This window comes from Chryseobacterium metallicongregator, from assembly GCF_031324065.1.
Taxonomy (GTDB): Bacteria; Bacteroidota; Bacteroidia; order Flavobacteriales; family Weeksellaceae; genus Chryseobacterium; species Chryseobacterium metallicongregator.
On record NZ_JAVIXS010000003.1, the window covers coordinates 461,371 to 503,401 of the forward strand.

At 37.1% G+C, this 42,031-nt stretch carries 36 protein-coding genes and 2 pseudogenes (1 of these 38 cut by a window edge); 10 read left to right on the forward strand and 28 right to left on the reverse strand.

From position 1 onward, the window contains the following. The 5 genes and pseudogenes from fmt to folK form a co-directional block, all read right to left on the reverse strand. Window positions 1-248, reverse strand: partial view of a methionyl-tRNA formyltransferase gene (fmt, locus tag REB14_RS06310; protein WP_309521779.1) — the start only. Its footprint begins 700 nt before the window's first position; 248 of the gene's 948 nt are visible here — the first part of the coding sequence; its start codon is at window positions 246-248; the stop codon falls past the left edge of the window. A gap of 144 nt (window positions 249-392) precedes the next feature. Beyond that, window positions 393-2,300 (reverse strand): RecQ family ATP-dependent DNA helicase, encoded by a 1,908-nt coding sequence (locus REB14_RS06315; protein ID WP_309521780.1) that lies wholly within the window; start codon window positions 2,298-2,300, stop codon window positions 393-395. A gap of 77 nt (window positions 2,301-2,377) precedes the next feature. Next, entirely contained in the window at window positions 2,378-3,817 is a 1,440-nt protein-coding gene (locus REB14_RS06320) for an OmpA family protein (RefSeq protein ID WP_309521781.1), read from the reverse strand. Window positions 3,818-3,879: 62 nt separating this feature from the next. Beyond that, window positions 3,880-4,986, reverse strand: a pseudogene (locus REB14_RS06325) (OmpA family protein); the annotation flags it as partial. Window positions 4,987-5,003: 17 nt separating this feature from the next. Then, on the reverse strand, window positions 5,004-5,420 hold the full coding sequence (gene folK / locus REB14_RS06330) for a 2-amino-4-hydroxy-6-hydroxymethyldihydropteridine diphosphokinase (protein ID WP_079243078.1): 417 nt from the start codon (window positions 5,418-5,420) through the stop codon (window positions 5,004-5,006). Window positions 5,421-5,440: 20 nt separating this feature from the next. On the opposite strand from folK, the gene sppA reads away from it, so the two are divergent. Continuing rightward, the gene (sppA, locus tag REB14_RS06335) at window positions 5,441-7,198 is read left to right on the forward strand and encodes a signal peptide peptidase SppA (RefSeq protein ID WP_309521782.1); all 1,758 of its coding nucleotides are present in this window, start codon (window positions 5,441-5,443) and stop codon (window positions 7,196-7,198) included. Window positions 7,199-7,275: 77 nt separating this feature from the next. Here the strand turns inward: sppA and REB14_RS06340 are convergent, their stop codons facing one another. From REB14_RS06340 to rpmB, 7 genes are all read right to left on the reverse strand, one after another. After that, the gene (locus tag REB14_RS06340; protein WP_034694983.1) at window positions 7,276-7,536 is read right to left on the reverse strand and encodes a GlsB/YeaQ/YmgE family stress response membrane protein; all 261 of its coding nucleotides are present in this window, start codon (window positions 7,534-7,536) and stop codon (window positions 7,276-7,278) included. Between the two features lie 72 nt (window positions 7,537-7,608). After that, complete coding sequence (gene ftsY, locus REB14_RS06345; RefSeq protein WP_034694984.1) at window positions 7,609-8,562, reverse strand: signal recognition particle-docking protein FtsY; 954 nt, start codon at window positions 8,560-8,562, stop codon at window positions 7,609-7,611. Window positions 8,563-8,577: 15 nt separating this feature from the next. Beyond that, window positions 8,578-9,045, reverse strand: coding sequence for a RidA family protein (locus REB14_RS06350; protein WP_079243076.1), 468 nt, complete (start codon window positions 9,043-9,045; stop codon window positions 8,578-8,580). Window positions 9,046-9,187: 142 nt separating this feature from the next. Next, the gene (locus REB14_RS06355) at window positions 9,188-10,135 is read right to left on the reverse strand and encodes an MBL fold metallo-hydrolase (RefSeq protein WP_309521783.1); all 948 of its coding nucleotides are present in this window, start codon (window positions 10,133-10,135) and stop codon (window positions 9,188-9,190) included. Window positions 10,136-10,218: 83 nt separating this feature from the next. Next, window positions 10,219-10,371, reverse strand: coding sequence for a DUF4295 domain-containing protein (locus REB14_RS06360; RefSeq protein ID WP_002976755.1), 153 nt, complete (start codon window positions 10,369-10,371; stop codon window positions 10,219-10,221). 20 nt (window positions 10,372-10,391) lie between these two features. Then, window positions 10,392-10,574, reverse strand: a complete 183-nt coding sequence (gene rpmG / locus REB14_RS06365; protein ID WP_027373683.1) for a 50S ribosomal protein L33 — start codon at window positions 10,572-10,574, stop codon at window positions 10,392-10,394. 6 nt (window positions 10,575-10,580) lie between these two features. Further along, window positions 10,581-10,823 carry a 50S ribosomal protein L28 gene (gene rpmB, locus REB14_RS06370; RefSeq protein ID WP_002976757.1) on the reverse strand — a complete coding sequence of 81 codons (243 nt, stop codon included), beginning with the start codon at window positions 10,821-10,823 and terminating at the stop codon, window positions 10,581-10,583. 243 nt (window positions 10,824-11,066) lie between these two features. On the opposite strand from rpmB, the gene REB14_RS06375 reads away from it, so the two are divergent. After that, window positions 11,067-12,776: a T9SS type A sorting domain-containing protein gene (locus REB14_RS06375; RefSeq protein WP_309521784.1), complete on the forward strand. Its 1,710-nt coding sequence runs from the start codon at window positions 11,067-11,069 to the stop codon at window positions 12,774-12,776. 166 nt (window positions 12,777-12,942) lie between these two features. Here the strand turns inward: REB14_RS06375 and lnt are convergent, their stop codons facing one another. After that, a complete protein-coding gene (gene lnt / locus REB14_RS06380) occupies window positions 12,943-14,577 on the reverse strand; it encodes an apolipoprotein N-acyltransferase (RefSeq protein WP_079243074.1) in 1,635 nt (544 codons plus the stop codon). Between the two features lie 56 nt (window positions 14,578-14,633). Between lnt and REB14_RS06385 the strand changes: the two genes are divergently transcribed. Then, window positions 14,634-15,047 carry a VanZ family protein gene (locus tag REB14_RS06385; RefSeq protein WP_309521785.1) on the forward strand — a complete coding sequence of 138 codons (414 nt, stop codon included), beginning with the start codon at window positions 14,634-14,636 and terminating at the stop codon, window positions 15,045-15,047. On the opposite strand, the gene proC is transcribed toward REB14_RS06385, so the two are convergent. From proC to REB14_RS06405, 4 genes are all read right to left on the reverse strand, one after another. Then, window positions 15,037-15,840: a pyrroline-5-carboxylate reductase gene (gene proC, locus REB14_RS06390; protein WP_309521786.1), complete on the reverse strand. Its 804-nt coding sequence runs from the start codon at window positions 15,838-15,840 to the stop codon at window positions 15,037-15,039. The genes REB14_RS06385 and proC overlap by 11 nt on opposite strands. 293 nt (window positions 15,841-16,133) lie before the next feature. After that, window positions 16,134-17,147 carry a UDP-N-acetylmuramate dehydrogenase gene (gene murB, locus REB14_RS06395; protein WP_079243071.1) on the reverse strand — a complete coding sequence of 338 codons (1,014 nt, stop codon included), beginning with the start codon at window positions 17,145-17,147 and terminating at the stop codon, window positions 16,134-16,136. Window positions 17,148-17,150: 3 nt separating this feature from the next. After that, window positions 17,151-17,636, reverse strand: a complete 486-nt coding sequence (locus REB14_RS06400; RefSeq protein ID WP_079243070.1) for a hypothetical protein — start codon at window positions 17,634-17,636, stop codon at window positions 17,151-17,153. 10 nt (window positions 17,637-17,646) lie between these two features. Further along, complete coding sequence (locus REB14_RS06405; RefSeq protein ID WP_034694997.1) at window positions 17,647-18,852, reverse strand: pyridoxal phosphate-dependent aminotransferase; 1,206 nt, start codon at window positions 18,850-18,852, stop codon at window positions 17,647-17,649. A 225-nt stretch (window positions 18,853-19,077) separates the two neighbouring features. On the opposite strand from REB14_RS06405, the gene REB14_RS06410 reads away from it, so the two are divergent. Then, window positions 19,078-21,570, forward strand: a complete 2,493-nt coding sequence (locus REB14_RS06410) for a GEVED domain-containing protein (protein ID WP_309521787.1) — start codon at window positions 19,078-19,080, stop codon at window positions 21,568-21,570. Between the two features lie 100 nt (window positions 21,571-21,670). Further along, entirely contained in the window at window positions 21,671-22,126 is a 456-nt protein-coding gene (locus REB14_RS06415; protein WP_309521788.1) for a DUF1801 domain-containing protein, read from the forward strand. A 297-nt stretch (window positions 22,127-22,423) separates the two neighbouring features. On the opposite strand, the gene REB14_RS06420 is transcribed toward REB14_RS06415, so the two are convergent. The 5 genes from REB14_RS06420 to REB14_RS06440 all read right to left on the reverse strand — a co-directional run bounded on the left by REB14_RS06420 (window position 22,424) and on the right by REB14_RS06440 (window position 31,361). Further along, a complete protein-coding gene (locus REB14_RS06420) occupies window positions 22,424-23,689 on the reverse strand; it encodes a TolC family protein (RefSeq protein WP_309521789.1) in 1,266 nt (421 codons plus the stop codon). Then, window positions 23,679-26,774, reverse strand: a complete 3,096-nt coding sequence (locus tag REB14_RS06425) for an efflux RND transporter permease subunit (RefSeq protein ID WP_309521790.1) — start codon at window positions 26,772-26,774, stop codon at window positions 23,679-23,681. The genes REB14_RS06420 and REB14_RS06425 overlap by 11 nt, the downstream gene beginning before the upstream one ends. A 26-nt stretch (window positions 26,775-26,800) precedes the next feature. Further along, the gene (locus REB14_RS06430; protein ID WP_309521791.1) at window positions 26,801-27,904 is read right to left on the reverse strand and encodes an efflux RND transporter periplasmic adaptor subunit; all 1,104 of its coding nucleotides are present in this window, start codon (window positions 27,902-27,904) and stop codon (window positions 26,801-26,803) included. 61 nt (window positions 27,905-27,965) lie between these two features. After that, the gene (gene mgtA / locus REB14_RS06435) at window positions 27,966-30,638 is read right to left on the reverse strand and encodes a magnesium-translocating P-type ATPase (protein WP_309521792.1); all 2,673 of its coding nucleotides are present in this window, start codon (window positions 30,636-30,638) and stop codon (window positions 27,966-27,968) included. Between the two features lie 24 nt (window positions 30,639-30,662). Continuing rightward, on the reverse strand, window positions 30,663-31,361 hold the full coding sequence (locus REB14_RS06440; RefSeq protein WP_079243063.1) for an MgtC/SapB family protein: 699 nt from the start codon (window positions 31,359-31,361) through the stop codon (window positions 30,663-30,665). 405 nt (window positions 31,362-31,766) lie between these two features. Between REB14_RS06440 and REB14_RS06445 the strand changes: the two genes are divergently transcribed. Then, window positions 31,767-32,612: an EamA family transporter gene (locus REB14_RS06445; protein ID WP_079243062.1), complete on the forward strand. Its 846-nt coding sequence runs from the start codon at window positions 31,767-31,769 to the stop codon at window positions 32,610-32,612. 247 nt (window positions 32,613-32,859) lie between these two features. Here REB14_RS06445 and REB14_RS06450 read toward each other — a convergent pair whose 3' ends face one another. Together REB14_RS06450 and REB14_RS06455 are read right to left on the reverse strand one after the other, a co-directional pair. Next, the gene (locus tag REB14_RS06450) at window positions 32,860-34,221 is read right to left on the reverse strand and encodes a sensor histidine kinase (protein ID WP_309521793.1); all 1,362 of its coding nucleotides are present in this window, start codon (window positions 34,219-34,221) and stop codon (window positions 32,860-32,862) included. Window positions 34,222-34,252: 31 nt separating this feature from the next. Continuing rightward, on the reverse strand, window positions 34,253-34,954 hold the full coding sequence (locus REB14_RS06455) for a response regulator transcription factor (protein ID WP_309521794.1): 702 nt from the start codon (window positions 34,952-34,954) through the stop codon (window positions 34,253-34,255). 101 nt (window positions 34,955-35,055) lie between these two features. Between REB14_RS06455 and REB14_RS06460 the strand changes: the two genes are divergently transcribed. Both REB14_RS06460 and REB14_RS06465 read left to right on the forward strand, forming a co-directional pair. Then, window positions 35,056-35,730, forward strand: coding sequence for a YiiX/YebB-like N1pC/P60 family cysteine hydrolase (locus tag REB14_RS06460; protein ID WP_309521795.1), 675 nt, complete (start codon window positions 35,056-35,058; stop codon window positions 35,728-35,730). A 161-nt stretch (window positions 35,731-35,891) separates the two neighbouring features. Next, window positions 35,892-36,203, forward strand: coding sequence for an NIL domain-containing protein (locus REB14_RS06465; RefSeq protein ID WP_079243058.1), 312 nt, complete (start codon window positions 35,892-35,894; stop codon window positions 36,201-36,203). 228 nt (window positions 36,204-36,431) lie between these two features. On the opposite strand, the gene murA is transcribed toward REB14_RS06465, so the two are convergent. Together murA and REB14_RS06475 are read right to left on the reverse strand one after the other, a co-directional pair. Then, on the reverse strand, window positions 36,432-37,739 hold the full coding sequence (murA, locus tag REB14_RS06470) for a UDP-N-acetylglucosamine 1-carboxyvinyltransferase (RefSeq protein ID WP_034695010.1): 1,308 nt from the start codon (window positions 37,737-37,739) through the stop codon (window positions 36,432-36,434). Next, window positions 37,739-38,407, reverse strand: a complete 669-nt coding sequence (locus tag REB14_RS06475; RefSeq protein ID WP_079243056.1) for a DUF4290 domain-containing protein — start codon at window positions 38,405-38,407, stop codon at window positions 37,739-37,741. The genes murA and REB14_RS06475 overlap by 1 nt, the downstream gene beginning before the upstream one ends. Window positions 38,408-38,594: 187 nt before the next feature. Between REB14_RS06475 and REB14_RS06480 the strand changes: the two genes are divergently transcribed. Next, window positions 38,595-40,034, forward strand: a complete 1,440-nt coding sequence (locus REB14_RS06480) for an alpha-amylase (protein WP_079243055.1) — start codon at window positions 38,595-38,597, stop codon at window positions 40,032-40,034. A 336-nt stretch (window positions 40,035-40,370) separates the two neighbouring features. On the opposite strand, the gene REB14_RS06485 is transcribed toward REB14_RS06480, so the two are convergent. Both REB14_RS06485 and REB14_RS06490 read right to left on the reverse strand, forming a co-directional pair. Then, window positions 40,371-40,781 carry a thiol-disulfide oxidoreductase DCC family protein gene (locus REB14_RS06485; RefSeq protein WP_079243054.1) on the reverse strand — a complete coding sequence of 137 codons (411 nt, stop codon included), beginning with the start codon at window positions 40,779-40,781 and terminating at the stop codon, window positions 40,371-40,373. 4 nt (window positions 40,782-40,785) lie between these two features. Continuing rightward, window positions 40,786-41,253: a heme-binding domain-containing protein gene (locus REB14_RS06490; protein ID WP_309521796.1), complete on the reverse strand. Its 468-nt coding sequence runs from the start codon at window positions 41,251-41,253 to the stop codon at window positions 40,786-40,788. Window positions 41,254-41,684: 431 nt separating this feature from the next. On the opposite strand from REB14_RS06490, the pseudogene REB14_RS06495 reads away from it, so the two are divergent. Then, window positions 41,685-42,031: pseudogene (locus REB14_RS06495) on the forward strand (catalase/peroxidase HPI); the annotation flags it as partial.

Consider the following 42,031-nt stretch of genomic DNA (forward strand, 5'->3'; position numbering starts at 1 on the left):
TCAGCATCCAGTTTTCTAAGTTCTTCAAGAAACTCAGGGTTTCTCAACTTTTCCGGCTGGAAAACAGGAATGTTGTTTTCTTCTGCGTAGATTTTTACCGGTGACTGGTGAATTTTCTGTCCTCGCCCGCTTGCTTTATCGGCCACAGTTACTACACCTACCACCTGATGGTGAGATTGATTGATTGCCTCCAAAGAAGTTTTTGCAAACTCAGGAGTCCCTAAAAAAACGACTTTCAATGATTTCATACTGCAAAGATAAGTTTTTGATCTGAGAGTCGGAAGATATTGAAGTTCGAGGGTAGGAGAGTTTTAGGGTGTGAGAGTTTGAGGGTAGCTGATTTAGGCAGGTTGAGATCATAATGTTTATCATTAATGATTACTCATTACTTATTACTCATGATTAAGCGCATATGTTCTGAAGTTCAGCATTCTTACTTTTCCTGAATCCAAAAGGAAGATCAGATTTTCCAGGATATTTTCTTTTGAATGATAGCTGAGCTGGATAGACAGTTCTTCAATGGTAGCCGATTTTTTTGCCAATAAACTAATGATTTGCTGAGAAATATTCTTACCAAAGATAGACTGCTTATTTTTTTCACAGACAGAACACTGGCCACAGTTTTTTGTGTTTTTTTCACCAAAATAGGCAAGAATTAGTTTCATTTTACAGTAGTCATTATTTTCTGCGTAAAACTTCATCTCTTCCCATTTCTGAATTTTGTTTCTTTGAATATGTTCAAATAATTTCCAGTACGCGCTATTCACAGCTCTTTCATCGCGGGGTTTCAGGAATTTGATACTGGCTAGTGCCCCATCAATATATTCAAGATAATTCTTTTGCTGAAGTTCTTTCAAACGTTCTTTGATCAAAGGAACACTGATATTGATTTTGTTGCTCACCTGCTGCTCACTGAACATTACTTTGTGGGTGGTAATTCCTGAAATATTACGGAAAAGAAGCTCTATAAAATAGGCATCTTTTTGGGGCAGCTGGTCCATCTCATCAGCTTTGATAAAAAGTTCAAGTGAAGACAGACTTTTGTAATCGTTGTAGTAGACAACTTCCTGATTGTGCAGAAAATTGAGTACATTGTTGATTTTTGCTTTCGACAGTTTTGTGAAATTCTGTATACTCAGACTATTCAGTTGAAAAGTTTTTTCCGGAAGTTCAAATTCTGCTACCTGAAAAATAGAGTAGAGGTAGCTAATGATCTTCAAAAACTCGGCTTTATTGGGAGTCTGATTTTTTAGAACCTGATCAAAATTCAAAAGTTCCTGTTTGTTCCAAAGCATGAAGGCAAAACTGTCTTTTCCATCTCTTCCCGCTCTTCCGATCTCCTGATAATAGTTTTCCAGAGAGGCAGCCGGGGAATAGTGAATCACAAAACGAACATTATCTTTATCGATACCCATTCCAAAGGCATTGGTAGAAATAAGAACATGATTGTCACTATTGTTCCAAAGATGCTGTCTTGCATTTTTTTCCTTGGTTGTAAGGCCGGCATGAAAATAATCTACATTTTTCAGTTGGTTTTTCTTCAGGAATTCTGCCAGCAATTCTGCTTCTTTTCTTGTTCTTACATATACAATTCCGGAGTCATTGCTGTATTTTAAAATATCAAAAACACGTTGGAATTTATCAGATACTTCATCGGTGAAAATTTTGATATTCTCTCTCTTGAAACTTTTTTGAAAAACAAAAGGATTTTTCAGTTCCAGTTTATTTTTGATTTCTTCAAGCACTTTTGGGGTCGCTGTTGCAGTCAAAGCAAGACAAGGGATTTCAGGATTATTACTTCTGAATCCTTTTATATTCTGATAACTGGGTCTGAAATCCTGACCCCATTCTGAAATACAGTGAGCTTCATCCACAGCAATGAAGGATAGTTGAATTTCCTCCATGTTTTGAATAAACTGACTATTGGTAAGTCTTTCAGGAGAAACATAGAGTAGTTTAGTAAGTCCTTCTTTACAACGGTCATAAACTGCTTCTGCATCATATTCATCCAGCTCGGAGGACAGATATTCTGCTTCTATCCCACGCGATTTAAGCTGATTAACCTGATCTTTCATCAGTGCCAGCAAAGGAGACACAACAAGGCATGTTCCTTCTTTCAATAAGGCGGGGAGTTGATAGCATAAAGATTTTCCTGCTCCTGTGGGTAGCAGAACCAGGGTGTCTTTTTCGTTGATGACAGCATTGATAATTTCTTCCTGAGAATCTCTGAAGTCAGTATAACCCCAGAAATACTTAAGAGTATCATATTTTAGCTTTTGAAAATCCTGCGGAGAAATCATGTTGTAAAAATAAGGAAAGAATTAGACAAAAAAAGTCACGCAGGGCGTGACTTTCATATGATATATCAATATGTTTATTATTTAGCTTCGAAGTATACTCTTCTATTGGCTCTGTTTTTCCATTCAGGGCACTTCGTTGCTGGTTCACATTCAGGGTATTTAAGGTCTTTTTCACCTTTTCCTACTGCCTGTAGTTTGCCTGTTTGAACACCGTTTTTGATCAGATAGTTCTTAACGTTGTTTGCTCTTCTTTCTGATAGTTTTTGGTTGTAAGCATCAGTACCTCTTGTATCAGTAGCTCCGATTACATTATAAGAACCAGTTGAAGAATTGATGTAGTTTACAGCATTATTTAAGATTGGCGTATTTGATGGTAAAATTCTGTCGGAATTTAAATCAAACTCAATTCCCTCCAACTTAGTTTCTGTTTCTACCACAGGACCTGTTGTAGCTACAGGACATCCGTTGTTTTCAACAGGTCCTGGAACTGTAACACACTTATCGTAAAGGTCAATTACCCCGTCTAAGTCAGTATCAAGCGCAACTCCGGCACCGTCCACTCTTGCTCCTGCAGGAGTATCAAGCTGTCTGTCCCAATCGTCACATACCCCGTCGTTATCAGCATCTCCTTTTTTACATACTTCGATATCCTGGTTTTTATTAGCCAGTACATCCAGTTTGTAATAGATTTCCTGAAGTGGGTCATGCCACATTAAGTGAGATTCGTGTTTTCCAAGTTTTACAGAAAGACCTAGGGTAGCATTGAAGAAGTTGTCAGAAACCTGCTCAGAACGCTTATTAATCGCGCTGTAAGCATCACCGCCTCCGTCAAATTCATCATCACCTGTTACCACATACATTAATCTACCTTCAATATCGATTCTTCTGTTTACTTTGAATTTAAGACCTGTACCAGCCTGGAAGAACAGAGAACCTAATTGGAAAGGTTTGATTTCAGTCATTAATGTCTGTTTGTTACCTCCGTCTTTCTGGTATGCTCTGTAGGCAATAGTACCAATACCTGCATATCCATGAAGTGCCCATCTGTAAGGGGAATGGTTGTCAACTCTTCTTAATAAGTTAGAAAAATTAATATCTCCTAAGATGGAGATTGCGTCATACTGAGTTCTTGCTCCTACTGCAGATGCATCTGGTGCTGCATTTTTAGTATTGAACCATCCTTGTCTGGTTTCACCTCTGTCATATTGTAAATTGATCCCAAAAGCATGGGTAATCGCTTTATCAATACTTACATACGCCGAATATCCAAAAAGGTTTTTACCGTTACCATTTTTAATCGAGGTCAAATCTGCTGACTGAAGAAGTGGAACACCTGCTCCTACAGAAATAGACCAATCATTAAATCTTTTAGACTGGTTGGTAAATGGGGTAACATTGGCAGATCCTGAAGAAAATGTATTAGGATATTTTCCATTTGAATCTGCAGTTGAGTCTTGTGCATAAGTAGCAGAGGGAATTGCCAAAGCTAATGCAACAATTGCTAAACTTAATTTCATCGTGTATTATTATTTGATTTCTTTTATTGAAAAAGAAGTTTAAGTTTGTTTAATTATTTAATTGGACAACCGTTATTTTCAACAGGTCCTGGTACAGTTACGCACTTGTCGTAAAGGTCAATAACACCATCCAGATCCATATCCAAAGCAACTCCGGCACCATCTACTCTTGCACCTGCAGGAGTATCAAGCTGTCTGTCCCAGTCATCACATACTCCGTCATTATCTGCATCTCCTTTTTCGCAAACAACAAGGTCAGTACTTGCATTTTCAAGAATGCTGGTTCTGTAGTAAGCTTCCTGAAGAGGATCATGCCATGCCAGATGAGATTCGTGTTTTCCTAATTTGAAGGATACACCTAAACTTACCGTCCATGCATTATCTGATCTTCTAGCGTTTAGCATATTATATTTTGAACCTGGAGTGGAAGGATCATAATCATTAGGATCTGCCCATCCGCCACCATCAAATTCATCATCACCACTGATGATGTACATGGTTCTTGCCTCAACATCAATAAGTTTAGAAACATTATATTTTATTCCTAAACCTCCCTGATAGAAGATAGAGTTGATATCAATGTCTTGTTTTATGAACAAAGGCGTTCTTCTTGGAGTATTACTCCATCTGAATTCATCGTTATCATGTAGTGATGTTCTGAATCCCTGAACTCCAATTCCCATATATCCATGGAAAGCCCATCTGTATGGAGAGTGGTTGTCTACTCTTCTGAATAAGTTCGAGAAGTTGATATCTCCTAATAAAGAGATGTTGTCAAATTGTGTTGTAGCAGTCGCTATTCCTGATTTTACACCTGCAGCACCGGGAAGCTGGGCTGTCTGTTTCGTTTCTCCTCTCATATACATTAGGCTTAGCCCGAATGCATGTGTGATTTGTTTGTCTACGCTTACGTATGCATTATACCCCCAATTGGTCTTATCCTTGCGGATAGATTTTAAATCGGAGTGTACCATAAATGCAGGACCTCCTCCAACAGAAATAGACCAGTCTCTGAAACGTCTGGATTTGTTGTCGAAAGTTTGTACATTAGCGGAACCTGAGGAGAATGTATTAGGGTACTCTGTGGAAGAGTTTACTGTAGTGCCGCTGTTCTGTGCGAAAGCTGCAATTGGCAATGACGTAGCCAATAATAATAAACCTAATTTCATACAATATGTTTTATGTTTTAAATAAAATCTTTCAATAATATTCTGGAAAAATCCCTTTCAAAAAGATGTTTTTTATGAGGGACTTCTAACCTTTCTGATTTAAAATTTAACTCATTATACTTAATGATATCAATGTCTATAATCCTATCAGTATAACCTCCGGATACTTTTGAATCATTAATTCTTCCCATCTCAACTTCTATATTCTTAATACAATCAAGCAGTTGGATTGGTGAAAGATGAGTGAATATTATTGCTGCAATATTACAAAAAATATTGGAACTGACAAACTCTACAGGGTCAGACATTAAAAATTCGCTGGTTTGTGAAATGTGATTTCCAGCTTCATTTATCATTTTTAATGCAAGCTCTACATTTTTTTTTTGCTCTCCTAAGTTACTTCCTAGTAACAAAACGACCTTATGCTGCGACATATTAGAAAATTGATTGATTTATGAGAAGTTTCTTTAAAAATGTTTTGGCAAATATAGTAGCAATTATCATACTTTGCGCTCTATTTTTCATCTTTTTCATTATGATGCTTGTGTTCAGTGCGATGGGGAATGATAAGTCGGTGGCGGTAAAAAAGAACTCCGTTCTTACGATTAATTTAAAGACAAATATAATCGATAGTCCTACTGAAGAAGAGATGGGATTATTTGGTTTAGGAGCTCAAAATAAAAGTATCCTTATATATGATGCATTGGAAGCTATCAATAAAGCAAAAACGGATGATAATATTAAAGGGATCAGTATAGAAACTGATTATTTATCTGCAGGACTTACTCAGATTGATGATCTTAGAAACGCTATTGAAGATTTCAAGAAAAGTGGAAAGTTTGTGTATGCATACGGAAATGGAGTATCCCAGTCTGCTTATTATTTAGGATCTGTTGCTGATAAATATTATCTGCATCCTGCAGGAATGGTAGAGTTAAAAGGTCTTTCTACAGAAGTTACTTTCTTCAAGGATTTTGCAGATAAGTACGGGATTGGAATTGAAGTAATCCGTCACGGTAAATTCAAGTCTGCAGTAGAACCTTTTTTAAGAAATGATATTTCTCCTGAAAATAAAGAACAGTTAAGTACGCTTTTGAATGACCTTTGGAAAAATACTTCCAATAAAATGGCAGCTTCAAGAAAAATTGATACTGCTCAGTTCAGAATGATCACAGACAGTTTGTATGGAATGATTCCTGAGCAAAGCCTAAAATATAAACTAGCCGATAAGTTGATCCAGAAATCAGAATACGAAGATCTTCTTAAGGCGAAGTTAAGTGTGAAAAATGAAGATAAACTGAATAAGATTTCTTTGACAAGTTATATCAACTCTTATGCAGATGAAGATAAATCTGGTGAAAAGATCGCAGTACTTTATGCTTCAGGATCTATTAATAATGGAGATGAATATAATGATATTCATTCTGAGAAATATGTGAAGTATATTAAAAAACTTCAGGAGGATGATAAAGTGAAAGCGGTTGTTTTCAGAATCAACTCTCCGGGAGGAAGTGCTAATGCTTCAGATGAAATCTTATTTGAAATACAGCAGCTGAAAAAGAAAAAACCACTGATAGTTTCTTTTGGAGACTATGCGGCATCAGGAGGATATTATGTAGCAATGGCTGCAGATAAAATTTATTCAGAGCCTAACACACTTACCGGTTCTATCGGAGTATTCGGGGTGATGCCTTACTACAAAGATATTGCAGCTAAAAACGGAATTCGTGCAGATATTGTTTCTACCAATGCCAACTCTATGTATTATTCCGGATTAAACGGAGTAACCCCTTATGGAGTGAATATGATGACGAGAAGTGTAGAAGGTACTTATAAGAGATTTGTTCATTTTGTGACTCAGAACAGAAAGAAAACTTTTGAGCAGATTGACAATGTAGGAGGTGGTAGAGTATGGAGCGGAGTTCGTGCAAAAGAAATAGGATTGGTAGACGAATTGGGTACTTTAACAGATGCTGTGAAGTTTGCCGCTCAGAAAGCTGGATTAAAGTCTTATCATGTAGAAGCTTTCCCTAAGAGAATGACTCCGTTTGAGCAAATCTTTAAAGACCTGAATGAAGAGGATGTTTCTGCCAGAATTATCAAAAACAAGATTGGTAAATCCAACTATGAGATTTTGCAGCAGATTACAGACAAGAAACTACAGTCTGAGGTGAAAATGGAAATGCCTTATCAGATTAGAATTAATGACTAACTAAATTTTATATTGTATACAAAAATCCCGGACCTGAAATTTCAGATCCGGGATTTTATTTTTTATCAGCTTTAATATCAGCTTTTCTTTGTTGCCATTCCGTAAATCCAGAGAATGATTAAAGCGCCTCCAATTGAGAGAATCCAGCTTCTAGGATTCCAGAATGAAGTGACATCTCCCCAGTGTAAAACGTAAACTCCTATAGCTCCTCCTACAAATGCTCCAAGAATTCCAAGGATAATAGTGATAAGCCATCCTCCTCCCTGAGTTCCCGGCATGATCATTTTAGCGATAGCACCTGCGATAAGACCAAATAGGATCCATGTTATAATTCCCATAGTTGCAAATTTTTTTATTGTTAATATTTAAAAATGATTTGTTTGCTAATATAAGGGAAAACATGATATAAATCATCTTTTCTTGAAGAATGAGTCTACAAATTCCGTACCATTAAAAAGTTGTAAATCCTGCATTTTTTCGCCTACACCAATATACTTCACCGGAATTTGGAACTGATCGGAGATACCAATAACAACACCTCCTTTGGCTGTTCCGTCCAGTTTTGTTACTGCTAAAGCATTTACTTCTGTTGCTGCTGTAAACTGTTTTGCCTGTTCGAAAGCATTCTGTCCTGTAGAACCGTCAAGTACCAATAGAATCTCATGAGGTGCATCAGGAATTACTTTCTGCATCACTCTTTTGATCTTGGACAATTCATTCATCAGGTTGATCTTATTGTGAAGTCTCCCTGCGGTATCAATGATGACAACATCCGCATTCTGTGCAACCGCGCTTTGTACAGTGTCAAATGCTACGGAAGCAGGATCAGAGCCCATTTCCTGTTTTACAATAGGAACGCCCACTCTTTCGCTCCAGATAACAAGCTGGTCAACAGCAGCAGCTCTAAAGGTATCTGCAGCTCCAAGAACTACTTTTTTACCTTCCGATTTGAACTGGTGAGCCAGTTTTCCGATGGTTGTTGTTTTGCCCACTCCATTCACTCCTACGACCATGATGACGTATGGTTTTTTAGAAGTATCGATATTTCCTGTACCGGCATGAGGATTTTCAAGCAATAATCCTGAAATCTCATCACGAAGAATTTTGTCAAGTTCATTTACTCCTACATATTTATCTCTGGCAACACGTTCTTCAATTCTTTCAATGATTTTGATAGTGGTAGAGGCTCCTACATCGGAAGCAATCAGTACTTCTTCAAGATCATCAAGTACCTCATCATCTACTTTACTTTTGCCGACTACGGCTTTCGTCATTTTTTCAAAGAATCCCTGACTGGATTTTTCCAATCCTTTGTCTAAAGTTTCTTTTTCTTCTTTTTTGAAAATATTTTTAAACCAACTCATAGTTTTAGTTTATTCTTATTTATTTTTAATCACTGCTGTGGCTTCTACTTCTATAAGCACATCATCTCTGAAAAGCTTGCTCACTTCTACGAGGCTGCTTACGGGAGGATTTTGAAGACTGACATACAAATCCCTTACTTTTCTGAAATCAGGTGTTTTTTTGATGTCTGTGGTATAAATTACCAGTTTAATAATATCTTTTCCTGTACCTCCATATTCTTTCAGGATATTATCAATATTCTTGAAAACCTGCTGCGTTTGCTCTTCAATGGTATTTCCCACAAGATTACCTTCAGAGTCCAGAGAAACCTGTCCGGATAACAAAATCATTTTAGAATTTCCACAATCAATACTTACTGATTGTGATAATCCTTTAATGTTGAAAACTTTTGGCGAACTTTTATATTCTACAGGATTCATTGTTTTCTGACTGAATGAAAATAGAAAAGTTGCTGTACATAACAGAACAAGAATCTTTTTCATATTTTGCTGATTAATAATCTGGTGAGCAAAGATAGCAAAAAAACTACCCAAAAAATGAGTGTTTTTTTTACATTATCTATAAAATATAGACTATCTCACCACGTTAAGCCCGTTGTATTGCGTATCTTTTTCTTATTTAAAATTATAGTTCTACCGTATCTCCAAGCCTTGCAATATTAAATCCATTGGCCAGAACCGTTTTACTCTGTTGGCTATCCGGAATTAAAAGTTTGTTGGTGTGATTGAAGTGAATAAAGTAGATTTTCTTTTTTTCCTGAACCGGGAGGTTTTTAAAAAGCTCCATACTTTCCGTTACAAATGGATGGGGAATTTCTGAGATATCTCTGAAACCTACTTCCTCAGCGTCATAAAACGTTGCGTCTAAAAATGCATAATCAACCTTTTTGATGAAATCTGTAATGCTGTGCTTCCAGGTATTCCATTTATCAATATCGGGTATAAATAAAGCCTTCTTATGAGGACCTTGAATTAAGTATCCTACTGTTTCGGAGTATTCATCACGATGGGGCACTAAAATGGGAGTGACTTGAAGGTGAGGATTTATTTGTAACGACACTTCATTCTTCATTTCCCGGATCTCAATATTTTTTAAATGAACCAATTGTGACCAGGGTCCGTTATTCTCAAAATATTTCTTAAGTATCGGCATAGTATACACTGGAACATTTTTAGAATTCATACCTTCTCTTCCCAAAAACATCAAACCTGTATAATGACCGATGTGGGCATGTGTAATAAAAATTCCATCCGGAGCTGTTTTTTCTAATGTGCCGGATTTTTCCTGTAACAATTGAAGTTGTGAAGTGAAATCAGGGCTGCTATCGAAAATATAATTTTTTTGCAGATCGTAATCAATGATTCCCATTGATATAATTTTCCGATCTTGTCTGGGATGTTTCCAAAGATCAGCACAACAGCTTTTCTTACAGCCTGCCTGTGGTGAACCTACATCCTGTACATTTCCAAGGACTGTTAAGACGACCCCTGTATTCGTATTTGTTTTAAGACTTTGAGCCGAAATAAGACAGAAAATAAGGGTGCCTAAAAGCAGCGTAAACAACGATTTCATTTGTATGTTTTTTAAGCATAAAAATAACAAAAAAACTACTCACAAAATATGAGTAGTTTTTTATATTGTAAACAAAATACTGATTATTTCTTTAAATAACCATCTACTTCGTCAGCATTCATTACTTTTTCTTCGAAAACGTAAGCTCCTGATTTAGAAGACTTAACCATTTTCACCACTTTAGTCATCTTCTTAGACTGACCGCTTTGTAGGGTTGCTACTACTTTCTTTGCCATGGTAAGTTATTATTTATAAATTACTTAATTTCTTTGTGAAGGGTAGATCTTTTAAGAACTGGATTATACTTTTTAAGCTCTAATCTCTCTGTAGTGTTCTTTTTATTTTTTGTAGAAATGTATCTAGACATTCCTGGCATACCACTTTCTTTGTGCTCTGTACATTCAAGGATTACTTGAACTCTATTTCCTTTTTTTGCCATGATTTATTAATTCTTTTTAATCAATCCGTTTCTAGTAGCTCTTTCAATAGCTTCCTCGATTCCAATCTTGTTAATCACTCTCAATCCATGAGCTGATACTTTCAGTGTAACGTGCTTATCTTGCTCCGGAAGGTAAAACTTCTTCTCTAATAAGTTAATTTCAAAACGACGCTTCGTTTTGTTATTAGCGTGAGAAACGTTGTTACCAACCATTGCACGCTTTCCTGTTATTTGGCAAATTCTTGACATATCTCGATGTTCTTATTTGTATAATATTTGAGAGTGCAAAATAACGAAGAATTTTTTAGATAGACAAATCTTTTGGAAAATATTTGCAAATAAGTAACTGATTAATAATATTGAATTTTTAAAATAGTAGAATCCTTGGGATACAGCAGATAAAGGGTGCTGATATATTTCATACATGCTTTTTTTTACTCTCAGAATTTAATATTCTATCTTTGTTTTTAATTAATCTAAATAAAAACAACTATGAAGAGGATTTATATTTTATTGTCTATGATACCTGTCAGTCTGATGGCTCAGAACTTTACTGAGGTGCAGACCAGCATGAATAATTTTTATTATTCTGCAGCTGATATTGCAGATATAGATAACAATGGTACCCTTGATATTGTGCTTAACGGAGCGATTGATTCTGATGGTGACGGAAATGTAGACAGTACCTATAATGAAGTATATCAGAATAATGGGACAACTTTATTGCCGTTTGTTGGATTGGGAGCAGATGTGACCCATCTTGGAGATATTAAATTCATTGATTATAATAATGATGGTCTGGTGGATATTGTTTCTACAGGACTCAGCTATTGGGATGTTGTTAATTATAAACAATACAGGTTTAAAAATACAGGTTCAGGATTTGTAAAAGAAGCAGAATTGCCAGGTAAAATTTACGGATCTCTGGAAGTTTTTGACTTTAACCATGATGGGAAATCTGATTATGCAATTAATGGAACTCAGTATGCTCACGGAGGAGGTTTTGGAAATAGTTTGGATTATTATAAAAATACGGGTACTGGTTTTGATCTTACGGGAAATTGGGTAGATGGAACTCAGAGCGGAAGTTTTAAAGTAGTAGACCTTAATAATGATAACCTGCTGGATCTTGTGATTATCGGATCAGATATCAATGGAGATGCAGTATCCAAAGTATACATGAACCAGGCTGGAGTTCTGACCCTTACACAGGATCTTGCGCCTGTAGCGGTGGGGAAAATAGATTATGCAGATTTTAATGCAGATGGTTTTCAGGATATTGTGGTGATTGGAAGAGATGGCAATGATGATCCCTATTTTGCTGTTCTCATGAATGATGGTACGGGGACATTGACTCCTCAGGCGATTGCCGTAAACGATATTTCAGATGTAGCATTGAGTATAGGGGATTTAAATAACGACGGCTATTACGACTTTATTATTTCAGGAAATGAAGATTACAACGCTGTTGTGAAAACCTATATCTATGATGTTTCTAATCATAAATTCAATGACGGAACTGTAACTGGTATTACTGCTCTTGGAGGTCCGGGACTGGTACAGCTTTTTGATTTTAATAATGATCATCATCTGGATATCTTATTGGGTGGATTCGATTGGGCTGCTTCTGATCTTCCTTCACTGACTAAAGTATTTAAAAATAATTCCACAGCAGCCAATGCAAAACCTGCAGCACCTACTCAATTGAATCTGACTAAAAACGGAAATCGTTTTAATTTTACATGGAGTGGGGCATCGGATGATAAAACTCCGGTGAATGCCTTACGTTATGAAATTACCGTAGGATCTACACAGGGAGCTCATGATATTGCAAAATATGTAGTAACAACACCATCATGGTTTCTTGAGCTTGATCCGTCCATTCAGAATGTATACTGGAGCGTAAAATCTATTGATGCTTCAAAAGTGTATTCTGATGCTTCTACTCAAAGTGTGCTGGGAACAGCGGACATCAAATCTGAAAAGCAGTTTGTTATCTATCCTAATCCGGTATCAGATAAAGTGTATATCAAAGGCGAAAAAGTTTCAGAAGCTGAAATGTATTCGATGGATGGAAGAAAACTGAATATTAAGGTAAATGGGGACCAGTCAATTGATGTTTCTCATTTACCTAAAGGAATATATTTATTAAAACTGAAGATAAAAAACGAAATAACCACAAAGAAGCTTACGATTAAGTAATTGAATCAATTCTATCTTCTATCAATGAGAAAAGCCAGACGTCCAGCTGGCTTTTCTCTTTTTTATCGAACAAGGATCTTCGAGTATTCTATTTTCCCGCTGATCGTGCAGATCACGCAGATCTTGTGTTATTTGTGGAAAGATTTGCGCAATTCGTGTTTAAAGACTACGCTTTCTTTGTTTTCTTTTTGAACCATTCAATCAGGTAATAAAATAATAAAAACCCTAGTGCAAATATGGAAAACCTTGAAAGAAGGTCACCTGCTCTTGTATAAAAGGTCATGCTATCATATAGATTTACTTTCGCAAATAAAGCGGTTTGGTCACCATAGAAAGTATCAGCGGTGATCTCTCCTTTAGCATTGATATGCGCTGAAATCCCACTGTTGGCAGCACGTGCAATTTCTCTTCTGGTTTCAATAGCTCTTAGTTTAGCGTAAGATAAAAGTTGTTTGTGTCCTTCCGTAACGCCCCACCAGGAGTCGTTGGTCATAATACCTAAGAAGTTAGCTCCTTTTTTTACATAGTCTGTTACAAATTCACCATAAATACTTTCATAGCAAATGATAGGGGCTAGCTTTCCTTTGTTGTAAAGGTTTGAAAAGGCAACTCTTTCTTTATCTGTTCCTAAAGAAGCTACTGTTCCTCCCAGATTCAGCATAGCGTCTCCAAGCAATGGTTTTAAAACATTCATATAAGGAAATATTTCAACACCTGGTACTAATTTCCCTTTGTGGTAAGCCTGAACTTTTTGATTAGGAACCAATTGAATGGCTGTATTATAACTGCTTACCCAAACACCACTGTTGATCTGGTAAGCTTCCTTAGGCAAAGCGGCAGGATTATAAAAAAATCGATGTGAAGAAATTCCTGTTGCAAAAACAGATCCGGGATGATTTGATAAAAATCCTTTGATATTATTAAGAAGTAAACTCTTTTCAAAAGCTGTTTCGGAAATAGATCCTCTTCCCGGCAGAGCTGTTTCAGGAGCAATATAATAATCAATTTTACCGGTTGAGTTTTTTTCAGCAAGTGCTAATAAATCCTGTTCTATGGTCAGGCTGTCTTTCGAATATTTTTCAGCATAAGGGTCAAGATCCGGCTGCAGCATCAGAACATTAACCTGTCCGATTGGTTTTTCATCAAAATTATTGTATTTGATTACTGAAATAATCATTGGCAAGGCAATTAATGCTCCAATAATAGCCGAGTTTTTAATCAAATCCTTTCTCTTTCTTCCGGCTTCCCATGTTCTTACTGTGTAAAAGATCAGAACATTAATCAGGAGAATCCAGAAGCTTCCTCCGGTAGCTCCTAAAGTGTCATACCATTGGATTAGTTTTGGGTAGTCTGAGAATACATTCCCCAGGTTCAGCCAAGGCCAGGTAAGTTCCCATCCCAAATGAAATTTTTCAAAACTCATCCAGATAGCAATTAAAAATCCTAATCCCCAATAGGTTCCCTGAGCATTTTTGTACCAGTGATAACATTGGAATACCAAAGAATATAAAAGAGAATTGACAAGTACCGGAAATAAAACAGCCATGAGAGAGTGGCTTCCGTCAGGGTTCTTGGAACCATACAGCCATCCTGTAGTCACAACATTCCAGATAATAAAACATAGGTAAGACAATCCGAAGACCATCCAGCTTTTCCTTTTATAATCTGAAAATTTTGAAATTCCATGCTCCATCATCAGAAGAGGAACAAGAGCGAAAAATATAAAAAACGGAACCCCATAAGTTGGCCATGAAACCGACAGCAGCATTGCTGAAATAAGTGTAAGTAGAACGTATTTCATTAAATTATTTTAATACACAAATTTAATGTTTTTGAAATGAATATATTAGCAGTTCGATGTTAAAGAAAATTTATAAAATCATTATTGTTCCGTATACTCTGTTTTTGCTCTATCTGATGTTTTTAGGAATGGGCAGATTTCAATATGAGGAAAATCTCATTACGGTAGAACCTTTTTTTTCTACCATAAAATTTATTCAGGGGCCTAATAAGACGATAGATATTGTGATGATTGTTTTGGGTAATATCATGATGTTTATTCCTTTTGGCTTTTTGGGTTGGATTATTCCCGAACTGAGAAAACTGAAGCCATTATTATTTGGTTTTATCTCATGCATCGTTATTGTAGAAGCACTTCAATATTTTACGAGGATGGGAATATTTGAGGTAGACGATATCATCCTGAATACTTTTGGGGTATATCTGGGATGGAAGATTTGCGGATTGATTGAAAAAAGATTTAACTATTAAGTTCTTTTGCACGCTTTTCGGCGTTCAGAATTCCTTGTTTTAGAATTTCTTTAAAACTGTTTTCTTCAAACGTTTTTAAAGCAGCTTCAGTAGTTCCACCTTTGGATGCAACATCTTTGATCAGCTCTTCAAGATTCTTTTCTGAATTATTGATCAGATGATAAGCACCCAGCATAGTCTGTTTTACAAAAAGTTTGGAAAGATTTTCTTCAATTCCCATTTCAATACCTGCTTTAATCATAGCATCGATGATATAATAGAAATAAGCAGGTCCACTTCCTGAAAGGGCAGTGACCCCATCCAGGAGTTCCTCATCCTCCAGATAAACCGATCTTCCTGTACTGTTCAATAGTCTTTCAATATTGATTAACTGGCTGAAAGAAATTCCATTGGCTGCAGTATAGCCTGTTATTCCCATTCCCAGAAGGGTAGGAGAGTTGGGCATTGCTCTTACAACAAGTGGATGATTCAGTAATTTCTGGATTTTTTCAATATTTATTCCCGCCATGATGGATAAAACCATCTGGTTTTCTTTGAGCGTAAATTGAATATTTTGGGCTACTGCATGAAAATCCTGAGGTTTTACAGCGATAATGATCAGATCAGCATCGAGATCTTTTACTTCTTCAAAAGTGGAAATTTTAGATTTGGGAAATTCCTCAGCTATTTTGGCAGTTTTTTCCTTATTTCTGATAATAAGATGAAGATTTTCAGGTTTAATCAGTTCGTATTTCAGGAATGATTTTGAAAAAGAAAGCCCCATATTTCCGGCTCCAAGAATAGCTATTTTCATCGCAAATTGTAATTTTTAAGCTAAAATAATGATTTTCCGGAGACTGGACATGAATTGATTCTGAATTAATTTTTTATTGGAAAACACAAGGCGCAAAGGTTTTGAATAATATGCCGTTTTAAGGCGCGAGAAAATCGGGGATTTTCAGCAAAATTTTGGATAAAAGTTGTTTTCCCAAACATCTGCGTCATCTGTGAAATCTGTGAGAAATTATATTATTAAAAACCTTCTCTTAATCCGACAAATTTTATACAAAAAGGCTGAATTCATATGAATCAGCCTTTTTGTATCTTTTAAATAATATTCACTTCCCGTTCAAGTTCTATCCCGAACTTTTCTTTCACAGAATTGATGATCTCTGTAGAAAAATCAAAAATTTCTTTTCCTGTAGCATTTCCTGTAGCATTGACGATGACCAGAGACTGTAGTTTGTGTGAAGCTACATTTCCGATCTGCTTTCCTTTCCATCCGCATTGCTCAATCAGCCATCCTGCAGGAACTTTTACCATCTCTCCAATCGGGTAACCCTGAATATTTTCAAACTGTTGTTTTAATGCTTCAAACTGAGTTAAAGGAATAGTAGGGTTCTTGAAAAAACTTCCGGCATTTCCGATTTCTTTAGGATTTGGTAATTTGCTTTGTCGGATATTGATCACTGCTCTGGAAACATCCTGAATGGCTGGGTTTTCAATACCAAGATTTTCCAGTTCAGATTTGATAGCTCCATATTCCGTCTTGATAAGGTGATTTTTTTGAGTCAATTTAAAAGTGACTTCCAGAATAACATATCTGCCTTTTCCTTCCTGTTTGAAAATAGAATCCCTGTATCCGAATCTGCATTGTTCAAGATTGAAAGTTTTCAGTTTAAGATTTTCTAAATCCAATACCTCACAGCTTACAAAAATATCTTTGATCTCTGTTCCGTAAGCCCCGATATTCTGCATGGGAGAAGTTCCTACGTTTCCAGGAATTAAAGAAAGATTTTCAAGTCCACCATAATTTTTTTGCAGGCAGTACACCACGAATTCATGCCAGTTTTCCCCTGCTTTTGCAGTTACCCATACTTCATTTTCATTGATATGCTCTTCAGAAATTCCTCTTAAATTAAGTTGAATGGCAAGACCGTCAAAATCTTTGGTAAGAAGAATGTTACTTCCGCCTCCTAAAAAAAGAAGCTGAAGAGATTGAGACTTCGAGAAAGTGAGAGCTTCTTTCAATTCATCAATAGAATTGACTTCAGTAAAATATCGGGCCTTGGCTTCAACACCAAATGTGTTATAAGGTTTTAATGAAAAGTTTTCTTGCATGTTTTATTGGTATTCTTTGGGAAGAATCTTGTATAGTTGTTCTTTAACTTGCTGTAACTGTTTGTAATGTAAAGTGTCTGCATAGGCATTCACATAGATATGAGATTTTTTTGGAGTCCGGATCTGGAAGGTTTCATCTATTCCGTCCACAGGCTGTTGACTGTGAGAACTTTTGATATGATCAAGATCTACAATATGGATGGATGATACAAGCTTTTTCCAGGTTTCAGAATTGATGGCAGATGACCATGCTGTATGGGTTTGATTGGCTGTCATTCCTTTTTCTGCAAAAACAGAATCTTTTGTAGCTTTAATAATCCTGTAGTTTCCGAGGTTTCCTTCAACATCAGATACACTGATGAAAGTAATCTCGTATGGATTTTTATGGGGAACAGATTGTTCCGTTTTTTTAGAATCACATGAAAAAAATGCCGACAGCAAAAGAATCGAAAACAGGATTTTCAGATGGAATTTTTTTGTTGTCGGCATAGGATATATTTTACAGACTGAATTCTTCTCTGTACTTCTTTAAAGCTTCTTTAAGAATCTCAGCACTTCTTTTTAAATCTTCTTCTTTCAGTACGTAAGCAATTCTTACCTGCTTTTTACCTAATTCAGGATTACTGTAGAATCCTCCTGCAGGAGCCACCATGATGGTTTCGTTATTAAGAGAATATTTTTCAAGCAACCACTGAGCAAATTTTTCAGTATCATCTACCGGAAGTTCTGCCACACAGTAGAAAGCTCCTCTTGGTTTAGGGCAGATTACCCCAGGAATAGCGTTTAAAAGATCTACCAATACATTTCTTCTGTGGGTATATTCTTCTCTTACGGCTCTGATGTAAGGGCCGTCATTCTGGTGTGCTGCTGTTGCTGCAATCTGTCCTAAAAGAACCGGGCTTAATCTTGCCTGTGCAAAAAGCATGGCTGCATTACGAATCTTGTTGGAACGTGTTACCATACATCCGATTCTTACTCCACACATAGAGTAACGCTTGGATTCTGAGTCAATGATGATACAGTTTTCAGCTAATTCAGGGAAGTCAAGCATTGAGATCTGCTGCTTTCCATCATATACGTACTCTCTGTAAACTTCATCCGAGATGATAACGATATCATATTTCAAAGCAATTTCTGCCAGTTTCTGAAGTTCCTCACGGGTATAAAGATATCCGGTAGGGTTTCCAGGGTTACAGATAATGATTGCTCTTGTTTTTTCTGTAATTTTTTTCTCGAATTCTTCAACAGGTGGCAAAGCAAAACCAGTGTCAATTGTAGAAGGTACTGCAACTACATTCACATCAAATGTGCTGGTGAACCCATTGTAGTTGGCATAATAAGGTTCAGGAATAATCACTTCATCCCCTTCGTCACATAAAGTAGAGATGGCAAAGTTCAGGGCTTCAGAACCTCCGTTGGTAACAATAAAGTTATCAGGTGTAAGATCTGAGAAACCTAATGAATGATAGTATTCTGTAAGAGCTTTTCTGTATTCAATATTCCCTTCAGAAAGCGCATATTCCAATACTTTTAAATCGATGTTTTTTAAAGCATTTAACGCTGTTTCCGGAGTTTCAATATCAGGCTGTCCGATATTAAGGTGATATACTTTTATTCCTTTCTGTTTTGCTTGTAACGCAAAGGGAACCAGTTTTCTTACCGGCGATGGCGGCATATGCAGTGCTCTGTTTGAAATATTCGGCATTGTTCAAAAAATTTGTATGACAAAAATAGGATTTAATTTCTCAATAATAAAATTAAGAGCCAATTAAGAAATGGGAGAATGTTCTTTAATTTTTTTTACTTCTGCTAATTTTTGTGTATGTGAAATATTAATATTTGACCTTTTTTGAAATTATTTTACTTTTTAATCAAAAAAAACTTTTTTGTATTATTATTTTTACTAAATTTCGCCACAAATGTGATTAAAATGGCAATAAATTTATTTTCTAGAGTGGTACCTGCTGTCGCTCTGTTTTCAGCCAGTGTACTTATGGCTCAAAATTATCAGACCATGCCGATTGCTTCAGGCTTAACCGCTGATGTAATTGCAAACGGTATCGGTTCTTCAACAATTTCTACAAATAATGATGTAGATGGAGTTTCATACGCTTTTGTAGCGAAAGATTTTCAGCTGACTTCTACAAGTGCAGCGATTACGTATGGTATTCCTGTAGATGGACTCATTAATTCTGTAGTGGGAACAACTCCCGGATTAAGCTTTCAACTGGCAAGTTTAAATGCAAATAATTCTCTAAGATTGGCTGCAACCAGTGATAACGGAACTTTGGCATTTACAACACCAAAGGCAGCGACCAAACTCTATATGCTTGCTGTAAGTGGAAGTGGTACTTCTACGGTAAGTGTAGTGGTTAATTTTACCGACGGCAGTTCGCAGACGTTTTCAAGTATAAGTCTTGCAGACTGGTATAATGGATCTAATTTTGCGATACAGGGAATAGGAAGAATTAAAAAGCCGGGGGCTACTCCAGCCAGTGGTGATGATGTGCCTTCTCCTGAAGGTGGAACCAATCCGAGATTATATCAAGCTGAACTGGCAATAGATGCCGCAAACCAGGCAAAGCCAATACAAAGTGTAACAGTAACTAAAGTTAGTGGTTCAGGTATACCGAATATTTTTGCTTTTTCAGCAGATGCTTATTCGGATTGTGTACCTCCTGTATTGCAGGCCGTTTCCGGAATCACAGCAAACTCAGCTTTAGTTTCATGGACAGGCAGTGCTGCCAGTTATGATGTATACCACAGTCCTTCAAACACAATACCATCGGGTTCAGTAACGCCTACTTATCCGGGGGTAACAGGTACAAGTACAACTATTGGAAGTCTTAATTCAAATACCACCTATTATTATTGGGTGAGATCCAATTGTAATACTGCCACCAGCCAAAGTGTATGGTCTTTTGCAGGAACATTTAAAACGGCTTGTTCTACTTTCACTGTTCCGTATACAGAAAACTTTGATACAACAAGTACAGGTTCCACTTCAAATACGAATGCTCCAAGCTGTTGGGCATATCTTGAGAGTGCCTCATTTGCAGGGTATGGATATGTAGCGGCATCCAATAGCTATTCAGCACCCAATTCTTATTATATGAATAATTCAAGTGGGACTACAGGCAGCCAAATGTTAGTGGCTCCTCCTACTATAAACCTTTCAGATGGTACGAAGCGTGTAAGATTTTATGCAAAAGCGGGAGGAAGTAATTATACATTATTAGTGGGAACACTTTCGAATCCTACAGATCCTGCTTCTTTTACACAGATTGGAGCTCCTATTACCTTAACTACTACTCATACACAATATACCGTTAATATTCCTGCAGGTTCTGATTTGCAATTGGCATTTAAACATGGATTGGGAGGTTCTTCACGTTCTATTTATATTGATAATATTACTGTTCAGAATATTCCTTCTTGTCTTGAGCCAACTGCTGTTACCTCATCAAACGTGACAATGAATACAGCAACAATCGGTTGGACGGCACCAGCTTCTGCTCCTGCCAACGGATATGAAGTATATTACAGTACAACGAATACTGCACCTGATGCATCTACTGTTTTGAACGCTTCCAACTCTGTAACTTCTGCTACGACTTCTGCACCGCTGAGCACTCTATCTACTGATACGAATTACTATGCATGGGTAAGATCTGTATGTAGTGCTAGTGACAAAAGTATCTGGAGTGATGTTACAGCATTCAGAACAGGTTACTGTCTGCCTTCATCTACTTCACAGAACTCATGGCTCTCTGACTTCAGTTCTACCGGAGGATTGGTAAATATGACGTATTCATCCGGTTCAAGTGTTGCAGGTGGATATCAAAATTTAATAACAAGCAATAACAAGATCATCAATGCTCCGGGATCTGACACTTCAGTGTCTTTCACTGCGGGAGGCCCTACATGTGGAATTGCAGTTTGGGTAGACTGGAATAATAATTTAACTTTTGAAGCTTCAGAAAGAATGTTTGTTACTAATACTTATATAACAAATGCTTCCGGAACTATTACTGTACCTGCGGGAACACCTCTTGGAAGTTATAGAATGAGAGTAGTAACTGATTATAACAGTACAGCACCATCAAACCCTTGTTCAGCTATCTCAAGAGGAGAATTCATTGATTTTACCTTTGAAGTAGCTACTTCATTATCAACTTCAGAAACCCATCTGAAGAAAAAAGAAGTGAATGTATATCCTAATCCTTTCAAAGATGTTCTTCATATTGCAGATATCAAAGATGTTAAATCTGTAACTGTTACAGATGTAGCGGGAAGAGTAGTGAAAACTATTGATAACCCAACTACAGAACTTCAGTTAGCTGAATTGAACGCTGGTTTATACTTAGTGACAATGAACTTTAAAGATGGCTCAAAATCAACAGTAAAAGCCATTAAGAAATAAAATTTTTTGAGTTAATAATTTCTGTAGGCAGTTGCATTCGTGTAGCTGCCTTTTTTGTGATAATTTTATAAAATAGTCGTATTTTAGAAAAAATTACCATATGCAGATTCAGTCAGTTTCTATAGAAGATTATATCTCAAAAATTCCTGAAGAAAGACAGGAAGCCTTTAAAAAGCTTTATGATACGGTGAATGACAACCTTCCAAAAGGTTTTGAAGAGGCCACCAATTACGGGATGATTGGTTGGGTCGTTCCTTTGGCAACATTTCCTGCCGGATATCACTGTGCGCCCGGGACCCCGCTGCCATTCATCAATCTTGCTTCCCAGAAGAATTTTATAGCATTGTATCATATGGGACTGTATTCCACACCAGAACTTCTCGATTGGTTCGTAACAGAGTATCCAAAACATTCTAAGAAGAAACTGGACATGGGTAAATCTTGTGTCCGCTTCAAAAAAGTAGAAGATATTCCTTTTGAGCTGATCGCTGAACTCAGTAAAAAAATGACTGCTGATGATTGGATCAAAATTTATGAATCTCAGTATAAGAGATAAAAAAAGCTCTGAAGTCTAACTGATTTCAGAGCTTTTTTTATGTTGGACGCTGGAAGTTTGAAGCTGGAAGTAATATTTGTGTTTTTAGAATTATTGATATTTATATACAATTTTACATTAATCCTGTTAACCCTATGTCATTCTGAATGTAACGTAGTGAAATGACTTTACATAGGATTCTTCCTTCGTCAGAATGACAATGGTGTAAAATTGTATATAGTCACCAAATTAATAAAATGATTTTCATATATCCATCGGATTGCAGAAACTTCCATCCTCCAGTTTCCCACTTCCTTTCTAAAAATGAATATCCCAGATTCCTGCTTTTCGTTCAAGTTCAATCAAAGCAGCGGCATTATCTGCAAGAGCCTGATAATAATCTTTTCGGACATTATTGTAAGTTCTTTGGGCATTCAGCACTTCCAGAATAGAGCTTTCTCCTCTTTTATAGCTGTAGGTGATTCCTTCCAAGATGCTTTGTGCTTCTGAAAGCATTCCGTTTTGGAACTGTCTGAGCTGTTTCTGAGTTGCTGTATATTGCTGATAGGCCTGCATCACTTCAGCTCTTATGCTTTGTTCGATTTGTTTGTATTCAACTTCTGCCTGAGAATGTGCCATTTCTGCAATCTTCAATCCTGCATTTCTTCTGTTGGAAAATTTCAAAGGAATACTGATACCCATTTTTACAGCATTTACGGTAGGGGAAGGTGCAATTTCGTTGGTTGCTTCTGTATGACGTTCCGCTCCTGCACTGATGCCTAAGTCGATAGCACGGTTGGCTTTTTCAAGATTGATCTGGCTTTTAGCTACTTCTGTATTTTGTCTTGCTGCCAATAAATCGGCTCTTTCATTCAAAGCCTGTAAGGTTAGATCGTCAATACTGAAATCTCTGTTGAAGGCATTAAAATCTCCGGCCACCTCTCTGTCTGTTATCTTGCTGTCGCCAAGAAAGACTGACAAACTGGTGATAGTCTGTTGTTTTGCACTCTCAGCCTGATAGACTTCATTGAGTAAAGAAGCCGCTTCCAGTTTACTTTGTTTGGAAGTCACTAATGATATGGTTCCCAGTCGATACCGGATACTGTCGGACTTTGCCAGTTGCTGCATATTTTTATAAGAATCCTGCTGTACCTCAAGCAAAGCCTTGGATTTTAAAGCATCAATATATCCTAAGCCGGCATCAGCATGCAGGTTTCTGAAGAAATCCTGCAATTGTATTTTGCTCAGTTCAGATTGGTTTCTGGCCAGATTTACCCGGGCTTTTCTTTTACCACCCAATTCAAGCGTCCAGCCAATTGATGCTCCATACACATATCCCATATCTTTATTCACTCCGTTATTGGTGGTTTCCATTTCCAGTTGAGGGTCAGGAAACATATTAGCCGTCTGAATGGCAGCCTCAGCCATACTTACATTGTATTTTTGAGAAGCATAACCCAGATTTTTGTTTCCGACAAGGCTCAGGTATTCTTCGAATGGCAAAAGCTGTTTTTCCTGTGCCTTTATTCCTGTAATACTAAACAATACTACAGATAATATGATAATATGAACTTTAATTTTCATCTGATTTCAAATTTTGTTTTTCGTGGCGGCGTTCAGCCATAAAATAAATAGCCGGCAATACGAAAAGTGTTAAAATAGTAGAGAACATCAATCCATAGACAATTACCGTTGCCAGTGGACGCTGTACATCCGAACCGATGCCTGTAGCCAGTGAAGCTGGGAATAATCCAATTACAGCCACCGTTGCAGTCATCAATACAGGTCTGAAACGGTCTTTTGCTCCTTTAATGGCAGCCTGTTTCAGTTCATATCCTTTCTTACGCAGATCGTTGATATGAGAAATCATAATAACACCATTCTGAATGGCAACCCCGAACAATGCGATAAATCCTACTGCCGAAGATACATTCAAGGACATTCCCCGTATGTTGAGTGCCAGCATTCCGCCAAATAATGCCAGCGGAACAATAGACATCAGTACCAAAGCCTGTCTGAAATCTCCAAATGCACCATATAATAACAGGAACATGATGGCTAATGCCAAAGGAATAATAAATGCCAATCTTGAATAGGCTCTGTTTTGATTTTCAAACTGCCCACCCCATTTGATCTGGTATTTTTCATGGTCATATTGGATGTCTTTTTCAATTTTATCCTGTGCACTTTTCAAAAAGGAAGAAAGATCCGTTCCTCTAAGATTCAGCTTCACCGTAAGATGTCGTTTATTCATTTCTCTGGTAATAGTGCTTTCACCGGTACTCAGTTTCACTTCTGCTACCTGAGATAAAGGAATTTTAGCTCCGGAAGCTGAGGTAAGCATCAGGTTTCCAATTTTATCCGGAGTATCACGGCTGTCTTCTGTATAACGGCATGAAATATCATAGACCTTATTGCCGATAAAGATCTGGGAAATGGCTTTTCCACCTAGTGCAACCTCAATGAGATCGGCGACATCGGCGACATTCAAACCGTACTGAGCAATCTTATCTCTGTTGGCAATAATCTGCAATTGAGGCAATGGCGGTTCCTGATCTATGGCAAGGTCTGCCGAACCCGGGATTTTATTTAAAGTAGACAATACATTATCTGCAATTCGTCTGGTTTCTTTAAAATCTTCACCATATACTTTTACTACCAGTTCGCTATGAGCTCCGGAGATTTTATCCATCACTCCGTCAATCATAGGTTGTGAGAAACCTACGGTGAATCCTGGCATATCTTTATAATCAGCTGCCAGTTCTTTGATGAGGTCTGCTTTTGTTTTTCCGGCTGGCCATTCGCTGTAAGGTTTTATTCCGACAGAAACTTCAAAGTGGGAAGCTGTCCACGGGTCGGTACCGTCATCGTTACGTCCTGCCTGAACCATCATATAAGTGATTTCGGGATGCTTCAAGGTTCTGGCACGTAATGTATCACTCATTTCTTTTGATTTGGCTAAAGAAATCCCGGGTGGCAGTTGTACCTGCAGCCATATAGAACCTTCATCCAGCTCGGGAAGGAAGTCTTTTCCCACATGATAGGAGAGAATTCCGGCAGAAACTAAGATAATCATAATAGGAATGATCACTCTTTTTGGGGTCTGCATTATTTTTTCAATGCTTTTTCCGTAGGCTGTGCTTAGTTTTTCCAGCCATTTATTGTGATAGATTTTCTGTGGTTTACGATAGATTACATAGGCCAATCCTGGGATCAGAAGCAGTGCTACAGCAAGTGCTCCCAATAGTGCATATCCTACAGTAAACGCCATTGGGGTAAATAATTTTTTTTCTACTCTTTCAAAAGCAAACAAGGGCAGATAGGCAGTAATGATAATGATGGTTGAAAAGAAAATAGGCTTGGCCACTTCAATCACTCTTTGAGTAATGGTTTTTTCTTCCAGTGTCTCTTCAGCATTTTCTTCTCGTTTCTTCAGAATGGTTTCCAGCATGACGATGGCTCCGTCTACAATGATTCCAAAATCAATAGCTCCCAGTGAAAGAAGGTTAGCCGGAATATTGGTAAAATGCATTAATATAAAAGCAAATAACAAAGAAAGCGGAATGGTAATCGCTACCAGTAATGCTCCACGCCAGCTTCCAAGAAATACAATCAGTACAATAATAACCAATACAATTCCTTCGGTAAGGGTATGGGAAACTGTCGTAAGCGTTGTTTTAACAAGGTCTGTTCTATCCAGGAAAGGATGGATCTTTACACCGGGAGGCAGTGTTTCGTTATTCAGTTCTTCGATCGCTTCATGCACTCCTTCCAGTACTTGTGAAGGGTTTTGACCTCTCAGTAAAAGAACAATTCCTTCCACGCTTTCAGAATAATTACGTTTTCGGTCTGTGTAGCCAAGAATTCCTTTTCTTTCCAGGTTTCCGTATTTCAGTGTTCCTACATCATTCAGAAAAACAGGGACGCCATTTTGTGTTTTTACCACAATTTTTCCAAGATCATCCAAGTCTTTTACCAAACCTATTCCACGGATTACATACGCAAGATTTCCACGGGGAAGCATACTTCCTCCGGCACTTACATTGTTTTTGGAAATCGTTTCTGTTACTTCTGACAGGGAAAGGCTATATTGTTCAAGTTTATGTGGATCCAGTTCGATCTGAAACTGGGTAGTGATTCCCCCGAAATTGGTGACATCAGCAATTCCTGAAACCTGTTTGATCCTGGGAATGATGACAAATTTTTGCAAATCCGTCAATTCCCGAAGGCTGTGGTTGTTACTTTCGATAATATAGCGGTACACTTCGCCAATAGGAGAGGTGAGAGGATCTAATCCGGGCTGTGCACCATAAGGAAGATCCACATCTGTCAGTCTTTCCTGAATACGCTGGCGTGCCCAGTAATCATCTATACCATCATCAAAAACCATAGTAATAATGGAAAGTCCGAAGGTACTTTTGCTTCGCATTACATGCATTCCCGGAAGACCGTTCAGTGATCTTTCTAAGGGAATGGTGATTTGCTGCTCTACTTCTTCAGCGGCCAGACCCGGAACCTGTGTTACCACCTGGGAAGTTACGTCGGCAATATCAGGATAAGCTTCTATGGATAATCTGGTCCAGGAATAATATCCAAAGAACCCCAGTAAAAGGAAGAGAGCAAGCATGAGCCATCTCTTCTGTATAGAGATTGTTAGTAATTTTTTCATAGTTTCTGATTTCGCATCATTTTACATTATTTCGCATCAAGCATATAAATTCCTCCTTCCGTCATGATGGTTTCTCCGGGTTTTAATCCTGAAATGATTCTTACTGTTTTCTGATCGGTTTCCCCTGTTGTCACTGAGCGTTTTGCATATTGATGCTTTCCTGTTTTTACCCATACATATTGGGAATTGTCCTGTTGCATTAAAGCGGTTACGGGAATCATCACAGCTTTTTCAGGCGTTGTGGAAAAATTAACGGTAGCGTACATTCCCGGTTTTAGTTTTCTGTCCGGATTATCACATTCAATAAGAACTTTTATACTTCGGGTATCTTCATCTACAATTTCATTGACGTGATATACTTTTCCTGTAATATTTCTGTCGGGATAGGCACTTACTTTTACAGAAACCTGATCTCCGGTATTCACAAAACGGATGTCTTTTTCCTTTACGTCACCGGAAATCCAGACTTTTGATAATTCTGCGATAATCATTACAGGATCTGCGTCTCCTTTCAGATACTGGCCGTTTACAATTTTATTAGAAATGATTTCTCCTTTGATGGGCGCTCTTACAATAAGAGGACTTCCTATTCCTCCGCCTTTGCTGTTGTAGACCTTCAAAGCAGAAGAGGCATTGGAAAGAGATGTTTTTTTATTTTTAAAATCTGTGTCTGCTTCATCCAGTTCTTTCTGAATACCTACACCGTGTTTGACAAGATCCTGCTGGCGTCTGTAATTTTTTTCTGCAAGCTGTACATCATTCAATGCATCTGTATAATCCTTTTGAACCGAAAAATAGTCGGAAGAAAGAATTTCAAAGAGCGGGCTTCCGGCAGAAACATTTTGTCCAAGCTGAATAAAAGATTTTATAATTCTTCCGGAAAAAGGGCTGGCTATTTCCGCGTAATGATTGGGGATTGCCTGGATTGTTCCGGCTGAGACTACACCATCACTGTGTTCCTGTTCAGTAACGACTTGTGTTTTAATTTTTTTGAAAACAGGATGTGTTTCCGGAACAGTGACCTGATCATTTTTTATAAGGAGATCCTGATCCTGCAGAGTTTCACTTTTGGAATTTTTACAAGAGGTAACAATTGTCAAAAGTACCATTGTTAAGACTGTTTTTCTCATATAAGTTATTTATAACCATTATTTTAAATTTTATTTATAGATCCGTGACTAGGATTTTGTACTAAAGCCACTGCCCGAATTTTCTGATAAACCATTGTTTCACAAACTGGGTTAATACACAATACCCTGTAAGAATTCCTATTAAATACGGGAAATAGCTCAGAGGTAAAGGCTGCATTTTGAGATACAAAGCCATTGGAGTGAAAGGAATCAGAATTCCGATCAGCATGATTAAACTTGTTAAAGCAACTACCGGTGTGGCGGCCCAGCTTTGGATAAATGGTATTTTTTTTGTTCTGATAATGTGAACAATCAAGGTTTGGGATAATAATCCTTCCACAAACCAGCCTGTCTGAAATAAACCTTGTTGTTCCGGTGTATTGGCTTTGAAAATGAAAAACATCACAGCAAAAGTCACATAATCAAAAATGGAACTCAAAGGACCTATATACAGCATGAATTTTTTGATGCTTGCAGCTTCCCATTTTTTCGGTTTTTCCAGAAAGTCTTTATCCATTGTATCCCATGGGATGGAGGATTGCGATACATCATATAGTAAATTCTGGGTCAGAATCTGCAGTGGAAGCATAGGCAGAAACGGAAGCAATGCACTGGCTCCGATCATACTGAACATATTTCCGAAGTTGCTGCTGGCCGTCATTTTTATATACTTGACAATATTCCCGAAAGTTCTTCTTCCATAGATCACTCCGCTTCGAAGGACCATCAGATCTTTTTCCAACAGGATGATATCCGCACTTTCTTTGGCAATGTCTGCTCCTGTATCAACAGAAATTCCGACATCTGCTTCCTTGATGGCTGCTGCATCATTAATTCCGTCACCCATAAAACCAACGGTGTGACCTTTCGATCTTAATATTTTTACAATGCGTTGTTTTTGTAACGGACTTACCTTAGCAAAAACAGAATAGAGATCCATATCATTTCGAAGTTCATCATCACTAAGATGTTCCATTTCATCGCCAAGCATAATGGTATTGATAGGAATTCCTACATCATGGCATATTTTTTTAGCCACAATATCGTTATCTCCTGTTACTACTTTCACTTCTACGCCAAGTTTGTGTAAAGCTTTGATGCTTGGCTCTGCAGAGGGTTTTGCCGGATCAAGAAATCCCATAAATCCTGTAAGGGTAAGGCTATTCTCATCAGCAACAGAATAATTCAATGGGTGATCCCCTTCAAATTCACGGATGGCAATTAGTAATACACGAAGTCCTTCAGCATTCAGCTTTTCGGACATTCTGATAATCTGCTGTTTCATAAGATCATCCAACGGAACACTATTGTCATTCTCGACATGCAGACTGCGATCGTCTCCAGGATCTAAGGCATATTGACATAAAGGAAGCATTTCTTCTACTGCTCCTTTGCAGATCATAAGATGTTTTCCTTTGGAGGTATTCAGAATGACAGACATTCTTCTTCTTTCAAAATCAAAGGGAATTTCATCCACTTTTTGATACAATTCATCTGCTTTCATCAGATTGTGAACTTCAGCATGATCGAGAACAGCCTGATCTAATAAATTTTTAAGACCGGTTTGGTGGAAACTGTTGAGATAACCCCACTTCAGTACTTCATCATCTTCAATACCACGAACGTTGAGGTGGGTTTCCAATACAATTTTGTCCAGCGTAAGGGTTCCTGTTTTATCCGTACACAAAATATCCATAGCTCCGATATTCTGAATGGCATTGAGTCTTTTAACAATCACTTTCTTTTTACTCATATTGACTGCACCTTTAGCGAGATTAGCGGTAACAATCATAGGAAGCATTTCAGGTGTCAATCCTACCGCTACAGCAATGGCGAATAACAGTGCCTGCATCCAGTCTCCTTTTACCAATCCGTTGATCAGGAAAATAACCGGAGTCATGATCAGCATAAATCTGATCAGCAGATAGCTTACTTTATTCACTCCTATATCAAAAGCAGTTTCAGGTCTTTTAGAAATCAGGCTTCTGCTGATGCTTCCTAAGTAGGTGAAAATACCTGTATTGGCTACAACAACCGTTGCTGATCCGCTTACCACATTGGTACCCATAAAGCATATATTCAGAAGGCTGAGAGGATTGCGGTCTTTGGTATCTTTGATAGGAAATGCATTTTTCTCAACCGGAAGTGCTTCTCCCGTCAGGATGGATTCGCTGATGAAAAGATCTTTGCTTTTAAGAATCCTGCAGTCGGCCGGAACCATATCACCTGCAGACAGCATGACAATATCTCCGGGGACAATTTCGGTGATTTCTATTTCTTCACTTTTATTAAATTTTCTTTTGGTGAGACAGCTTGTCTTTACCATCTTCTTTAATGCTTCTGCCGCTTTGTTACTTCGGAATTCCTGAATAAATCTTAAAACTGTACTAAAGAGCAGCATCAGCGAAATAATAATACTGGTACTGAAATCTTTTTCACCGGCAGGTACAAGAATAGCATCAATAAATAAGGAAATGATGGCAATACATGCCAAGATATAATTAAATGGATTAAAAAAAGAATGAGCAAACTGTTTTACCCATGAGGGCGCTTTTTGGGTAGCTATTTCATTTTTACCATACATTTTCAGACGGTCTTTTACGGTGTTTTCGCTGAGTCCTTCTTCTGAGGTTTCCAGTAGGGCATACACCATTTTTTCATTCTCGGCTGCAGCTTCTTTTAATTTTACAAGAGCGGCAGAATTGAGATTTTTGTTTGAAGATTTTCTTAACATCGCTTCAAAGGTTGTTTTTACATGTTACAAATCGTTTTCGGTACCTATAATTTCCCAGCTTACTTTGATGACTTTATCTTCAATCGTAAGTCTGCTGGCTGTTTTTTCCATGAAACTGTCCTGTGGTGTAGAAGCATGAACTTCCGCTGTAATGATGGCGTTTTCAGGCAGACCATTGTCATCGCTGGTAAGAGATTTCAGTAATACTTTATCATTTCCGCTCAGAGACTGCATCAGTTGTACACGGACGTGATTTTCTACTTCACTTTTGCATTTGATGCTGAGAAGGTATTCTGTATAATGGTTTCTGCTGTTGATATTGTTGCCCAGCTTGACACCTAGAGGACGAAGGATCATATGTGTGAGAATAATAAATCCGCTGGTAATAGCTGCTTCTACGGGAAATCCCATAGCACTGAGAGCTCCTACAGATGCGGAACACCAGATGGTAGCAGCGGTATTGAGTCCTCTCACGGTAAGACCATCTTTCATGATAACGCCTCCACCTAAAAAACCAATTCCGCTTACGATATAAGAAGCTATTCTGCCTGTAGCATCGCCTCCAATCCTGATAGAAAGAAGAACGAATGCTGCGGAGCCAAGACATACCAAAGTGTTGGTACGGAGACCGGCACTTTTCTGACGCCATTGTCTTTCAAAGCCAATGCTGGCACCCAGAGCAAATGCGGTAAGGAGACGAAGAGTAAATTCTAATGTATTCATAACTTTTCCTGTTGTTATAAAGCTTTTCAGCTGTACGGGAAAAGTGAGTACAACTAAAGCTTTTAAGATTGATAATTACTGTAAGGATCAGAGTCCATATGCTTTATTTTTTACTGTGCAAAAGTAAAACTGAGAGCTTTTTTTTACCGTTAGAAAAGCTTTAGAATGTTATTAGAAAATCATTAGAGAAAACTCCTTCCTGTTTTTTTGAAGATTCTGTAAGAAATATTTATTTATTATATCCTATTAATATATGTAAACTGTACCCATGGTAAGAGATAAAATTTCAATACATTTGGAGGCTGGTTTTTTGTATAATGAATTTTACAATTTGTCATATAAAATAACGGCTTGTTTAATCCCGGATACTTCCTTCCAACATCTTTTTAATTATATATTTTAGAAATGAAAAAATCAAACTTAGCAATACCAGCTACGCTTTTAGCGATTATCTGTGTGCAGGGAGGAGCTTCCATTGCAAAGCAGCTTTTCCCTGCTATCGGAGCTATTGGTACAGTTACTTTAAGAATTGTGCTTTCTGCGATTTTGCTTACTTTGATTAACCGTCCGAAATTTTTACAATTTGACAGTCAGAAATGGAAATATTGTGCAATCTATGGAGTTGGATTAGCCGCAATGAATCTTATTTTCTATATGGCGATTCAAAGGATTCCTCTGGGGCTTGCTGTTACTGTGGAATTTGCCGGACCGTTATTTCTTGCCTTAGCTTTGTCCCGTAAACTGTTGGATGTCATATGGGCATTACTGGCTTGTGTGGGAATTCTGCTGATTGTCCCATGGAAAAGTGATCATGTAGATTTATTAGGACTTGGACTTGCCTTTCTGGCAGGAATTTTCTGGGCTCTTTATATCGTTATGGGTGGAAAAGTTTCTAAAATAATGGATGGAAAAGATGCGGTTACCACAGGAATGATCTTTGCAAGTCTGGTGATTATTCCTTTTACGATATGGGATGGTGCTGTTTTCAATATTACCCCGACTATTTTTATGAAAGGGCTTGGTGTAGCTATTCTTTCGAGTGCTTTACCTTTTTCATTGGAAATGATGGCCTTGAAAAAACTTCCTGCAAAGACATTCAGCATTCTGATGAGTCTGGAACCTGCATTTGCAGCACTTTCCGGATTGGTTTTTCTTGCTGAAGAATTATCTTTTTTACAATGGATTTCTATTGCCTGTGTAATTACAGCGAGTATTGGAACAACTATTTTTAGCAGAGTTTCTAATCATTAAGAAGACTTTACAATATGATAAGGATGCATTGGAAAATACAATTAATCTTACTTCTGATATCCCTCTTTTTTGTTGGGTTGGGTATAGAAAGTATTGTAAATGAAAAAAAATCTGGTAGTCTTTTACTCAGACACTTTTTTCACATAATCCCTTTTATAATCAGCAGTATGGTTTTTATCATAAACATTTATTACCAACGAAAAAAAGAATAAAAACGTTGATCCTGAGATTTAATTTCTTTAAGTGTCTATACAATATCAAATATCACCGCAAAAATAGTTTCGTTACGTTCTGATAGCACCGTAATTTTTGCATGGTGGAGCAGAATAATTTTCTGAGTAAGAAATAATCCTATTCCATGACCTTTTTCCTGTCTGGACGTTTCGCTTCTGTAAAAAGGTTCGAAAATATGTTGTAAATCTTCTTTATTAATACTATTTCCGGTATTAGTAAAACGTATTGTAAGAATTTTTGAATTGGTATTTACATCAATCATACAAGTATGTTCCGGTGAATATTTGCAGGCATTGTCAATAAGATTGTTGAGGGCCACCTGAAGAAGATACTCATTTCCTTGAATGATAAGCTGATGCTCTTCTACGGAATCCTCTATGTTCAGAGAAACTTTATATTCCGGATTTTCTTTTGTAATTTTGGTATAAGATTCCAGAAGAACTTCATCAAGGCGTACTTCCGAAAAACTGATTTCATTGGGATCATAGCTGGCTTTTGCAAGATCCATTAAACTATTCGATAATTTTACCATATTTCGGGCATCATCCAGTGCATATTGAATGGTTTCTTGGTATTCTTCTTTGGTTTTATCCTTTTCTGAAGCGAGTTCCAATTCGGTAATGATGGCGGATAAAGGAGTTCTCAGTTCATGTGAAATATTGGAGACGAAATGTTTTTGTGAATCAAAAGAATTTTCAAGCCGTTCCAGCATTCCATTGAAATTTTGAGCAAGTTCATTCAGTTCGTCTTTTTCTTTTGTTGTTTTCAAACGTAATTGGAGTTTTCCGGCAGTAATTTTTTTAATCTGAATAACCATTTCACTGAGTGGACTCAATGCTTTTTTTGAAAGAAATATTCCTGCCAGATAAATCAGAATTAAAATACTGAAGAATGAAATAATACTGATAGTAAGAAGATGAGTTAAATATTCATATCCGTATTGATCATAAGCTGCCGCAGTTACTGCATACGTTTTTCCTTCATAATGGTAGGTCATCCCGATCACCTGCAAATCATTTAAAAAGAAATTGATTTTCTTCTTTTGGAATATCTGAGCAAGCATTTCCGGAGTCTCCTTTACGTAATCTACTTTGGCATCATCATGATAAATCAATTGCTTATTGGAATTATAAATGGCAACCTGAACTTCATTCAATGTTCTGGTATTGTTTTTATAAAGCTTATGCATTTCCTGTTCGGGAAGTGAGCTTCGGAAAAATAAATCAGCTTTGGCAATCGCTTCGTTCTGAAGTTCGCTGTAAAAAGATTTTTCTCTGGCTTCTTTGGATGAATAATAGATCGAAATACTGTAAATACTTAAAAGCATTGCAGTGATTAATGTAAAAAGCAGGGTAAGTCTGGTTCTTATTTTCATCCTGATATTTTTAGTTTATCTCATTGATTTACTATACAGTACCTGATTCGTAGTCTTTTTTCAGAATAAATCCCATACCGGCTTTGGTATGGATCAGTTTGGTTTCAAAATCTTTATCTATTTTCTTTCTGAGATAATTGATATAAACATCAATAAAGTTAGTACCCGTATCAAAATGGGTTTCCCACACTTTTTCCGCAATTTCACTTCTGGAGAGAACCCTTTCGGAATTTTCCATCATGAATTTTAAAAGATTAAACTCTTTCGGAGTCAATTTTATCGGTGTATGATCACGGCTCACTGTTTTCTGCTCAAGATTCATTTCAATACCTTTATATTTAAGAACAAAAACTTTTTGCTGAAGCTGTTGTGAAAAACGTTTCAGAATCACCTTAATCCTTGCTACCAGTTCCCGCATTTCAAAAGGCTTGGTGAGATAGTCATCTGCTCCGGCATCAAATCCTTCCAGCTTGTCATCAGTAGTTCCCAATGCAGTTAGCATAATGACAGGAAGATTGGGTTTTAAAGTTTTGATCTCATGGCAAAATTCAAGACCATCTTTTTTGGGAAGAATAATATCGGTCACTACCAGATCAAAATTTGTCTGTAAAGCCAGTTTCAGAGCTGTGACTCCGTCATATGCCACAGTGACCTCAAATTCAGCTTCCTGAAATCCCTTTGCAATCAATTTTGAAAGCCTGTCGTCGTCTTCAACTAATAAAATATGGGGCATAAGATTCTTGGAATGTTTGGGTTGGTGTGAGGAATAGATCAATATTCTCACAAATGTAATGAATTCTATTTTGTAATTTTGATACCGAAAAGTATAATAGAATGTCTGAATTTAAAACATTTTTTAGCAAAAGAATCAAAGAAATGATGGTGACTGGACTCTTGTCCTGTTTAATGGTTTTGTTGATTCAGTGTAATCACAGCTTTCCAAGCACTGTACAACTCAAAAATGGAGATCTTCTTTTTGTAACAGCAAAAGAATCGGGTCTTTCCGGGGCGATCAATAATGTTACTCAAAAACAAAAGGCAGCTTCATTTGATCACATAGGAATTCTGGAAAAAGAAGACAACCGGATGTTTGTTCTGCACGCTGCTCCTAAAGGTGGTTCTCAGAGACAGGATTTGAAGGATTTTATAAAAGATCAGAAGGAAGAAGGGCAGGAAGTTGTCATTTACCGTTTAAAGCCGGAATATCAGAAAGCAATTTCCGAAGCTATCAGAAAGGCAAATTCCATGTTGGGAAAACCTTACAATTTCAATTATATTTTGGATGAACAGTCATATTACTGTTCAGATTTTGTGGAAAGAGCTTTCCGTGCAGAAAATATTTTCAAACTGGAACCCATGACATTTATTGATCCGAAAACTGGAAAAACGAATGCATTCTGGGAAGAATTTTACTTGAAAAAAAATCTGAAAGTCCCTGAAGGAGAACCAGGTTGCAACCCTAATGGACTGGCCGGTTCTGACAAACTGGAAAGAGTAGGAAATTTTTAAAATATACAAAGAAGCTGAACAGGCTTCTTTTTTTTTATGTTAAATTTTAAAAAATATTAGTCTACTAATTTGGTGGACTAATATTTTTTTATATTTTTGTCACAGATTTAAATGCAGAATGCAATATGATCTGACAATGTTTAACCCAAAAATGTTTAGCAATGATTACACCTAATCCCGGCCTGCAGGTTTTACAAAATAAAATAAGCCTGCCTAAAAAAGAATTATTACTGGAAATAGAGTTGAATGGCAAAATGAAATTTGAACATTTAATGAATACCATCTATAATCAGTTTGGAATTTGCCATAGAGTGTTATCTGCTAATGTTGAGTACGTGAACGGATATAGTTTCGGTTCGGTACAGTTATATATTAATGTTAATTCAGATGATTTTCAGCAGCTTGAATTCTATCTGAATAAAAATAAACTTATCAATACGACGGTAGAATATACCTGCAGAACCTATTTTTAAGTGAGATTCATATAGTTTTAATTACCAAAGTGTCCGGTTTCGTACCGGGCACTTTTTATTTTTTATAAAAGCAGATTATAAACACATTAAAAAGATCAATCGTTAACCGGAACAAAATTCCCTTCCTCCGCAGAGGTGGCAAAAATTCAAATAATTTTTGACGGGGTGGTAAAACAAAAAAAGCGCTCAGATATCCTGAACGCTTTCCTATTATTAAATAAAATAATGTTAGATTCTTTCGATGTCAGCACCAATTGCTCTCAGTCTTCCATCAATATTTTCATATCCTCTGTCGATTTGCTCGATATTGTGGATAATAGATTTTCCTTCAGCAGAAAGTGCGGCAATAAGAAGTGCATTTCCGGCTCTGATATCCGGGGAAACCATGGTTGTTCCTCTTAACGGGGCTTCCTGGTTTAATCCGATTACTGTGGCTCTGTGCGGATCACATAAAATGATCTGAGCACCCATGTCAATTAACTTATCTACAAAGAATAATCTGGATTCAAACATTTTCTGATGAACCAGAATACTTCCTTTTGCCTGAGTAGCTACCACTAGAATAATCGATAATAAATCCGGTGTAAATCCTGGCCAAGGCGCATCCGAAATCGTAAGGATAGAACCGTCAATAAATTTCTGAATTTTATAATGCTCCTGAGCTGGAATGTAGATATCATCACCACTTTGCTCAAGTTCTATTCCTAATTTTCTGAATGTATTCGGGATCACACCAAGCTGGTTCCAGTTTACATTTTTGATGGTGATTTCAGATTTTGTCATGGCCGCAAGACCAATCCAGGATCCGATTTCCACCATATCCGGAAGCATAGTGTGCTCTGTTCCTCTAAGGTAGTCAACCCCTTCAATCGTAAGAAGGTTGGATCCAATACCAGAGATGTTAGCACCCATTCTGTTCAGCATTTTGCATAATTGCTGAAGATAAGGTTCGCAGGCAGCGTTGTAGATTCTTGTTTTTCCTTTTGCTAAAGCTGCTGCCATTACAATATTAGCGGTTCCGGTAACAGAAGCTTCCTCCAACAGGATGAATTTTCCTCTTAATTCTTTAGCTTTTAAAGAATAGAAATATTCCTCTTCATCATAATTGAATTCAGCACCTAATTCAACAAGTCCCTGAAAGTGAGTGTCTAATCTTCTTCTTCCGATTTTGTCACCTCCCGGAGTCGGCATATAAGCTTCTCCATAACGAGCAAGCATTGGGCCCATCAGCATAATGGATCCGCGTAATTTTGCTCCGTCCTTTTTGAACTCGTTAGATTTAATATAATCAAAATTAACCTGATCAGCCTTGAAAGTATAATCTCCCTGTCCGTTTTTAGTAATTTTTACACCAAAATCTCCAAGAATTTCAATCAGTCTGTTCACATCATGAATATCCGGAATATTTTTGATTCTTACTTCTTCGTCCGTCAGAAGAACCGCACATAAAATTTGTAGAGCCTCATTCTTGGCTCCTTGTGGAGTTATTTCACCCTGCAGTCTTTTTCCTCCTCTTATTTGAAATGTTCCACTCATTATTTTCTGTTTTTATGATTGTTATTATGCCTTCTCTTGTTAGGCTGGTTATTATTGTTTTTATTATTGTTGTTATTCCTGTTGTTATTGTTATTATTTCGGTTGTTGTTATTGCTGGTGTAATAGATTTTACTCTTTTCAAGAGAGTCTATTCCGGTAAGATCCAACCTGTTTTCAGACAGTTCTTTCAGGTGGCGGAAAATCACATCATCCGTCACATGTTCTTTATTATAGACATTGTAAGACTTCTTCATATTGTTGGCAATCACCTCGATAAGGGCTTCTTTTTCATCACCTGTTTCCAGCTCAATTGCTTTTTCTATCAATTGAAGAATACTTTTTCCGTAGAACTTAAAGTCACCTTGAAGTTTTGGATATTCCATTCTTTTTGGTTTTTCTGCCAGTTCTTCCATCGTAGGGAAGGGATAAGGAGAATCTACATCCAGATCATGATTAGCAAGAATATAAAGATGGTCCCAAAGTTTATGTTTATAATTTTCCTCGTCGCGAAGTTGTGGGTTTCTCTGACCCATAAAATCGATGATTGCCATAGCCATTTCATTCCTTTCTTCTTTGGAAGGAAGTTCTTTGCAGCGCTCAACCAACTGTTGTATAATTCTGCCATATTCTGGCATATGAAGCTGAGTTTTTTGGGTATTGTATTCCATAGTATGCAAATATATGGATTAAAAGAAAAATTGTCTCGGGATTCTGAAAAATTTATGATTTTTTAATGAAAAATTTAGATGCCTTTCTTATTGATTTATTGTGGAAAATGAAAATATTTCCCATTCGTTTGAATTTGTTTTTAATAAAATTGTATCTTGTTTAATAGATTGATAATTAATTAAAGCGATGAAAAAAACAAACTTTTTCCTTTCACTGCTGGCTTTAGCATTAGTAAGCTCATGTAGAACCAGTGATGAATTGACAACTGAATCTTCCAGGCAAGAAGAGGTTCACAACAAAACAGTGAATGTTACCCATCATGATGGCCGTCCGTTTAGTACAGGAAGCGGTTCAGGTTCTGCACAAAGTAAATTCACAGCCGGACCTGGTGGTGGAGTTCTGATGCAGGGGTTTTACTGGGATGTTCCGGAAGGGGGGAACTGGTGGAATACCGTTAAAGACAAATTAACCGCATGGTCTACTGCCGGAATTGGAGCTGTATGGTTACCGCCAGCATCAAAAGCTCAGAACGGGGCTTATTCTATGGGATATGACCCTACCGATTATTATGATTTTGGAGATTTTAATCAAAATGGAAGTACAGAAACCCGTTTCGGATCCAGAGTTGAACTGGAAGCATTGATTACCAAAGCGCATGCTGAAAACATGCAGGTGTATGCAGACATTGTAATTAATCACAACAGTGGCGGACAGTCTGAAGCCAATCCTTTTACAGGAACCAATACCTGGACCAATTTTTCAGGAGTGGCATCCGGAAAATTCCAGAGAAACTACAATGACTTTTATAAAAACTCTTACGGGAATAATGATGAAGGAGCTTTTGGTGGCTTCCCGGATTTGTGTCACGCTAATCCTCATGTGCAGGACTGGCTTTGGGGGAGAGATGATTCCGTGGCGAAATATTATAAAAACGTGATGAAATTTGATGGCTGGAGGTTCGATTACGTAAAAGGGTTCGGTCCATGGGTTGTCAATACCTGGAATTCAAACGTAGGAGGATTTTCAGTTGGAGAATTATGGGATTCCAACGTCAATACGTTAGAGTGGTGGGCAAATAATGCGAACAGTTCTGTGTTTGATTTCGCTGCCTATTATAAAATGGATGAAGCATTTGATAACGGAAACTTAAACGTTCTGAATGATGATATGATGTGGAAAAGAAATCCATACAAAGCAGTAACTTTTGTTGCGAATCATGATACTGATATTATTTACAATAAAATGCCGGCATATGCCTATATCTTAACTCATGAAGGTTATCCCACCATTTTCTACAGAGATTATGAAGAATGGCTAAACAAAGAAAGACTGAATAACCTGATCTGGATTCATAATAATAAAGCTACCGGCACTACCTCTATCTTATATACAGATAATGACGAATATATAGCAAGGCGTAACGGTTATAACGGTAATCCAGGGCTTGTTGTGTACATCAACACCTCTTCAAACTGGCAGGAAAGATGGATAGAAACGAACTGGAGCAGCCAGCAAATCAAAGATTTCACAGGAAACTCAAGTTGGTATCCAACAACTCAGGGAGATAAATGGGTGAAAATCCAGTGTCCGCCAAATTCTTATTCTGTATGGTCGCCGAATTTATAAGTAATGAGCAATTGGTAATGAGTAATAATAAATGATGAATGATGAAGTTGGTAAGAGGTTGTTATTCATTTTAATTACTATTAACCATTAACCATTAACCTAAAACAACTATACGTCTTATTTGTCATTCCGTAGGAATCTCTATAATGCATTAATATTGCAGAAAACTCTTACGGAATGACATTTTTGAATATAATCAAAACCATTATGAAAGACTTAAAAAATAAAGTATAATTAAGATGAATCATTCTTCAAGCGAAGCTTATCTTACTATTTCAAAAATAAAAAGTTTAAGCAGATTGTTTATACAAGGTTAAATGTAATACTGAAGGAAGATTATACCTGAATAAATTTTTTCTTCTGATGCTGATCCGGTAAGTAACATTTCTGATTGGCCAGTTTCATTCTGTTTCTGGAAATGACATCATACACTTTATCACTTAAAGATACCGGCAGGATTTTCCCAACAAAGGAAAGTTTATAAACTCCTCCCAATAAATTAGCGATTTCCAGTACGGCTCTTGATTTGATTTGATAATACCGTCCGGGTTTCCATAAATACATGGTGTTGAATACATTCGTTTCCAGTCCTCTTTCGGATAAAAACTGCTGTCCGAAATCAGATTGAAGAGAAGCAAACATGAATTGGTCTTTTTTATCTCTCTCCAAAATCCACTGCACCCAGAAATTGCATACACCGCAATCTCCGTCAAAAAATACAATATGTTTATTTTCCCAGCTTTCCATGACTTTATTTATTAAACATGATTCCTCTTTCCGTATCTTCTTTTACTTTTTTGAAATATTGAACAAGATCTGCACGCTGCTCATCAGACAGTTTGGCATCCTGATGTCCCAAATAATAAGATTCAAGAGGCATTTCTTTTTTCTCAACTATTTCTATACATTCTTCAAGTTTATGAAGCTGTCTTTTAGGTTCATATACTGCAAAGGTAGAAAAATTAAGATGTTTTCTTCCTTCATCAATATGATTTTTTACCCACCATGAAGTTGGGGAAATACTGCTATACCATGGATACCTGGTTTCATTAGAATGGCAGTCATAACAAGACGTTCTGAGGGTACGGGCAATTTTTTCCGGAGTATTTTTAATTTTTAGAAAGTCCATTCCCGGAGTAAGCGGAGGATTAGTTTTATCAATGGGGAAAAACTGGATGATGATAAAGGCAACGAGAACTACAACAATTATTTTTTTCATAGCAGATGTTCATGTTTGGATAATATAAAGGTAGTTAATTTATTTTTAGTGAGATAAAGCTGGAAGTCGGGTGATGGAAGCTGGAAGTACTTTTAGAAATTGTTGAAATAGCATGTTTTTTCATGAGGTTATTAAACTTCCTTCCTTCAGCCTCTAGCTTCTTTTCTCCTTTAAAATTCTTACGTTGAGTAATTCTAAATTGCGCAGTATACTGCTGCTTTTATTTAAGTTAATCTGAAAAATGACTAACTTAATACCTTAATTATGTCTTAGCTTTAAAGCTGTTAAAAATATTTATTTATAGTTTTTAACTATCGTTGAAATAAAAATTAATAGATTGTATTTATCAATCAAACGTTGTACGTTTGTCATGTTCTTACAACAGAAAATTGAAACTGTATTAATCAATATAAAAAATAAAATAAACGACAATGGAAAAAGATTTGAATGACATCAGTAAATGCCCGTTTCATAACGGAACAATGAAGAAGAGCGTAGCAGGCGGAGGAACCCAGAATTCTGACTGGTGGCCTGATCAGCTTAGAGTAGATCTTCTGCGCCAGCATTCTTCCCTTTCAGATCCTATGGACAAGGATTTCGATTATGCCCAAGCATTTGCAAGCCTTGACCTGGAAGCTGTAAAAAAAGACCTTCATGCATTAATGACAGATTCCCAGGCTTGGTGGCCGGCAGACTTTGGTCATTATGGTCCTCTGTTTATCCGTATGGCCTGGCATAGTGCCGGAACATACCGTGTAGGTGACGGAAGAGGTGGAGC

Excerpts from the sequence above, each read along its gene's own strand:
- ftsY (WP_034694984.1), bottom strand. The coding sequence starts at position 8,562 with ATGAGTTGGTTTAAAAATATTTTCAAAAAAGAAGAAAAAGAAACTTTA.
- lnt (WP_079243074.1), bottom strand. The coding sequence starts at position 14,577 with ATGAAATACGTTCTACTTACACTTATTTCAGCAATGCTGCTGTCGGTT.
- sppA (WP_309521782.1), top strand. The coding sequence starts at position 5,441 with ATGAGAAGTTTCTTTAAAAATGTTTTGGCAAATATAGTAGCAATTATC.
- REB14_RS06350 (WP_079243076.1), bottom strand. The coding sequence starts at position 9,045 with ATGAAAAAGATTCTTGTTCTGTTATGTACAGCAACTTTTCTATTTTCA.
- REB14_RS06465 (WP_079243058.1), top strand. The coding sequence starts at position 35,892 with ATGATTACACCTAATCCCGGCCTGCAGGTTTTACAAAATAAAATAAGC.
- REB14_RS06455 (WP_309521794.1), bottom strand. The coding sequence starts at position 34,954 with ATGCCCCATATTTTATTAGTTGAAGACGACGACAGGCTTTCAAAATTG.
- REB14_RS06460 (WP_309521795.1), top strand. The coding sequence starts at position 35,056 with ATGTCTGAATTTAAAACATTTTTTAGCAAAAGAATCAAAGAAATGATG.
- mgtA (WP_309521792.1), bottom strand. The coding sequence starts at position 30,638 with ATGTTAAGAAAATCTTCAAACAAAAATCTCAATTCTGCCGCTCTTGTA.
- REB14_RS06410 (WP_309521787.1), top strand. The coding sequence starts at position 19,078 with ATGGCAATAAATTTATTTTCTAGAGTGGTACCTGCTGTCGCTCTGTTT.
- REB14_RS06315 (WP_309521780.1), bottom strand. The coding sequence starts at position 2,300 with ATGATTTCTCCGCAGGATTTTCAAAAGCTAAAATATGATACTCTTAAG.
- REB14_RS06360 (WP_002976755.1), bottom strand. The coding sequence starts at position 10,371 with ATGGCAAAGAAAGTAGTAGCAACCCTACAAAGCGGTCAGTCTAAGAAG.
- REB14_RS06385 (WP_309521785.1), top strand. The coding sequence starts at position 14,634 with ATGTTAAAGAAAATTTATAAAATCATTATTGTTCCGTATACTCTGTTT.
- REB14_RS06445 (WP_079243062.1), top strand. The coding sequence starts at position 31,767 with ATGAAAAAATCAAACTTAGCAATACCAGCTACGCTTTTAGCGATTATC.
- rpmB (WP_002976757.1), bottom strand. The coding sequence starts at position 10,823 with ATGTCAAGAATTTGCCAAATAACAGGAAAGCGTGCAATGGTTGGTAAC.
- proC (WP_309521786.1), bottom strand. The coding sequence starts at position 15,840 with ATGAAAATAGCTATTCTTGGAGCCGGAAATATGGGGCTTTCTTTTTCA.
- murA (WP_034695010.1), bottom strand. The coding sequence starts at position 37,739 with ATGAGTGGAACATTTCAAATAAGAGGAGGAAAAAGACTGCAGGGTGAA.
- REB14_RS06400 (WP_079243070.1), bottom strand. The coding sequence starts at position 17,636 with ATGCCGACAACAAAAAAATTCCATCTGAAAATCCTGTTTTCGATTCTT.
- REB14_RS06490 (WP_309521796.1), bottom strand. The coding sequence starts at position 41,253 with ATGAAAAAAATAATTGTTGTAGTTCTCGTTGCCTTTATCATCATCCAG.
- REB14_RS06320 (WP_309521781.1), bottom strand. The coding sequence starts at position 3,817 with ATGAAATTAAGTTTAGCAATTGTTGCATTAGCTTTGGCAATTCCCTCT.
- REB14_RS06415 (WP_309521788.1), top strand. The coding sequence starts at position 21,671 with ATGCAGATTCAGTCAGTTTCTATAGAAGATTATATCTCAAAAATTCCT.
- REB14_RS06480 (WP_079243055.1), top strand. The coding sequence starts at position 38,595 with ATGAAAAAAACAAACTTTTTCCTTTCACTGCTGGCTTTAGCATTAGTA.
- REB14_RS06375 (WP_309521784.1), top strand. The coding sequence starts at position 11,067 with ATGAAGAGGATTTATATTTTATTGTCTATGATACCTGTCAGTCTGATG.
- rpmG (WP_027373683.1), bottom strand. The coding sequence starts at position 10,574 with ATGGCAAAAAAAGGAAATAGAGTTCAAGTAATCCTTGAATGTACAGAG.
- REB14_RS06425 (WP_309521790.1), bottom strand. The coding sequence starts at position 26,774 with ATGAAAAAATTACTAACAATCTCTATACAGAAGAGATGGCTCATGCTT.
- REB14_RS06405 (WP_034694997.1), bottom strand. The coding sequence starts at position 18,852 with ATGCCGAATATTTCAAACAGAGCACTGCATATGCCGCCATCGCCGGTA.
- folK (WP_079243078.1), bottom strand. The coding sequence starts at position 5,420 with ATGTCGCAGCATAAGGTCGTTTTGTTACTAGGAAGTAACTTAGGAGAG.
- REB14_RS06340 (WP_034694983.1), bottom strand. The coding sequence starts at position 7,536 with ATGGGAATTATAACATGGATCCTATTTGGTCTTATCGCAGGTGCTATC.
- murB (WP_079243071.1), bottom strand. The coding sequence starts at position 17,147 with ATGCAAGAAAACTTTTCATTAAAACCTTATAACACATTTGGTGTTGAA.
- REB14_RS06420 (WP_309521789.1), bottom strand. The coding sequence starts at position 23,689 with ATGAAAATTAAAGTTCATATTATCATATTATCTGTAGTATTGTTTAGT.
- REB14_RS06450 (WP_309521793.1), bottom strand. The coding sequence starts at position 34,221 with ATGAAAATAAGAACCAGACTTACCCTGCTTTTTACATTAATCACTGCA.
- REB14_RS06440 (WP_079243063.1), bottom strand. The coding sequence starts at position 31,361 with ATGAATACATTAGAATTTACTCTTCGTCTCCTTACCGCATTTGCTCTG.
- REB14_RS06485 (WP_079243054.1), bottom strand. The coding sequence starts at position 40,781 with ATGGAAAGCTGGGAAAATAAACATATTGTATTTTTTGACGGAGATTGC.
- REB14_RS06355 (WP_309521783.1), bottom strand. The coding sequence starts at position 10,135 with ATGAAATCGTTGTTTACGCTGCTTTTAGGCACCCTTATTTTCTGTCTT.
- REB14_RS06430 (WP_309521791.1), bottom strand. The coding sequence starts at position 27,904 with ATGAGAAAAACAGTCTTAACAATGGTACTTTTGACAATTGTTACCTCT.
- REB14_RS06475 (WP_079243056.1), bottom strand. The coding sequence starts at position 38,407 with ATGGAATACAATACCCAAAAAACTCAGCTTCATATGCCAGAATATGGC.